Annotated in this window: 49 protein-coding genes, 1 tRNA gene and 5 pseudogenes (1 of these 55 running past the window's edge); 29 read left to right on the forward strand and 26 right to left on the reverse strand. The window is 43.0% G+C overall.

Annotated features, from left to right (window positions below; translation table 11 throughout):
- Positions 1 to 102 precede the first annotated feature (102 nt).
- Both CKY02_RS03380 and CKY02_RS24295 read right to left on the reverse strand, forming a co-directional pair.
- The gene (locus CKY02_RS03380) at positions 103 to 1,527 is read right to left on the reverse strand and encodes a hypothetical protein (protein WP_112894230.1); all 1,425 of its coding nucleotides are present in this window, start codon (positions 1,525 to 1,527) and stop codon (positions 103 to 105) included.
- A gap of 1,182 nt (positions 1,528 to 2,709) precedes the next feature.
- Positions 2,710 to 2,949, reverse strand: a complete 240-nt coding sequence (locus CKY02_RS24295) for a hypothetical protein (protein WP_167405262.1) — start codon at positions 2,947 to 2,949, stop codon at positions 2,710 to 2,712.
- Between the two features lie 137 nt (positions 2,950 to 3,086).
- On the opposite strand from CKY02_RS24295, the pseudogene CKY02_RS03390 reads away from it, so the two are divergent.
- Positions 3,087 to 3,237 (forward strand): annotated as a pseudogene (locus tag CKY02_RS03390) (phage integrase N-terminal domain-containing protein); the annotation flags it as partial.
- Between the two features lie 8 nt (positions 3,238 to 3,245).
- Positions 3,246 to 3,660: pseudogene (locus CKY02_RS03395) on the forward strand (ISAs1 family transposase); the annotation flags it as partial.
- Positions 3,661 to 3,709: 49 nt separating this feature from the next.
- Here CKY02_RS03395 and CKY02_RS03400 read toward each other — a convergent pair.
- The 3 genes and pseudogenes from CKY02_RS03400 to CKY02_RS26180 all read right to left on the reverse strand — a co-directional run.
- Positions 3,710 to 3,865 (reverse strand): annotated as a pseudogene (locus tag CKY02_RS03400) (Arm DNA-binding domain-containing protein); the annotation flags it as partial.
- A 164-nt stretch (positions 3,866 to 4,029) separates the two neighbouring features.
- Positions 4,030 to 4,114, reverse strand: a tRNA-Leu gene (locus tag CKY02_RS03405).
- Positions 4,115 to 4,419: 305 nt separating this feature from the next.
- Positions 4,420 to 4,542: a hypothetical protein gene (locus tag CKY02_RS26180; RefSeq protein WP_274382201.1), complete on the reverse strand. Its 123-nt coding sequence runs from the start codon at positions 4,540 to 4,542 to the stop codon at positions 4,420 to 4,422.
- A gap of 62 nt (positions 4,543 to 4,604) precedes the next feature.
- Here CKY02_RS26180 and ampH point away from each other — a divergent pair, with 62 nt between their 5' ends.
- Positions 4,605 to 5,822 carry a D-alanyl-D-alanine-carboxypeptidase/endopeptidase AmpH gene (ampH, locus tag CKY02_RS03410; protein WP_112894376.1) on the forward strand — a complete coding sequence of 406 codons (1,218 nt, stop codon included), beginning with the start codon at positions 4,605 to 4,607 and terminating at the stop codon, positions 5,820 to 5,822.
- Positions 5,823 to 6,033: 211 nt separating this feature from the next.
- Here the strand turns inward: ampH and lptG are convergent, their stop codons facing one another.
- Entirely contained in the window at positions 6,034 to 7,110 is a 1,077-nt protein-coding gene (gene lptG / locus CKY02_RS03415) for an LPS export ABC transporter permease LptG (RefSeq protein WP_112894231.1), read from the reverse strand.
- Positions 7,110 to 8,210 (reverse strand): LPS export ABC transporter permease LptF, encoded by a 1,101-nt coding sequence (gene lptF, locus CKY02_RS03420; RefSeq protein ID WP_112894232.1) that lies wholly within the window; start codon positions 8,208 to 8,210, stop codon positions 7,110 to 7,112. The genes lptG and lptF overlap by 1 nt, the downstream gene beginning before the upstream one ends.
- Positions 8,211 to 8,496: 286 nt before the next feature.
- Between lptF and pepA the strand changes: the two genes are divergently transcribed.
- From pepA to CKY02_RS03460, 8 genes are all read left to right on the forward strand, one after another.
- Positions 8,497 to 10,017, forward strand: a complete 1,521-nt coding sequence (pepA, locus tag CKY02_RS03425) for a leucyl aminopeptidase (protein WP_112877226.1) — start codon at positions 8,497 to 8,499, stop codon at positions 10,015 to 10,017.
- 66 nt (positions 10,018 to 10,083) lie between these two features.
- Positions 10,084 to 10,533 (forward strand): DNA polymerase III subunit chi, encoded by a 450-nt coding sequence (locus CKY02_RS03430; RefSeq protein WP_011148563.1) that lies wholly within the window; start codon positions 10,084 to 10,086, stop codon positions 10,531 to 10,533.
- 13 nt (positions 10,534 to 10,546) lie between these two features.
- Positions 10,547 to 13,444 (forward strand): valine--tRNA ligase, encoded by a 2,898-nt coding sequence (locus CKY02_RS03435; protein ID WP_112894233.1) that lies wholly within the window; start codon positions 10,547 to 10,549, stop codon positions 13,442 to 13,444.
- Between the two features lie 441 nt (positions 13,445 to 13,885).
- A complete protein-coding gene (locus CKY02_RS03440; protein WP_112894234.1) occupies positions 13,886 to 14,659 on the forward strand; it encodes an amino acid ABC transporter substrate-binding protein in 774 nt (257 codons plus the stop codon).
- Between the two features lie 272 nt (positions 14,660 to 14,931).
- Positions 14,932 to 15,633 (forward strand): amino acid ABC transporter permease, encoded by a 702-nt coding sequence (locus tag CKY02_RS03445; protein WP_112877223.1) that lies wholly within the window; start codon positions 14,932 to 14,934, stop codon positions 15,631 to 15,633.
- Complete coding sequence (locus CKY02_RS03450) at positions 15,611 to 16,375, forward strand: amino acid ABC transporter ATP-binding protein (RefSeq protein WP_112877222.1); 765 nt, start codon at positions 15,611 to 15,613, stop codon at positions 16,373 to 16,375. The genes CKY02_RS03445 and CKY02_RS03450 overlap by 23 nt, the downstream gene beginning before the upstream one ends.
- A gap of 87 nt (positions 16,376 to 16,462) precedes the next feature.
- A complete protein-coding gene (locus CKY02_RS03455; protein WP_112894235.1) occupies positions 16,463 to 17,236 on the forward strand; it encodes an amino acid ABC transporter substrate-binding protein in 774 nt (257 codons plus the stop codon).
- Positions 17,237 to 17,628: 392 nt separating this feature from the next.
- Complete coding sequence (locus tag CKY02_RS03460) at positions 17,629 to 20,439, forward strand: RHS repeat domain-containing protein (RefSeq protein ID WP_112894236.1); 2,811 nt, start codon at positions 17,629 to 17,631, stop codon at positions 20,437 to 20,439.
- Positions 20,440 to 20,555: 116 nt separating this feature from the next.
- On the opposite strand, the gene rraB is transcribed toward CKY02_RS03460, so the two are convergent.
- Positions 20,556 to 20,963 carry a ribonuclease E inhibitor RraB gene (gene rraB / locus CKY02_RS03465; RefSeq protein ID WP_112894237.1) on the reverse strand — a complete coding sequence of 136 codons (408 nt, stop codon included), beginning with the start codon at positions 20,961 to 20,963 and terminating at the stop codon, positions 20,556 to 20,558.
- 164 nt (positions 20,964 to 21,127) lie between these two features.
- Here rraB and argF point away from each other — a divergent pair, with 164 nt between their 5' ends.
- From argF to pyrB, 3 genes are all read left to right on the forward strand, one after another.
- Positions 21,128 to 22,144 carry an ornithine carbamoyltransferase gene (gene argF / locus CKY02_RS03470; protein ID WP_112894238.1) on the forward strand — a complete coding sequence of 339 codons (1,017 nt, stop codon included), beginning with the start codon at positions 21,128 to 21,130 and terminating at the stop codon, positions 22,142 to 22,144.
- A gap of 127 nt (positions 22,145 to 22,271) precedes the next feature.
- A complete protein-coding gene (locus CKY02_RS25490) occupies positions 22,272 to 22,448 on the forward strand; it encodes a hypothetical protein (RefSeq protein ID WP_238399075.1) in 177 nt (58 codons plus the stop codon).
- 3 nt (positions 22,449 to 22,451) lie between these two features.
- Positions 22,452 to 23,375, forward strand: a complete 924-nt coding sequence (pyrB, locus tag CKY02_RS03480; RefSeq protein ID WP_112894239.1) for an aspartate carbamoyltransferase — start codon at positions 22,452 to 22,454, stop codon at positions 23,373 to 23,375.
- Between the two features lie 289 nt (positions 23,376 to 23,664).
- Here pyrB and CKY02_RS03485 read toward each other — a convergent pair.
- Positions 23,665 to 23,868, reverse strand: a pseudogene (locus CKY02_RS03485) (DUF819 family protein); the annotation flags it as partial.
- Between the two features lie 591 nt (positions 23,869 to 24,459).
- Between CKY02_RS03485 and pyrI the strand changes: the two are divergent.
- From pyrI to nrdG, 4 genes are all read left to right on the forward strand, one after another.
- Entirely contained in the window at positions 24,460 to 24,924 is a 465-nt protein-coding gene (gene pyrI, locus CKY02_RS03490; RefSeq protein ID WP_112894240.1) for an aspartate carbamoyltransferase regulatory subunit, read from the forward strand.
- A 93-nt stretch (positions 24,925 to 25,017) separates the two neighbouring features.
- Positions 25,018 to 25,404 carry a 2-iminobutanoate/2-iminopropanoate deaminase gene (gene ridA / locus CKY02_RS03495; RefSeq protein WP_112894241.1) on the forward strand — a complete coding sequence of 129 codons (387 nt, stop codon included), beginning with the start codon at positions 25,018 to 25,020 and terminating at the stop codon, positions 25,402 to 25,404.
- A 250-nt stretch (positions 25,405 to 25,654) separates the two neighbouring features.
- Positions 25,655 to 27,793, forward strand: a complete 2,139-nt coding sequence (gene nrdD / locus CKY02_RS03500) for an anaerobic ribonucleoside-triphosphate reductase (protein WP_112894242.1) — start codon at positions 25,655 to 25,657, stop codon at positions 27,791 to 27,793.
- Between the two features lie 19 nt (positions 27,794 to 27,812).
- The gene (gene nrdG, locus CKY02_RS03505; protein ID WP_112894243.1) at positions 27,813 to 28,277 is read left to right on the forward strand and encodes an anaerobic ribonucleoside-triphosphate reductase-activating protein; all 465 of its coding nucleotides are present in this window, start codon (positions 27,813 to 27,815) and stop codon (positions 28,275 to 28,277) included.
- Positions 28,278 to 28,279: 2 nt separating this feature from the next.
- On the opposite strand, the gene CKY02_RS03510 is transcribed toward nrdG, so the two are convergent.
- Entirely contained in the window at positions 28,280 to 28,711 is a 432-nt protein-coding gene (locus CKY02_RS03510) for a YhbP family protein (RefSeq protein ID WP_112894244.1), read from the reverse strand.
- Between the two features lie 112 nt (positions 28,712 to 28,823).
- Positions 28,824 to 29,075, reverse strand: coding sequence for a multiple stress resistance protein BhsA (gene bhsA, locus CKY02_RS03515; RefSeq protein WP_112894245.1), 252 nt, complete (start codon positions 29,073 to 29,075; stop codon positions 28,824 to 28,826).
- Between the two features lie 274 nt (positions 29,076 to 29,349).
- Between bhsA and CKY02_RS03520 the strand changes: the two genes are divergently transcribed.
- The gene (locus CKY02_RS03520) at positions 29,350 to 29,664 is read left to right on the forward strand and encodes a GIY-YIG nuclease family protein (RefSeq protein ID WP_112894246.1); all 315 of its coding nucleotides are present in this window, start codon (positions 29,350 to 29,352) and stop codon (positions 29,662 to 29,664) included.
- Here CKY02_RS03520 and CKY02_RS03525 read toward each other — a convergent pair.
- The gene (locus CKY02_RS03525; RefSeq protein ID WP_112894247.1) at positions 29,633 to 30,136 is read right to left on the reverse strand and encodes a GNAT family N-acetyltransferase; all 504 of its coding nucleotides are present in this window, start codon (positions 30,134 to 30,136) and stop codon (positions 29,633 to 29,635) included. The genes CKY02_RS03520 and CKY02_RS03525 overlap by 32 nt on opposite strands.
- The gene (locus CKY02_RS03530) at positions 30,130 to 30,426 is read right to left on the reverse strand and encodes a hypothetical protein (protein ID WP_112894248.1); all 297 of its coding nucleotides are present in this window, start codon (positions 30,424 to 30,426) and stop codon (positions 30,130 to 30,132) included. The genes CKY02_RS03525 and CKY02_RS03530 overlap by 7 nt, the downstream gene beginning before the upstream one ends.
- Positions 30,427 to 31,047: 621 nt before the next feature.
- Here CKY02_RS03530 and CKY02_RS03535 point away from each other — a divergent pair.
- The 7 genes from CKY02_RS03535 (at position 31,048) to CKY02_RS03565 (ending at position 41,231) form a co-directional block, all read left to right on the forward strand.
- Complete coding sequence (locus CKY02_RS03535; protein ID WP_112894249.1) at positions 31,048 to 31,992, forward strand: prenyltransferase; 945 nt, start codon at positions 31,048 to 31,050, stop codon at positions 31,990 to 31,992.
- Positions 31,993 to 32,012: 20 nt separating this feature from the next.
- Positions 32,013 to 34,538, forward strand: coding sequence for a phosphotransferase (locus tag CKY02_RS03540; RefSeq protein WP_112894250.1), 2,526 nt, complete (start codon positions 32,013 to 32,015; stop codon positions 34,536 to 34,538).
- 165 nt (positions 34,539 to 34,703) lie between these two features.
- The gene (locus CKY02_RS03545; RefSeq protein WP_238399076.1) at positions 34,704 to 37,448 is read left to right on the forward strand and encodes a phosphoenolpyruvate synthase; all 2,745 of its coding nucleotides are present in this window, start codon (positions 34,704 to 34,706) and stop codon (positions 37,446 to 37,448) included.
- The gene (locus tag CKY02_RS03550; protein WP_112894252.1) at positions 37,441 to 38,496 is read left to right on the forward strand and encodes a hypothetical protein; all 1,056 of its coding nucleotides are present in this window, start codon (positions 37,441 to 37,443) and stop codon (positions 38,494 to 38,496) included. Before CKY02_RS03545 ends, CKY02_RS03550 begins: the two co-directional genes overlap by 8 nt.
- Complete coding sequence (locus tag CKY02_RS03555) at positions 38,493 to 40,079, forward strand: fatty acid CoA ligase family protein (protein WP_112894253.1); 1,587 nt, start codon at positions 38,493 to 38,495, stop codon at positions 40,077 to 40,079. Before CKY02_RS03550 ends, CKY02_RS03555 begins: the two co-directional genes overlap by 4 nt.
- Positions 40,076 to 40,699, forward strand: coding sequence for a CDP-alcohol phosphatidyltransferase family protein (locus CKY02_RS03560; RefSeq protein WP_112894254.1), 624 nt, complete (start codon positions 40,076 to 40,078; stop codon positions 40,697 to 40,699). The genes CKY02_RS03555 and CKY02_RS03560 overlap by 4 nt, the downstream gene beginning before the upstream one ends.
- Positions 40,689 to 41,231 (forward strand): CDP-archaeol synthase, encoded by a 543-nt coding sequence (locus tag CKY02_RS03565; protein WP_112894255.1) that lies wholly within the window; start codon positions 40,689 to 40,691, stop codon positions 41,229 to 41,231. The genes CKY02_RS03560 and CKY02_RS03565 overlap by 11 nt, the downstream gene beginning before the upstream one ends.
- Before the next feature lie 39 nt (positions 41,232 to 41,270).
- On the opposite strand, the pseudogene CKY02_RS03570 reads toward CKY02_RS03565, so the two are convergent.
- The 6 genes and pseudogenes from CKY02_RS03570 to CKY02_RS03595 form a co-directional block, all read right to left on the reverse strand.
- Positions 41,271 to 41,927: pseudogene (locus CKY02_RS03570) on the reverse strand (RNA-guided endonuclease InsQ/TnpB family protein); the annotation flags it as partial.
- Positions 41,928 to 41,961: 34 nt separating this feature from the next.
- The gene (locus CKY02_RS03575; RefSeq protein ID WP_112894256.1) at positions 41,962 to 42,249 is read right to left on the reverse strand and encodes a helix-turn-helix domain-containing protein; all 288 of its coding nucleotides are present in this window, start codon (positions 42,247 to 42,249) and stop codon (positions 41,962 to 41,964) included.
- Positions 42,242 to 42,487 carry a type II toxin-antitoxin system RelE/ParE family toxin gene (locus CKY02_RS03580; RefSeq protein ID WP_112894257.1) on the reverse strand — a complete coding sequence of 82 codons (246 nt, stop codon included), beginning with the start codon at positions 42,485 to 42,487 and terminating at the stop codon, positions 42,242 to 42,244. Before CKY02_RS03580 ends, CKY02_RS03575 begins: the two co-directional genes overlap by 8 nt.
- A 180-nt stretch (positions 42,488 to 42,667) precedes the next feature.
- Positions 42,668 to 43,813, reverse strand: coding sequence for an ABC transporter permease (locus CKY02_RS03585; RefSeq protein ID WP_112894258.1), 1,146 nt, complete (start codon positions 43,811 to 43,813; stop codon positions 42,668 to 42,670).
- Positions 43,813 to 44,958 carry an ABC transporter permease gene (locus CKY02_RS03590; RefSeq protein ID WP_112894259.1) on the reverse strand — a complete coding sequence of 382 codons (1,146 nt, stop codon included), beginning with the start codon at positions 44,956 to 44,958 and terminating at the stop codon, positions 43,813 to 43,815. The genes CKY02_RS03585 and CKY02_RS03590 overlap by 1 nt, the downstream gene beginning before the upstream one ends.
- Before the next feature lie 7 nt (positions 44,959 to 44,965).
- Positions 44,966 to 45,937: an HlyD family secretion protein gene (locus CKY02_RS03595; RefSeq protein ID WP_112894260.1), complete on the reverse strand. Its 972-nt coding sequence runs from the start codon at positions 45,935 to 45,937 to the stop codon at positions 44,966 to 44,968.
- A gap of 237 nt (positions 45,938 to 46,174) precedes the next feature.
- Here CKY02_RS03595 and CKY02_RS03600 point away from each other — a divergent pair, with 237 nt between their 5' ends.
- From CKY02_RS03600 to CKY02_RS03610, 3 genes are all read left to right on the forward strand, one after another.
- Complete coding sequence (locus CKY02_RS03600; protein WP_112894261.1) at positions 46,175 to 47,872, forward strand: sensor histidine kinase; 1,698 nt, start codon at positions 46,175 to 46,177, stop codon at positions 47,870 to 47,872.
- Positions 47,873 to 47,874: 2 nt separating this feature from the next.
- Positions 47,875 to 48,591 (forward strand): two-component system response regulator BtsR, encoded by a 717-nt coding sequence (gene btsR, locus CKY02_RS03605; protein WP_112894262.1) that lies wholly within the window; start codon positions 47,875 to 47,877, stop codon positions 48,589 to 48,591.
- A gap of 170 nt (positions 48,592 to 48,761) precedes the next feature.
- Entirely contained in the window at positions 48,762 to 50,564 is a 1,803-nt protein-coding gene (locus tag CKY02_RS03610) for a carbon starvation CstA family protein (RefSeq protein WP_112894263.1), read from the forward strand.
- A gap of 139 nt (positions 50,565 to 50,703) precedes the next feature.
- On the opposite strand, the gene CKY02_RS03615 is transcribed toward CKY02_RS03610, so the two are convergent.
- The 7 genes from CKY02_RS03615 to rbfA all read right to left on the reverse strand — a co-directional run.
- A complete protein-coding gene (locus tag CKY02_RS03615; RefSeq protein ID WP_112894264.1) occupies positions 50,704 to 52,611 on the reverse strand; it encodes a DEAD/DEAH family ATP-dependent RNA helicase in 1,908 nt (635 codons plus the stop codon).
- Positions 52,601 to 52,681: a protein YrbN gene (yrbN, locus tag CKY02_RS26600; RefSeq protein ID WP_105394837.1), complete on the reverse strand. Its 81-nt coding sequence runs from the start codon at positions 52,679 to 52,681 to the stop codon at positions 52,601 to 52,603. The genes CKY02_RS03615 and yrbN overlap by 11 nt, the downstream gene beginning before the upstream one ends.
- Before the next feature lie 101 nt (positions 52,682 to 52,782).
- On the reverse strand, positions 52,783 to 53,667 hold the full coding sequence (gene nlpI, locus CKY02_RS03625) for a lipoprotein NlpI (protein ID WP_112894265.1): 885 nt from the start codon (positions 53,665 to 53,667) through the stop codon (positions 52,783 to 52,785).
- Between the two features lie 124 nt (positions 53,668 to 53,791).
- Entirely contained in the window at positions 53,792 to 55,921 is a 2,130-nt protein-coding gene (gene pnp / locus CKY02_RS03630) for a polyribonucleotide nucleotidyltransferase (protein WP_112894266.1), read from the reverse strand.
- Between the two features lie 245 nt (positions 55,922 to 56,166).
- The gene (rpsO, locus tag CKY02_RS03635; protein ID WP_015836102.1) at positions 56,167 to 56,436 is read right to left on the reverse strand and encodes a 30S ribosomal protein S15; all 270 of its coding nucleotides are present in this window, start codon (positions 56,434 to 56,436) and stop codon (positions 56,167 to 56,169) included.
- A gap of 122 nt (positions 56,437 to 56,558) precedes the next feature.
- A complete protein-coding gene (gene truB / locus CKY02_RS03640; protein ID WP_112894267.1) occupies positions 56,559 to 57,506 on the reverse strand; it encodes a tRNA pseudouridine(55) synthase TruB in 948 nt (315 codons plus the stop codon).
- Positions 57,506 to 57,671: the 3' end of a 30S ribosome-binding factor RbfA gene (gene rbfA / locus CKY02_RS03645; protein ID WP_049585104.1), read on the reverse strand. The gene runs 245 nt beyond the window's last position; 166 of the gene's 411 nt are visible here — the last part of the coding sequence; its start codon lies beyond the right edge, outside the window; its stop codon occupies positions 57,506 to 57,508. Before rbfA ends, truB begins: the two co-directional genes overlap by 1 nt.

The following is a 57,671-nucleotide window of genomic DNA, read 5'->3' on the forward strand; positions in this document are numbered from 1 at the left end:
GGGGCAATAAGGGGAGCAGTAACTCCCATGCTTCATCAGGAAGGTCGTAACGAGCCATAACATGTTTTTTCCGAAAGTCAGAGCCACATAGATTATTCTATCTCAGCCTATTGCGGGACACAGCCTAGTTATATCTCTAAATATACTTCTGATAGACTCGAATGATTGATCTCCACCTTTTAAATATTCATCAACTAAATTATCAAAACCGTTATCATCTATAATTAGGATGTAATTTTTCTCCAAGACAGACAAATCCTTCAGCCTTTTATTTACTTTACCATCTGCTCCTCTACAGAAAATAATGCCAAGCTGAACTTTATTTATATCTAAATCCTTAATCATAGTATCAATAACATTATCATTAGAAATATCATTATAAAAATAAAATATCACCCTTTCACTTTCAATTCCAAAAACAGACAGCTCGAAGAAAAAACCTTGTCTAGACTCATTTAAATAAGATAGCCTAAAAATTTCGTTGTTACTACCGAGCACAATCGGATATATTAATGAAGGGTAAAAAATAAAAGGAAGTATTTTTTTTAATGAACTAAAATATTTATTGCCATCAACACCTTTAACATAACTTAAAAGTTCTTTTGTCAGTTCAGATAATTTAAATGGCTCAATTTTATTTATCTCTTGAAAATCTCTATGTTTTAACGGTGGAGGTGGATTTAAAGTCATTTCCTCTCTATATTCGTTCAATGATGATGTAAATTTTGCTATCTGAGACTCTATAAATGGCTTTGAAGCTCCATATTCATCCAATAACCTTTTTCGGGTCACACGTCTTTTACCTGATTTTAAGGTTTCCACAAGAGCTGAATTTAGACTCAAATGTTCATTTCTGAGAGATGGCATTATATATCGGTTATAGAAAGTCTTATGTGAATAAGCAATTCCATACCGAGCTAATATTTTAGGAATGAGAATTACTGAACCATCTACGCCACGAGGCAATAGGAATTTCTTACTAATCCATTTATTTTTCTCATCATCCCAAACTTTAATTTTCTCACTTTCCTCTAATTTAACCCCATAGAATTTTGATATATGCTGAGTATACTCGATAAAAAATAATTTCAATATATTACATACAGAATCAGAAATCCTGTCACTAGCGACACCATCTATTGTCAATGCTGTATCTTCTAGATCTTTTAATAGACCACTTTTAGCCGCATTGCTAGATTTCAAAGAAATTAATATTTCATCTGCTGATTTATCTCCTAAAGCTTTTCCACCAGATTTTCCTTTTGAATAACCCAAATGAAAAGAGTTAGATTCTCTTAATGAAGACAGAAGATAAAAGGCTGTTTCATCGTCCCCCTCTTTTATTTTTTCTAATATTTTTGAAAAATAGTCCTGAAGGCATTCAATTAAATCTTGTCCCCATTCTGATTTCAACCCCCTAATTGCTGTAGGATCTATAAACAAGCAAAGATCTGTGTCCAGGGGTATATCAACAAAATCTAAAGAAAGTTGATTATTATCTAAATTAAAATAATCAGAAAAAATCATAATAGCCACCTTATTATTAAACGCCAACTGAAGACTTACTTATAATAATCTCTGGTAAAAAAACAATGAAAGCTATCTTATAGTTATTTTAAATAAATATTTGTGAAATATATTTACTCAAATCTTTACTATCAATACAATACAATACAAAAAAGACAATGAATTATCATACACACATGATACATGGTTATTGCTTTTAATCACAAATTTGAAAATACGATATTAACCTTCATAAAAAACAATTATTTAATATTTAAAATTGATAAATACATTTTTGGCAGTGAAGTATACTTTCCATAATTTTAGCACAAGCACAGTTTTCACCTCCTATAAAGCTACATTGCTCATTGTGTTAAATGCATTATTTTGGTGGTGGGCTACAATACCCTCCGTGATTTATTCAAATTAATTACTGCATCTCCCACTGATTAGAAATCAAATCCTGCATATGAATAGTAAAAAAATAATACCTTCTAATTAATCTTAAAAAAATAGAAATCATCAGCCACAGTGTTATTTATTAAGGAAATGTTTTAGCACAAATATTTTTTATTAATGATTTATATCGAGTAGTTTCCCATATCTCTTGATTGAAATAACTTTATTGCCTTAATAAGACAGTTCATTTTGACAGAATTTTCCCGCATATAATTAAAACGATGAGCACCGTTTCACGCTCATTTTCATGCATTAAAAGTCTTGATGCCTCTATATTTTTGTCATATTTTTAACCACGTAACCTCGCTGTCAACGACAGCAGCCAATGTTTCCAGTATCAGGATGATACGAGTGATCTGCGAGAAACGCCTTCGGGTGGTCACAAACCCAAAGTTATAAGGAATGGAGTGTGGTCTGAGACTGACGCTTTCGAGCGACCACAAAGAAGCTACCAAGACCTGAAATGTAGCGCTTTAAGAGCGGTAACCCCCTGAGCCTTTGAAAGCGGGGATCGCAGTCGATGCGATGAAGGTATGTTTATTCCAGCGAAATGGCTAACAACAAGCATTTCTTAGCCGCCAGTATTGCCAGCCGAGGATACCGTGATTGGCCTTCAACCAAGTGACGACTAGCCATTAATCAGGCAACGGCTTTCTAAGCCGTAGGTCTGCTAAAGCGCCACTGTCATCACATCCTTAATCCGGGTTGCCCCGCTGCGACCTAGGTTACCTATATCCAAAATCTCTAACGTCTAATAAACGCTGCTGGTGCCTGCCCTGTGGCGTCACTTTTACTTGTGAAAGTGACGCCGCAGCGCGGACACACTTCAGCCTTAGAGATACGCAACTTCACACAAAAGTCATTCATCTGACACACATGCTCTACGTCGGGCTGACCACTTTTTACAGGAGAGTTGAACTGATACCGAGGCAGGCCAACGGCCTGAGGGGATACCTGCATCGCAGGAGGCTGCACAGAGTGCATTACCGATACCCCGCCATACCTCAACTGCTGCACACTCGGGCGCACAGGTATCGTTCCTGGCAGATCATATTGATGCTTCTGCCATTTAGCCCATGCGCCAAAGAAATGCAGCTTGTTGATATTGTGAGAAGTTTGCTATGAGCAAATTAAGTCGTGAAATGAAAATGCTGGCGAAGCAAGTCGGCGGCAGCTTTAAAACCGTGCATGATCACCCGCATCATGGATAGATTTTGTCGTCACCTGCTTGCGCTCAATATCCAGGCTCGTGATGTTCAACATGTGACTGCTCCCCGCCGTTGAGAGGGAATCAAAAAATGCTCTCTGGGTTTGTTAAATCGCATTTTGCTGCGCATTATGATGACGACGAACTGGCTGAATTTACGGAGAAAAGCAAGGGGCATGGACGGACAGAATTCCGTCATGTTATGCAAATTCGTGCGGCATTGCCAGCAGCACTTCAGGAAAAATGGCACTCAATACAGTCTGTTATCGAAGTGGTCAGTGAACACCGTGTGAAAGGCCAACCAGCCCACCGAGATTCACGCTGGTATGTGAGTTCGTTGCCTTTAGATGTGGAGCGAGCTGCCACAGCATTGGTCAGTGGAAAATGAGCTACACTGGGTTTTGGACGTCACTTTTCGGGAAGATGCTATCTCGCTTAAAGATCCTGATGGTGCAGCACAAGTGGCTCTTTTTAATCGAATAGCATTAAAAAAGCCGTTCATTGTCCCCACTAAGCTCTTTAAGTTGCTGTAAGATATCTATTTTCTTTTTTATCAGTAGGTCGGCGGTATTTCATACGCCTGTATTTTGAACCTCTCGGAGTAATTTCCAGATACAACCCGCCACCATCAGCGAGTTTATAGGCTTTATCTTTTGGCTTTGCTGCCTCTATTTGCCTGGCATTGAGTTTCATGTTGGGGGCACATTATTAATCGAATCGGAAGATGCCCCCAATTATGTCCCCACAGATATGTGGATTGCAACGGACGATAATAGACCTTGATAGACTATTTTATTTGATTTATAAAGAATTTTCTTGGATAAGTGGACTTTGGTGAACTGCTATGAACATAGTTATGGTGCCGAAGGCCGGACTCGAACCGGCACACCCGAAGGCGGTTGATTTTGAATCAACTGCGTCTACCGATTTCGCCACTTCGGCACTGAAGTAGTATGCGGAAAACGAGGGCTATTATACCTGTCAGCGATCTGTTAGCAACTGTTATCCTTCTAGCTTTGGTTTAAGTGCTGAAAAAAAGATCAAACCCATCTTTCAACACAAATGCATGTTCAATTATTGAACATAAAGGCTCTAAATAAACACACACAGCAATATCTTTTCCACCTGAAATAGTTCCTTCTCTACAATACCAGAGAAAAAACGACTCCTTTTGAGACGTTTTTTGCGACCATAGTTAGCTGAACCATCTGACGCTGATAGACAACCTATAATCACCTTATATAATCTCAACACGATAATTCGCTATGAGGTAAATGGTTATGACGATTATTAGCTGGATTGGTGCCGGGATCTTTTTGGGCATTGTCATTGGCGCGTTGATGATGCTGTTTAAAAAGAATAAATAACATCTTTTGCTATCTTTATCCTGTTTGTGAATTCACTGGAAGTATGCCTGATTGGTCAATTCAAAATGAATAAACAGTTTTTTAAGATCTTCTCTGTTTCTGCGATAGCGTTGGCTCTTACAGCCTGCTCTTCTTCAAACAAAATATATTCGGCAAAGTTTCTGCAGCCCAAGAAACAACCATTGAAATGGGAAGTGTTCGAAGGAAATGCGAGAACTAAAAAGCTAGCTTCACAGTTGGTTGATCAATATGCACAGGATATTTTCAACAGCAGCAATGCGCAAGGCATGGCGATGGTGGTGATTGATAATAATCAGACGGTTTACCGCAGTTTCGGTGAAACCCGTCCGGGAAGCGGCATTCGCCCAAAGCCCGATTCAATCATCCGTATTGCCTCGCTAACTAAGTTGATGACCAGTGAAATTATGATCAAGCTCGAAGAGGATGAGGTTCTGCGTTCCACCGATCCGTTGCAGGATTATAGTTATTATGGCGTGAAAGTGCCCCAATACAGCCCTCTTCAGCCTATCCGGTTGTTCCACCTGGCAAGCCATACCAGTGGCTTACCTCGTGAGCAGCCGGGAGGTAGATGGGGGCGCCCTGTTTTTGTCTGGCCTACACAAGCCAACCGCTGGGCTTGGTTAAAAACAGCTCAATTAGATGTGGTGCCAGGTGCAACAGCATCTTATTCCAATCTGGCTTACGATTTATTGGCAGATGCGCTCTCTAAGGCTACGGGTAAGCCATATACCCGTTTATTACACGATAAGATCACCGGCCCTTATTACATGAAAGACACTACACTGACGCCAAACCGTTCTCAGTGTGCTCGTTTGATGGAAAGTTATAAGCCGAGTCCGTGTCTTAATACTGTTGCGGCAGCAGGCAGTGGTGGAATCTATTCAACGCCAAAAGATATGCAGCACTGGATGCAGCAATTTTTATCATCAGACAGTCAGTTACGTAAACAGACCGCAAGCCGTGAACAAGGTATTTATTTTAAACGTTCCGCTCTGGCTTCAATTAAAGGGATGGATGTTGCCGGTCAGGCAGATGGCGTTGGCCTTGGTTGGGTTTACATGAACGCCCGTCGCGATATACCGGGTATTTATCAGAAAACCGGCGGCGGAGGAGGGTTCAATACGTATATAGCAATGATCCCCGAACAAAATATTGGGGTGTTTGTTGTGATCACTCGTAAACAACACAGCCAGTTCAGTAGCGTAACAATGGGGGTTAATCAACTGGTAACTGCATTGTCGAGGAATCACCATCAAGTTTGATCCTTTTACGCCCTAAAAATCGAGATGCTCAGGATAGGGTTTCTTAGCCAAAAACCCTATCCCTATATACCCGTCATCTTTCAAGTTGCCTCTTTGTTGGCTACACTCGCTCACCCCGGTCACATCGTTATCTATGCTCCCGGGGATTCACTCCCTTGCCGTCGCGATCCATCTTGAAATCCATAGGGTATAGTTCCTCGATTTCTAAAAACTACTGTCTCTTAAGGAGTAAATAAATACTCACAGTAAGGAACAATAGGCTTGGTAACAGTGCCGCCAAAACCGCTGGCACGCTGTACACCAAGCTCAGTGGACCAAAGATCTCATTAAGTACATAAAATAGGAAGCCAAAGCTAATCCCTGTTACCATCCTTACTCCCATCGGCACACTGCGCAGTGGTCCGAAGATAAAAGAGAGTGCCATTAACATCATCACTGCAACTGAAAGCGGCGCAAATATTTTTTTCCACATATTCAGTTGATAACGACCTGATTCCTGTTCACTCTGCTTAAGGTACTTGATGTACTGATATAAGCCACTGATGGAAAGCGCTTCAGGCTCAAGTGCTACCACATTCAACTGTTCTGGCGTCAGGAGAATTTTCCAGTCAGCAGAAATACGTTGTGATCCGGTGATTTTTTTGCTGTCTGTCAGATCAGATTCTTCCACCTGAGAAAGCTTCCACAGGTCGTTATCCTTATCATAAACCGCACTGGCTGCATACTTTACAGAGAGTAGTTTTTTATCATCACTAAAATGATAGATATTGACGCCTTTAATCTCGGTATCACTCACAATCCGCTGGATGTAGATAAAATCGGCCCCATCTATCGTCCACATACCTTTATTTGTTGAAACCAGAGAACCACCAAGCATCTTCTGAGCCCGGTAATTACGCGCCATCTGTTCACCTTGTGGCGCAACCCACTCTCCGATAACCATAGTCAGGATCACCAACGGAATAGCCGTTTTCATCACTGAGCCAGCAATCTGCATACGGGTAAATCCAGAAGCTTGCATAACCACCAACTCACTACGAGTTGCCAGCGTACCAAGCCCCAGTAAGGCGCCAAGCAAAGCTGCCATCGGGAAGAATATCTGAATATCTTTCGGCACACTTAACAAAACATAAAGACCAGCAGAAATAGTAGTATATTCCCCCTGCCCCACTTTTCTTAACTGCTCAACAAACTTAATAATACCGGAGAGTGATACCAGCATAAACAGCGTCATCAGAATAGTCTGTAGAATAGTCCGACCGATATAACGATCCAATACACCAAACATCAGGCTACTCCTCTGCCGTTGAAACGAGCCCGGACCCTACGCACCGGCAATGTATCCCAAATATTGAGAACCAGCGCCAACATCAGATAAGTCCCATTAGTCAGCCACATCCAAATCATCGGGTCCAATTTGCCTTTACTACCGTTAGAACGCAGAGAGCTTTGCAATAAGAAGAAAATCAGATAAAGCAACATTGCGGGCAACATGCTTAACACTCGCCCTTGACGTGGGTTCACCACACTTAACGGTACAACCATCATAGCCATAATCAGTACCGAGAGTACCAAAGTCAAACGCCAATGGAACTCAGCGCGGGAGTCCTTATCATTATCCTGCCATAACTGGATAATAGACTTCTGTTCAACTTTATTATTATCTACGATTGAAGTCTGATGCCCGATAATCGCTTGATAATCACGGAACTCAGTGATCCTAAAATCACGCAGCATTGCAGTGCCTTCGTAACGCGTACCATGATTAAGGACGACCACCTGTTTGCCATCAGGTCGCTCCACCATATGCCCGCCATTAGAGATCACCACGGAAGGACGCTGGTTATCAACGGGGCGAAGTTGGGCAAGGAATACGTTTTCAAATTCATTGCCGTGCACGTTGCCAATATAGAGCACCAGATTACCATCCTCGGAAGGTTTGAACCTCCCTTCCATGATCGCTGCCAAGCTTGGGTTAGCTTTAGCATCAGCCACCACCTGTTCTTGATATTTCGAGGACCACGGCATGACCCAAATGACATTCACTGCCGCTAGAGCGGAAGTTAACAACGCCAGAATAAGCGCCGAAACCACCAGCACACGCTTGCCCAAACCACACGCATGCATAACAGTAATTTCACTTTCAGTATAGAGTTTACTGAAAGTCATCAATACCCCAAGAAACAGACTCAGGGGCAAAATCAACTGCGCCATTTCAGGCACACCTAATCCTAACAAGGATAAAACTAAATTTGCCGGGACGTTTCCTTCCACTGCGGCACCCAAAATTTCAACTAATCTCTGACAGAAAAAGATCAGTAAAAGGATAAAGAGTATCGCAACTTGGCTTTTCAGGGTTTCCCGTACCAGATATCTAATGATGATCACGCTTATTACGCCTGTGAAAACTTGTCTTTTTGCAGGAAAATCGCTAACTTCATTGTATATATACCATTTATTATGTGCATCAGTTTGGCTTCCTCACTGCTAAAATGATATCGAAGCATTCCATATTCAGGTTCCCAGTCAGAACATACTTATATAGTTAGCTAAACAATAACAAATAGTGCGTTTAGCTTAACATAAATAGTTAATTTTCTATGGGGTAGATTAATGCGAAACGCTATATTTTAGCGATAGCATCCGTCTTTGTCTTTAAGATTCAGGAGAACGCATGGAGTTTAGTGTAAAAAGCGGTAGCCCGGAAAAACAACGTAGTGCATGTATCATTGTCGGCGTTTTCGAACCTCGCCGCCTTTCCTCTATCGCTGAACAACTTGATAAAATAAGTGACGGTTACATCAGTGCATTACTGCGCCGCGGTGAACTAGAAGGCAAAGTTGGTCAATCACTGTTGCTGCATCATGTTCCCAATGTGTTATCTGAACGTATTCTGCTTATCGGCTGTGGTAAAGAGCGTGAATTGGATGAACGCCAGTATAAACAGATTATTCAGAAAACTATCAATACCCTCAATGAAACGGGGTCAATGGAAGCTGTTTGCTTCTTAACAGAATTGCATGTTAAAGGCCGCAATAATTATTGGAAAGTGCGCCAAGCGGTAGAAACAGCAAAAGAATCTCTCTATGTTTTCAACCAGCTAAAAAGTAATAAAAATGAGTTGCGCCGCCCACTGCGTAAAATGGTTTTCAATGTTCCGACCCGCCGGGAGCTAACCAGTGGTGAACGTGCCATCCAACACGGCCTTGCTATTGCTGCCGGTATCAAAGCGGCCAAAGATCTTGGTAATATGCCACCCAATATCTGTAATGCGGCTTATCTGGCTTCTCAGGCACGCCAGCTCGCAGATTCGGCCAATAGCCATATTACAACAAAAGTGATTGGTGAAGAGCAGATGAAAGAGCTAGGCATGAATGCCTACCTGGCTGTTGGTCAGGGTTCTCAGAATGAATCTCTGATGTCAGTCATGGAATATAAAGGCAGTCCTGATAAAAATGCCAAACCCATCATCTTGGTTGGCAAGGGGCTGACTTTTGACTCCGGCGGTATTTCAATCAAATCTGCGGGTGGCATGGATGAGATGAAATACGATATGTGTGGGGCTGCAACAGTTTATGGCGTGATGCGTGTGGTTTCTGAGCTACAATTACCGCTCAATGTCATCGGTGTCATAGCAGGCTGTGAGAATATGCCAGGAGGGCGCGCTTACCGGCCTGGAGATATTTTAACTACCCTATCTGGCCAGACTGTCGAAGTGCTCAATACCGATGCCGAAGGCCGTCTGGTTCTGTGCGATGCGTTAACTTACGTTGAACGTTTTGATCCAGAATTGGTCATTGATATCGCTACACTGACCGGTGCTTGCATAACAGCTCTTGGTAATCATTACAGTGGATTGCTATCCAACCATAATCCCCTGGCCCATGAGTTACTCAATGCTTCAGAACAATCCGGTGATCGCGCATGGCGCCTACCAATGACTGACGAGTTTCTCGAACAAATCGATTCTAACTTTGCCGATCTGGCGAATACCGGTGGCAGTGCGGGTGGTGCGATTACCGCCGCCTGTTTCCTGTCCCGCTTCGCAACAAAATATCACTGGGCACATCTGGATATCGCGGGTACGGCCTGGCGTTCAGGTAAAGCAAAAGGTGCAACAGGTCGCCCGGTTGCACTACTGTCGCAATTCCTGTTAAATCGGGCAGGAAGTACCGGTATCAATAACGACGATTGATTTGATTCCCCGCTTAGTTTATCAAAAGGGCATTTGACAATGCCCTTTCTCCGTAACAGAGACATTATGAAAAGTGCCACGTTTTATTTACTGGAACAGCCATCACCTCAAGCAGATTTGCAAGCTCACGAATGGCTGGCATGCCAATTTGCGGCTGACCAATGGCGAGCAGGAAAACGGGTGCTAATTGCCTGTGAAAATCAGCAACAGGCAGAAAAGTTAGATGAAGCCTTATGGCAACGGGAGCCTCATCAGTTCGTTCCACATAATCTTGCGGGTGAAGGGCCAAGATATGGCGCACCAGTTGAGTTATGTTGGCCGCAAAAACGGGGAAACGCTCCCCGTGATATCCTAATAAATCTGTTGCCACAATTTGCAGACTTTGCCACCGCTTTCCATGAAGTGATAGACTTCGTTCCTATAGATGAAAATTTGAAACAGTTGGCGCGTGAACGATATAAATCATATCGCAGCGTCGGCTTTAATTTGACCATGGCAACGCCGCCAACATACTAAGTATCAAGATAAAATGGAAAAAACACCCGCAATTCAAACGCAAGCCGAGCCATCTCTCGATAAAACGTACAATCCTAAAGAAATTGAGCAGCCTCTTTATAACCATTGGGAGAAAAGTGGTTACTTCAAGCCTAATGGCGATACCCGCCGTGAGAGTTTCTGTATTGTTATCCCGCCACCAAACGTGACCGGCAGCCTGCATATGGGCCATGCGTTTCAGCAAACCATTATGGATACCATGATCCGTTATCAACGAATGCAGGGTAAAAATACTTTATGGCAGTCCGGTACTGACCACGCAGGTATTGCTACTCAAATGGTGGTTGAGCGCAAGATCGCAACAGAAGAAGGCAAAACCCGTCACGATTATGGCCGTGATGCATTTATCGATAAGATTTGGCAGTGGAAAGCAGAATCCGGCGGCACGATTACCAATCAGATGCGTCGTCTGGGCAACTCCGTTGACTGGGAGCGCGAGCGTTTCACTATGGATGAAGGTCTATCCAACGCCGTAAAAGAAGCCTTTGTCCGTTTGTATCAAGAAAATCTCATTTATCGCGGTAAACGTTTGGTTAACTGGGACCCGAAATTGCACACTGCAATTTCCGATCTGGAAGTTGAGAACCGTGAAGTTAAGGGTTCTATGTGGCATCTACGTTATCCATTGGCCGATGGTGTCACAACCGCAGAAGGGAAAGATTACCTGATCGTTGCAACTACCCGGCCTGAAACTATGTTAGGCGATACCGGCGTGGCAGTTAACCCAGAAGATCCGCGCTATAAGGATTTAATCGGCAAAGAAATTATTCTGCCATTGATTAACCGCCGCATTCCTATTATCGGTGATGAACATGCGGATATGGAAAAAGGTACCGGTTGCGTAAAAATTACACCTGCCCATGACTTCAATGACTATGAAGTCGGTAAGCGCCATGCCCTGCCGATGATCAATATCATGACTCTTGATGGCAACATCCGCCATAAAGCAGAAGTTTTTGATACTCATGGCGAGATTTCTGACACTTACAGCTCTGATATTCCGGCTGAATATCAAGGCATGGAGCGTTTTGCTGCCCGTAAAGCTATCGTGGCAGAGTTCGAAAGACTGGGCCTGCTGGTTGAAATTAAAGCTCATGATCTAACCGTTCCTTATGGCGATCGCGGCGGTGTGGTTATTGAACCCATGCTGACTGATCAATGGTATGTCCGTACTGCGCCTTTGGCGAAAGTGGCTATCGAAGCCGTTGAAAATGGTGATATCCAGTTTGTACCTAAACAGTATGAAAATATGTATTACTCCTGGATGCGCGATATTCAAGATTGGTGTATCTCTCGCCAATTATGGTGGGGCCACCGCATCCCGGCATGGTATGACGCCAACGGTAATGTCTATGTTGGCCGCAGTGAAGAAGAAGTGCGTCGTGAAAATAATCTGGGCACAGATATCTCTTTAAACCAAGATGAAGATGTACTGGATACCTGGTTCTCTTCCGGTTTATGGACTTTCTCTACCCTTGGTTGGCCAGAACAAACTGACGCGCTGAAAACTTTCCACCCAACCGATGTGTTGGTGAGTGGCTTTGATATCATCTTTTTCTGGATTGCCCGTATGATCATGATGACCATGCATTTCATCAAAGATGAAAATGGCAAACCTCAGGTTCCCTTTAAGACTGTTTACATGACCGGTCTTATCCGGGATGACGAAGGTCAGAAGATGTCCAAATCCAAAGGAAATGTTATTGACCCACTGGACATGGTTGACGGTATTTCTCTGGAAGAACTGCTGGAAAAACGCACCGGCAATATGATGCAGCCCCAGTTGGCTGAAAAAATCCGCAAACGTACCGAAAAACAGTTCCCGGCTGGTATTGAAGCGCATGGTACCGATGCCCTGCGCTTTACGTTAGCAGCGCTGGCCTCAACAGGTCGTGATATCAACTGGGATATGAAACGCCTGCAAGGTTACCGTAATTTCTGCAACAAATTATGGAACGCCAGCCGCTTTGTTCTGATGAATACAGAAGGCCAGGATTGCGGCCAACATGGCGGCGAAATGGCGCTATCGTTGGCTGATCGTTGGATTCTGGCTGAATTTAACCAGACAGTAAAAGTCTACCGTGAAGCACTGGATACCTATCGTTTCGATATGGCGGCCAATATTCTTTATGAATTCACTTGGAACCAGTTCTGTGACTGGTATCTGGAGCTTTCTAAACCGGCAATTAACAAAGGTTCAGAGGCAGAAGTTCGTGGCGCCCGTCATACTCTGATCGAGGTTCTGGAAGGATTATTGCGCCTGGCTCACCCGATTATTCCATTTATCACCGAAACCATCTGGCAGCGAGTGAAAATGGTGAAGGGAATTGAGGCAGATACCATTATGCTGCAACCGTTCCCAGAATTTGATCTAACGAAAACTGATGAGTTGGCGTTGAACGATCTGGAATGGATTAAGGAAGCGATTATTGCAGTACGTAATATCCGTGCTGAAATGAATATCGCACCGGGTAAGCCACTGGAAGTTCTGCTGCGTAATGCCGATGCTGATGCACAACGTCGTGTAGCGGAAAACCTGAATTTCATTCAAGCAATGGGCCGATTATCTTCTGTCACGCTTCTGTCTGCGGGTGAAGAAGCACCGATTTCTGTCACTAAATTGATTAATGGTGCAGAAGTATTAATCCCAATGGCTGGCTTAGTCGATAAAGAAGCTGAACTAAACCGCTTAAATAAAGAGATTGAGAAGCTGGATAAAGAGATTGGCGCCATTGAAAGTAAGCTGTCAAATGAAGGCTTCGTTAGCCGTGCGCCCGAAGCCGTTGTAGCCAAAGAGCGTGAACGTCTGGCAAGCTACAATACATCCAAAGAGAAGCTGCTGGCTCAGAAAGAAACAATTGCCGCGTTGTAATATTTTCAAAAAGTAAATTCTCACCAAAGCCACTGACAATGAATTGCAGTGGCTTTTTAATTTAAATAGTAAACGATAAAATTAATAATGAAATATAAATTCAACTCATTCTATATAAACATCATCAAAAATATTGAAAATAACAACACCTATCTCCTTAACATAAGTTAATATTTATTTTATTCATTTTTAAATTTACATATCTTAAATGACAATATGATATAATTTTATTTTATATATAAATCATTATATTTAGCATATTATACAGAGAGCAAAATCATATAAATACATTATTACAAGCAAAAAGGAAACCAATAATGCAATTCTAGCCAAATTAAATACTCAATTATTTATTGTTATGAACAATTTATTTCAGCGGGAATTATTAAGGTAGTAATAAATTAATTAATTCACTAATTTATAACAACCCGGAGAAACAAAATGAAAACAATTCTTACCCTATTATTGGCAAGCACTATCCAATTCAGTCTCGTATATTCAGCTAATGCAGAAACAACCCTTGATAAGATTAAATCCACCGGCACACTCAGAATAGCAACGGAAGGCGCTTATCCACCATTCACTTATCGCGATGCCTCGGGTACTTTAACTGGCTTCGATGTCGACATTGGCCGTGAAATTGCACACCGATTGAATGTCAAACCAACATTTATTGAAGGAAAATGGGACGGACTTATTGCCGGGCTGGATGCCGGACGTTCTGATGCAGTAATTAATCAAATTGCAATTACACCTGAGCGCAAGAAAAAATATGACTTCTCCATCCCCTATATCACATCGCAAGCGGTACTTATCATTAATAAAGATAATAATAACATAAAAAAATTCAGCGATTTAAAAGGCAAAACCTCAGCACATACTCTAACCAACAACTTCGCCCAAATAGCCAGAGATAATGGCGCAGAAATTATCGGCACTAATGGATTTAGTCAAGAAATCGAACTGGTTAGTACCGGCAGAGCCGATGCCACTATTAATGATAGCCTATCTTATCTGGACTATAAGAAGCATAAGCCAAACGCACCAGTAAAAATTGTTGCAACAACCCCCAATGCAGGTCAAACAGCGGTTTTGCTCCGCAAGGGCGAGTCAGAACTAAAAGTTGCTATTGATAAAGCAATAACTGACATCAAAACCGATGGCACTTACCAGCGTATCTGGGCTCAATATTTTGGCGATAATCTTCCCAAATAAGTGAAAGATTATCTTATTCAGATAGACAGTTCCCTAAAAGTTGAATACAAACTCTAACCAGGGAACTTTATCATCAACCGTGTTGAATTGAGTAATCAGAAAATATTTTAGCCAAATATTATATATATTAATTTATATAATTTTTTTTATATATCCAAAATAACCATATGATATAACTTTATTTTATATATATAAATTGACAGCTTGCAATATGATATTTAAAAAAATCACATATAAATATATTGTTATATTACACACAATAGGGAAAATATATGGAGCCCTCCTGGTTTAATCTAGTACTCGATTCTTTTTGGCCTATGCTTTATGCGGGCTTTACTTTCACTATTCCACTAACTCTTATTACCTTTACTCTCGGTATCATACTGGGTTTTATTGTTGCGCTCATCCGGCTTTATGGGCCGAAACCACTTATTGCTGTCGCCAAATTCTATGTATGGCTGATCCGCGGCACACCGTTGCTGGTACAACTGTTTCTTATTTTTTATGCCTTACCTAGCATTGGCATTACGTTAGGCGCATTTACCTCGGCAGTGATTGGTTTCACGTTAAATATTGGTGCCTATACCTCTGAGATAATTCGCGCCACTTTATTGTCTGTACCAAAAGGGCAGTGGGAAGCAGCTTATTCTATCGGCATGAGCTGGACACAATCATTGCGTCGGATCATTCTACCTCAAGCCGCAAGAATCGCTATCCCACCACTCTCAAACACATTTATTTCACTGGTGAAAGATACTTCACTGGCCTCAGTCATTACCGTACCGGAGCTTTTCCTTGCCGCACAACGTATTGCAGCGGTGACTTATCAACCTCTCATTCTTTATACTGAGGCGGCAATACTTTATCTGATAATCAGTTCAGTATTGTCATCACTACAAGCCCGTCTGGAAAAGAAGTTTTCGCAAAAGAGTGACACACAGGAATTAAAAGATGATTCAACTCTCCGGCATTGAAAAAAGTTTTGACGGGCAAAAAGTCCTGAAAAAAATCGATCTTACCATTGAGGAAGGCAGCCTGACCGCACTGATTGGCCCGTCCGGAAGTGGCAAAAGCACGCTATTACGCTGCATCAACTTATTAGAAACTCCCCAGGCCGGAAAGCTCCAGATCGGCAATGAAAGCATGACCTTCACCGGCAAAGGGCGGATTACTCACAAGGATATACAACGGATCCGCCAACAAACCGGCATGGTGTTTCAAAACTTTCAGCTTTTCCCTCACCTCACCGTCATTGAAAACATCATGGAAGGGTTAATCTGGGTTCAGAAATGGTCACGTGAACAGGCTAAACAGCGAGCGCTTGAACTACTGGAAAAGGTTGACATGTCACACAAGGCCGACGTCTTTCCAACCACACTATCCGGTGGTCAGCAACAGCGCGTGGCGATTGCCAGAGCACTGGCACCTTCACCCAAAGTGTTATTATGCGACGAGCCAACTTCCGCACTTGATCCTGAATTATCACAGGAAGTTGTTGCCGTATTAAAGCAATTAGCCAAAGAGGGAACTACAATGTTAATGGCTACCCATGATCTGCGTTTGGCAGCAAATCTTGCCCACGACGTCATATTTTTAGAATCCGGGGAAATCGTCGAATCGGGAACGTCGAAAACGATTTTCACTCGCGCCCTTAAACAACGTACTGTGGAATTTGTTTCAACCTTAACCAATACTTTACCGGATTGGGAGATATAACCCACCGTTAAAATAACCTTGCCGTAATTGATCTGAGAATCAGTTCATTACCATCAAATAGATTGCTTAACAGTTTGGAGAAAGAAAATGAAAATGTTGCTTACCGCATTATTAGCGGGTGTCATTCAACTCGGTATTGCATATTCTGCTAATGCAGAATCTGGCCTTGATAACATTAAATCAGCAGGCGTATTCAAAATCGCTACCGAAGGAACCTATCCACCATTTACTTATCACGATGCTTCCGGAGCCTTAACTGGATTTGATATTGATATTGGCCGCGAAATCGCACGACGTCTGAATGTCAAAGCCCAATTTACCGAAGGCAAGTGGGATGGGCTTATTGCCGGGCTTGGTGCCAAACGCTATGACGCGGTACTCAATCAGGTCGCTATCACACCAGAACGCAAAAAGAAATATGACTTTTCCAACCCGTATATCATATCTAAAGCCGTACTTATCACCCGGCAAAATAATGACAGTATAAAAACGTTCAGCGATCTGAAAGGTAAAACCTCAAGCCATAGCTTAACCAGTAATTACGCCCAGTTAGCAAAACATTTCGGTGCGGAAATCGTCCCTACCGAAGGATTTAATCAGGCAATCGATTTAGTTGCTACAGGCAGAGCCGATGCCACTATCAACGATAATCTGTCCTATCTCGATTTTAGGAAACACAAACCCAATGCACCGGTAAAAGTTGTCGCGTCCGAACCCAATGGCGATCCAGTCGGTGTGCTAATTCGTAAAGGCGAGCCAGAATTACAAGCCGCTATCGATAAGGCACTAGCCGATATCAAAGCCGATGGCACCTATTTACATATTTCCACTCAGTATTTCGGTACCGATGTTTCCAAATAAGAAAATAACCGCCTCTTCTTACAAGAGGTGGTTATCTATTTATCAATTAATTATCTCTCTTTTTACATTCAAAAAATTTCAATCATTATGAAATTAATATCTTCTCGTTAACGATTATTTTAAATATATATTCAATGCAGTTATTAATTAACTTTCCTTAATCACAATCAAATAATTAAAATATTTATTTCGGTGTAAAAACATCATTTAATAAAAATAATTTATTTCCCCGTTAGTATTCTATCCCTATCTATTGGAATACTAATTCTCATACTGTCAACCTCAAAAATTATCACGCTATTCTGTTAAAGATTTTATTCATTCCGTAGTAAAGTCTCAAGTCGCCACTATTAAACCGGCTAACAGATTAAAACAACATAAGGAACTGCAATATGAGTCGTTACAATTCTGCAATTAACCAAAATACTCCATCTGTCAGCGTACGAGATAATCGAGGATTGAATATACGTACGCTGGAATATCTGCGTACTCAAATTGATGAAACCAATAGCAACGAATTGATCACGCGTTATCAATTTAATACTCAAGGATTTCAAGTAAAAAGCACGGATCCACGCAGGTATAAGAACCAGAGTGGTTCGAACTTTACTCGTATCTTTAATCTTGCTGGTAATACGTTGCGTGAAGAAAATATCGATGCTGGCCGAACGATTACCTTGAACGATATCGAAGGTCGCCCAGTACTGACTATCAATGCAATCGGCGCTCGCCAGACCCATCATTATGAAGATAATACCTTGCCGGGCCGCTTGCTGGCTGTCACCGAGTTAATACAAAAGAACGAGAAAACCACGGAGCGCCTTATTTGGGCAAACAATACAGATACAGAGAAAAACCAGAATCTCGCCGGGCAATGTATACGCCATTATGACACGGCGGGGCTGGTACAATTGGAAAGTTTGTCCTTAACCGGCGCGGTCTTATCACAATCCCGTCAATTAATAGCCGACGATCAGGAAGCTGATTGGCGCGGTGATGACGAAAATAGTTGGCGTACAAAGCTGAATGACAACATATTCACGACTCAAAATAAAACCGATGCCATTGGTACTCTGCTAACCCAAATCGATGCCAAGGGAAATATACAGCGGCTGGCCTATGATGTAGCAGGTCAATTGAAAGGTAGCTGGTTAACATTAAAAGGCCAATCCGAAAAAGTTATTGTGCAGTCTATTACCTGGTCAGCAGCCGGACAAAAATTACGAGAAGAACACGCTAATGGCGTTATTACGGAATATACCTATGAACCAGGGACCCAACGATTAATTAACATTACAACCCGCCGGATTAAAGATGGTACAAAACCACTACAGGATTTACGTTATGAATATGATCCCGTTGGCAATGTGATCAATATTCGTAATGATGCAGAAGCAACCCGATTCTGGCGTAATCAGAAAATAGTACCGGAAAATGCATATTCCTATGATTCTCTGTACCAACTCACCAAAGCAACCGGCCGCGAAATGGCTAACATTGGTCAGCAAGGAAGCCAGCTTCCTCCTTTAATTACCCCTCTTCCTACCGATGACAACATCTATACTAACTATACTCGCACTTATACTTACGACGATAGCGGCAACCTGACACAAATCCGGCATAGTGCTCCAGCAAGTAACAATAACTACACCACAAATATCACTATCTCAAACCGTAATAACCGTGGTGTCCTCAGCACGCTCACCAACGATCCCAATCTCGTTGATACATTCTTTGATGCTGGTGGTCATCAAACCAGTCTGTTATCAGGGCAATCCTTAGACTGGACTCCACGAGGAGAGCTACAACAAGTGAACCAAAGTGGTAACACCGCACACGAGTGGTACCGCTATGACAGTGACGGAATGCGGCTACTGAAAATAAATGCACAACAAACATCCAATACCACGCAACAACAACAAGTGACTTACCTGCCAGGATTGGAATTACACACCACACAAAGCGATGCCAATATCACCGAAGACTTGCACGTTATTACTGTCGGGCAAGCAGGAAGAGCACAAGTACGCGTACTACACTGGGAAAAAGGCCAACCTACCGGTATAAATAACGATCAAATCAGATATAACTACGATAATCTTACGCACAGCAGCGAATTAGAACTGGATATGCATGGAGAAATTATCAGTTGGGAAGAGTATTACCCCTATGGCGGCACCGCAGTATGGGCGGCGAGAAACCAGGTTGAAGCCGGTTACAAAACCATTCGTTATTCAGGCAAAGAGCGTGATGCAACGGGACTGTACTATTACGGCTACCGTTATTATCAACCGTGGGCCGGTAGATGGTTAAACACTGACCCGGCTGGAACAGTAGATGGCCTGAATTTGTACCGTATGGTAAGAAATAATCCAATGACTGGCATAGATGAAGATGGACGTATATTTAAAACCGTAGCAACAGGTGCATTAGGCGTTGGCGGTATAGCATACGAACTTTATAAACATAAAAATCAACAAGCTGAAAGACCTCAGATGCCATCTCCTGCTTCTGAATCCTATGGTGATCAACAAGTCAGCAAAATCACCCAAAAAGCGAGTGCTTTAAAAGCAAACTATGACCCGATTAAGCAGATGGCCCATAACATAACGGGACGCAAAGAAGCCGCGGAACATCTCGCACAGGGACAAGTCCCTGGCGCTCAAGCAATAAAAGAAGGGGCAAGTTTAGTCGCCGCTGCCGGAGAATTTGCCGCGACTGGCAATGTAGGTGAACTAAATAAAACTGAGCTAACAAAAGCCGCCGGCACCGACGCAATTAATAATTTTAGCCTCACCTTGGACGGTATAAAAAAGGTATTTAAGGCAGGCGCTGCTACCGCTACCGTCACCCCAGAAAAATTGGAAGAGCTGCAAAAAGCAACTGATGATTTAAAAGAGGTCGCAACAGATACGCTAATTACCGGGGCATCGCTAGGTGCAACGGTCGGTGCCACACTGGATACCGCCGCCGCAGTTGTGCCACATCCGGTAGCAAAAGTGGCATTAAAAGGCCTGTCTCTGGCATGGAAAGTTACCGGAATTGTTCACACCGCAGAAGAATTAAGCGAACTTGCAGAAAAACATAAAGATCTGGTTTCTAATGAGCTAGGACAAGAATTAAAAAGGGAAGTCACCGAGGCAAACCAAATTAGGAGAGGAACTATTCTTTCAAAAGTCAGGGAACATGGTTTGATAAGATAGTCTATTTTAAATGCAATAGTCCTTATCTGCTTTGGCGAATAAGGACTATTTTATTTTGAATCACATGTATCAATCACGACCAGAACTAACACAGGATTCTTAATATACTGATTATACTAATGAAGTCTACTGTCACCCTGCTCCGGCAAATCATCTTCATCTTGCTCATCAGGATCTTCGAAGTAAGTGCCCCAACCGTCATAATTAATGCCAATTTTTTCAGCCAGATTCACTAACTGTTCAACCTGGGCATCAATCAGTTCTGCATTCAATCCACACTCACTGATAACATCACAACACATCAGAATAGTACCATCTTCGACTTCCAATTCTTCCGCATCAGTCACTTCATAACCCAGTTTAAAGGCTTCAACCGCAGCCTTTTCCAACAGACTAAAATCCTCAGCAGAAAAGTGATGCTCAATGGCATAAAGTGCATCTGGATCACTACCATCTTCCAGTAATTCTTCAATAATAAGCCGCGTTTCTTCGCGTTGTTCTTCTAAGTCTCTTTGATTTGCCATACCTAATATCCTCAAGCAGTTGGCCGTCCCAATACTCATTCTCCCACACCGCAGGCGGGCTAACCACTGTTTACATCAAAGAAATCTAATACGGAGTTGAAATTGCATTTTTATAGATATAGATTGAATTTAAATGCAAACAATAAATACGGAGACACCAAACAATGAATCCGTTCCATCAGCGTCATTTTCTAAGGCTACTTGATTTTTCCTCAGCAGAAATTCATGCCTTGCTAAAGCTAGCTGCTGAATTAAAATCGACTAAAAAATCTGGTACAGAAAAAGCCCTGTTAACAGGCAAAAATATTGTGCTGATTTTTGAAAAAGATTCCACCCGTACCCGCTGTTCATTTGAAGTGGCAGCTTACGATCAAGGAGCAAATATCACCTACCTCGGTTCCAGTGGCAACCAGATTGGCCATAAAGAATCGATCAAAGATACCGCCCGTATACTTGGCCGTATGTATGATGGTATTCAATATCGCGGCTATGCCCAGACAATCGTTGAATCACTGGCAAAATATGCAGGTGTTCCGGTATGGAATGGGCTAACAGATGAATTTCACCCTACTCAACTACTAGCAGATCTGCTAACTATTCAGGAACATCAACCAGAAAAACCGTTGTCAGAAATCAAATTCGCCTACTTAGGGGATGCTCGTAACAATATGGGTAACACCATGCTAGAAGCCGCGGCACTAATGGGCATGGATGTTCGGTTGATTGCCCCTGAAAAGTACTGGCCCAATGCCGCACTGGTGACTGAATGTCAGAAACTGGCTGAAAAAACAGGAGGTAAAATTACTCTGACGGAAAATATCGCCGAGGGGGTTAAAAATGCCGATTTTCTTTATACCGATGTCTGGGTTTCTATGGGCGAACCAAAAGAAGTTTGGCAACAACGCATTAACCTACTGAAACCTTATCAAGTGAATATGGATATGGTGAACATGACAGGCAATCCACAGGTAAAATTCCTGCACTGTCTGCCAGCATTTCATAATGAAGAAACGACATTAGGCAAACAACTCGCTGCTGAGTTTAATATGTATGGAGGGCTGGAAGTGACTAATGAAGTTTTTGAATCAGAGCACAGCATTGTGTTTGATCAAGCAGAAAATCGCCTACATACCATTAAAGCGGTAATGGTAGCAACTCTAGCAAATGATCTTAAAATCTAATTAGTTGGGATATCCGCAGGATTATGTCTTTAAAGATATGATCCTGCCAATATTATTTTTCTTTGGTCAAATGCTTGCTGTAATATTTTTCACGAGTATAATGCGCCCCAATTTGCCGGGAGAAATCATGAAAGACAGCGCTGATTTTTGTCATAAAGCACAACTGCCTGAAAAAAGGCAACTAGCCGTCATTGTTTTCCCGTTGCTAAACCAATCATTTAACCGCCCCTCATTGAGGGGCTTTTTTTTGCCCGGTAATCAATTCATGATCACCACCCCGGATGTCAGCATTAGAGGAGAGTGAAAAATGGCTAATCCGTTATATCGCAAACATATCATCTCAATAAATGATCTGAGCCGCGAAGATCTGGAATTGGTGTTGCAGACTGCTGCTGCACTGAAAGCCAGACCACAACCTAAATTGCTGAAACCCAAGGTTATCGCCAGTTGTTTCTTCGAAGCCTCCACCCGTACTCGCCTCTCTTTTGAAACAGCAATCCACCGCCTTGGCGCTTCAGTTGTCGGTTTCTCAGATAGCAGTAACACCTCTCTGGGTAAGAAAGGTGAAACGCTAGCCGATACTATTTCCGTTATCAGCCAATATGTTGACGCTATCGTGATACGCCATCCACAGGAAGGTGCCCCACGTCTGGCTTCTGAATTTTCCGGTGACACTCCGATTATCAATGCCGGTGACGGTGCCAACCAACATCCGACTCAAACCTTGCTGGATCTATTCACTATTCAGGAAACTCAGCAACGGCTGGATAGTCTGAATATCGCTATGGTTGGTGATCTGAAATATGGCCGCACGGTCCATTCGCTATCACAAGCGCTGGCGAAATTTAATGGCAATCACTTTTATTTTATCGCCCCGGAAGCGTTGGCAATGCCAAACCATATTCTTCATATGCTGAATGAAAGAGGTGCGACCTACAGCCAACACGCTAATATTGAAGAAGTATTACCGGAGCTAGATATTCTTTATATGACTCGTGTACAGAAAGAGCGTCTTGATCCATCCGAATATGCCAACGTAAAAGCACAATTTGTTCTACGCGCTTCCGATCTGATCGGAGCGAAAGATAACCTTAAAGTTCTGCATCCATTGCCACGTATTGATGAAATTACTGTCGATGTAGATAAAACGCCCTATGCTTATTATTTCCAACAGGCAGAGAATGGTATTTATGCTCGTCAGGCTCTATTATCTTTAGTTTTAAATGAATGATTAAAGCAGAGAAAGTACTTCTTTATCCATGAATATAATGGGTTATTATTTTCTTCTGGAATAGCGATTAATCAGTCTGTTTACCACCTTCGATATCGAAGACAAATTCGATGTGGTGCCAAAATACGTCTTGCCCATCCAGTGAGCAAGACAGTATCTCCGGGCAGTAAAGTGCACACAAAAACCGTCACTTTTGTCTACACGCTGCCCGGCTCCCTCCTTTGACAACAAAGGAGGGAAAACAAAATTATAATTTTTTAATATTAACCTAAGAATATTATGATTAATTTCACAAAATCTCTGTAACAACAAAATAAACAATCGTCCCAATATAGTTGCCAATCACATATCCTACCGTTCCAATAACCATAATAGGCCCAACTAATCCTATCCAACCTCTACTAATCGCTAACGCTGCGGCAGTTGTTGGGCCACCAATATTTGCATTACATGCAAGTATAATTTCCTCAAGGTTAAATTTAAATAACTTACCAAAACCAAATGTCTAAAGGTTCATCGAAATTATTTATTAAAGTTCTATTAATAATTCTCCAACCAAGATATTTTTCAATAGAAATTGTAAAAAATATATTTACTCTCTCACTATTTAAATAAATACTTTAAAGTTTTATTCTTCATTTTATCTAATCGAACAAATCACATTATTAATAGTAATTTAATGGAAAAAATATTAATTTAAAACTAAATTTCTGACATAAATAATCTGTTAACCTTTATATTATCAAAAAAACATTAATTAAATTAAACTTTTTAAAATCAATCTATTGTTAACCATTAACTTTAAGATATTAAATTACCTGTTAATTTAAAAATAATAGTTTTTAATAAGAAAATAATTCAAACAAAACAGCCAAAATAAATAAACTCAATATAGTATTATTATAACAATGACGGCTAAAGCTAAGTATATGGAATAACAACAGTAAGATAATATTGATTTGCCTACGTCTCATCTGGATAAACAGGATGACACCGCCTAGAATGGAAGAGGTGTCGATTCTTAACAATATTCTGGAGGATGAATACAGAAAGTTGTCACTAAAATGTATTCATACAAAACACTATGACCCACGATCATAAACTACAAGTCGAAGCTATTAGATGCGGTACGGTGATTGACCATATCCCGGCTCAGGTCGGCTTCAAACTACTCTCTCTGTTTAAGCTAACTGAAACCGATCAACGCATTACCATCGGCCTGAATTTACCTTCCAATCGACTAGGTAAAAAAGATCTCATCAAAATCGAAAATACATTCCTGACAGAACAGCAAGCTAACCAACTTGCTATGTATGCGCCGAATGCCACAGTGAACTGTATTGAAGACTATGAAGTTGTGAAGAAACTCCCCATTAACTTGCCTGAGCGTATCGATAGCGTATTAGTCTGCCCTAACAGCAACTGCATCAGCCACAATGAACCCGTAGAAAGCAGTTTTCGAGTCAAAGTGACAACGGAAGATGTGGTGCTAACCTGCAAATACTGCGAGAAAGAATTTGACCGCAACGTGGTGATACTCAACGAGTAAATGATCTAATGTCAGTTGCTGAGGCAGAAGCGAACACTATAATAGTACCCTTGATGAAATATTCATTCAGTTATCACATTAATAGGAGAACCTATGTCATACGAGATTAATACCAATAAAGCCCCTGCTGCAATTGGTCCATATGTTCAGGGTGTTGATCTAGGCAATATGATCATCACTTCCGGCCAGATCCCAATCAACCCAGAAACAGGTGATGTCGCAGAAGATATCGCCGCTCAAGCGCGTCAATCACTGGAAAATGTTAAAGCTATCGTTGAGAAAGCCGGTCTCACTGTAGGTGACATTGTTAAAACAACTGTCTTCGTTAAAGACCTGAATGACTTCGGTACCGTTAACGCAACTTATGAAGCATTCTTCAAAGAACACAATGCATCTTTTCCGGCGCGTTCTTGTGTTGAAGTAGCCCGTCTGCCAAAAGACGTTAAAATCGAAATCGAAGCTATCGCGATTCGTAAATAATCCCTGCCCTGTTTTCTACAACCCCTTGGTTAGTTACTGACCAAGGGGTTGTACTTCTCACTGGACCTTAAATATTAAGTCTCCATTCTTTGTTTTAGATCAAATGAGATCGTGATTATCCCACCCAAAATTACTATATATTGTGTTTAAATATAAAAATAAAACTATATATAGCAACATCTATCTTTAAGCTAGATATCAAAACGAGAATAGTTTGCCCTTTTGGATAACATTCTCAAGGAGTCATATTGTGAAAACTGTTGTGATAAAACGGGATGGTCGCCAAGTACCATTTGATGAAACACGTATCAGAGATGCCGTAAAACGGGCCACTTCTGCCGTTGACATGACGGATGATGAGTATTGTATCCAAGTTGCATCCACAGTAACGCAATCAACGGCTAACTACAGGCAAGTTGATGTACAAGATATTCAGAACGCAATAGAAAAGCAATTGATAGCAGACAACCGTAAGCACCTTGCCCATCGCTATATTCAATATCGTCACGACAGAGATACTGTCCGAGAATTACATAGCCGACTTAATCAAGAAATCCGTGGCTTAGTTGAACAGAGTAACGTTTCCCTGCTCAATGAGAACGCCAATAAAGACAGCAAAGTGATTCCAACTCAACGGGATCTGCTGGCCGGGATTGTTGCTAAAAATTATGCCAAACAATATATTCTGCCGCGTAATGTGGTATTGGCTCACGAAAGAGGCGAAATCCATTATCATGATCTCGATTATTCTCCCTTTTTCCCAATGTTTAACTGTATGCTAATCGACCTAAAAGGCATGCTAACCAGTGGGTTCAAAATGGGTAATGCCGAAATAGAACCACCAAAATCCATTTCAACCGCAACAGCGGTAACGGCTCAAATTATCGCTCAGGTTGCCAGCCATATTTATGGCGGTACCACCATCAATCGTATAGATGAAGTATTGGCCCCCTTCGTTAAAGCCAGCTATGAAAAACACTTGGCGATTGCCGAAGAGTGGGATATCGCCAATAAAAAATCTTATGCCGAAGTACGAACAGAAAAAGAGTGTTATGACGCTTTTCAATCACTGGAATATGAAGTTAATACACTGCATACCGCCAACGGGCAAACTCCTTTTGTCACTTTTGGCTTTGGTCTGGGTACATCAAAAGAATCCCGTCTAATCCAACAATCTATTCTGTGTAACCGCATTGCTGGTTTGGGTAAGAACCACAAAACAGCGGTGTTCCCCAAACTGGTATTTGCTATCCGTGATGGCCTAAATCACAAACTCGGTGATCCTAACTACGATATCAAGCAACTGGCTCTCAAATGTGCCAGTAAGCGAATGTACCCAGATATTCTTAACTATGATCAAGTGGTTAAGGTCACCGGCTCTTTTAAAACCCCGATGGGTTGCCGCAGTTTCCTCGGTGTTTATGAGGAAAAGGGGGAACAAATTCATGAAGGACGCAATAACTTAGGGGTTATCAGTTTGAACCTGCCTCGGATAGCTATCGAAGCCAAAGGAGATGAAAAACATTTCTGGCAATTACTAGACAAACGTCTGGCACTGGCAAAGCAAGCACTAATGACCCGTATTACCCGCTTGGAAAGTGTCAAAGCACGAGTTGCACCAATCCTTTATATAGAAGGTGCCTGCGGGGTTCGCTTGAAAGCCGATGATAATATCGCTGAAATCTTCAAGCATGGCCGGGCTTCTATCTCCCTAGGCTATATTGGTATTCATGAGACCATTAACGCATTGTACGGCAATCAAGTTCATCTATTTGATGATCAACAATTACGTGTAAAAGCACTCTCAATTGTTGATCATCTGCGAAAAGCCACTGATCAATGGAAAAAAGAGACAGGTTACGGTTTCAGTTTGTACAGCACACCAAGTGAAAATCTATGTGACCGTTTCTGCCGCCTTGACACCGCTGAGTTTGGAGTGATTGAAGGAGTGACAAACAAAGGTTATTACACCAACAGCTTCCATCTTGACGTTGAAAAGAAGGTCAATCCTTATGACAAATTGGATTTTGAAGCCCCTTATCCACCACTAACAAATGGCGGTTTTATCTGTTACGGCGAATATCCTAATTTGCAACATAATCTAAAAGCACTGGAAGATGTCTGGGATTACAGCTACTCACGTGTCCCTTATTACGGTACCAATACCCCCATCGACGAATGCTATGACTGTGGATTCACCGGTGAATTCTCCTGTACCAGTAAAGGGTTTACCTGTCCACGTTGTGGCAATCATGAACCTTCCAGAGTATCAGTCATCCGCCGAGTCTGTGGTTATCTGGGAAGCCCCGATGCCCGCCCATTCAATGCAGGCAAACAGGAAGAAGTGAAACGCAGAGTAAAACATCTGACAAATGGGCAATTAGGCTAATTTAAGGCAGGCTGACAACGTGAATTACCACCAATACTACTCTGTTGATGTGGTCAACGGCCCCGGAACCCGCTGCACACTATTTGTCGCGGGGTGCGAACATCAATGCCCCGGTTGTTATAACAAAAGTACCTGGCGGGTGAACTCCGGCCAACCATTTACGCAGAAAATGGAAGACCGTGTAATTTTTGATTTACAGGACAAACGCATTAAACGACAAGGACTATCTTTATCTGGTGGCGATCCCCTACATCCACACAACACATCCGCAATCCTGAAATTGGTAAAACGGGTTAAAGCAGAGTGCCCAGACAAGGACATTTGGCTTTGGACGGGTTATCGGCTAAAAGAACTTAGCGAAATTCAACGGGAAATTACCAGCTATATTAATGTGCTAGTGGATGGCAAGTTTATACAAGATCTTTATGAACCCGGTTTACTATGGCGTGGTAGCTATAACCAGATTATTCATAGATTAAGATAATTTTATCGCTGCCAGCAGATTTTTTTACCAAATCCAAGCGTATTATCAGTCATCTTTATTTCATTGAGATTCAGTTGCCAAATAGGTGTTTTAACAGCAATTGCCACAGGAAAACGACGGCAATAACGTGCTCTGGCCGCTTTATCTTTTTCACCCTCAAGACGAATGACTTCTCCTTTGAACTGAATACCTTTTATCTGTGCAATATTACGAATCTGCCCGGCAATAGTACCTGCAACCTGCGGGTTTACCTGCATCATTTCACCGTGGCGAGTATGACGTTCAGTCATAAACCAGAAAGCAATCTCAGCGGCATTGAAAACATAGAAGCAATTTGCACACCAAATATCATCACCGGTTGCTGTACAAAGCGTTAGGACATGCTGTCTTGCGAGGTATCTGTGGATAATCTGAAAGTTTTCAGTGGCGCTCACATTCTCTCCAATATCTGCCTAGAAGCCCAGAACCACGCCGGGATAAACATCATCCTACGGCGTGTTCTGATATCTCCTGACAGGGACAGGGTTCAGTATGCTCTACTATAAATTAGTTATAGATCTCAGCAACACCTGATAATTGATTCTTACCGCTGGCAGAGATAATGCGGAAAGAAGATGCGCCTGCTTTGTCAGCTTTTTTGGACAATTCGGTACTTAGGGTTTCCAAAGTATCAGCCCCCGTTACAGAAACTACACCAATTTTAGGGGAAGAAGAAGTTTGAACTTCTGTTGCCGCCATACTACCAAAAGAGATAGCACTTAAAGCTAAAGCAACAGCGATATATTTTACGTTTTTCATATTATGATCCTTGATCAATTTTTAGTGGAATGAGTTACTCTCTGTGATGTGGATCATAGTATGCTCTAAAGGCCGGAATAAAAATTAGCAATTATTGCTATTTTATTTCAATTTTTTTGAACAAGCAATGCGACGTATAGCAAATTGATATGTAACAGGTTTTATAAAACTGTTATATTGTAATAACTTAAACTAAATTATTCAGAAAAATGATATAGAAAAACGTTCGAGTAAAATATAAATATCAAAAATAGAAAATTTAGAAAAAAATTATATGACTGAAAATCAATGGGTTCTTTACTTACTGAAAACAAAATCAGGAATGCTTTATACCGGGATAACAACAAATATTCACCGACGTTTTGCACAACATAAAAACGGGAAAGGAGCCAAATCACTGAGGGGGAAAGGACCGTTACAGCTAGTTTTCAGTAGTCATGCCGGAGACCGCTCCAATGCCTCACAGCTGGAATATCAAGTAAAACAATTAAGTAAACAGCAAAAAGAGAGGCTGGTTATTTGCCAGCCCGTCTGTATAGCAGAATATTTAGCATCAATTAAAAACGGTCAAAGTGTGGGGAGTAAGTAACCAACCCCTTATGGTCAGCCAAAGAACTATCAGCTAATTCATATACCTGAAAATAAGATTCACACGTTGGCCACTGGCAATGCAACTGATGCTCACTGGCAAGCGTAAAACCAAACCGGCGATAGTAGTGTGGATCACCTAAAACCACGACGACACCATAACCAAATTCATTCAGGCTATCCAAACCTTCATACACCAGCTTTTCACCAATCCCCTGCCGACGATATTCTTCAGCAACCGCTAACGGCGCCAGACCAACCCATTGGTGATCTTCACCATTAATATCCACCGGACTAAAAGCCACGTAACTGATTACCTGGCCTTCGTCATCAGTAGCAACCACCCCTAACGTCAATAATCCATCTTCCCGCAATTGTTGGACCAATTCCGCTTCTGCCGGGGTATCAAAAGATTTCCGTAATAACTGATCTATTCCCGCTGCATCTACAGGAATTTCTACTCTGATCAACATGATAATCGCGCAAGATCGTGCTGATCCACGCCCTCCGGCAAACTCGCTTCTATACACTCAGCCAATTGGAACAAACCCGCACAAAGAACAGCAAGCATGAACTTCAACGCTATCGTATCTACCAAATTTTTAACACACAACCCTAATTCTGTACGAATAACTATTAGAACCAGATAATTGGCTTCGTCGCTGAAACTAACCTCTTCCTGCTTATACTGGTTGACAACTAAATGACTATCACGGACAGTAATAAACCAGTGCAGAGTAAGATTGTGGATTTTTCCTAACACAGCTCAGACTCCTTACTTGATAAAGTAACGTAGCTATCTAGCCAAAATATATCGGCATTCGCCCGATCCTACATCAAGAATCCAATACAGACCTAACTGTAAATTTTACCTTTTAACTATTAGGGTAATATCTGACTATAAACTGCGCTAAATCAAAACATCCCATCACTAATTCAATTACAATTACTAATCATTTATTACTTTATTCCGGTATTTTATATGTAGTAACTTTGCCCCCACAAAAAATTTATTTACGGAACAAAGTTGTCGTCGATAACGGAGAAGAACTTATCTATATCTGTCTGAAATATGATATTAAAGCCCATGACTCCTTAATCCAAATGGAAACAAAAGCATCTCATAAACATACAGTTATAGAAAAAAATGTAAACATAAGTTGCATGCTGAAATTAAAATTTACACATACTGATTATAGCCGATTGCAAACTTTTGGCTTAATGTATGGCATCAGTCCATACGTATTTCTTAAATTATTGAGAGAGATAATGCTAAAAAGCACGCATCGGATTTATTAAGATTTGCTTCTGGATTGATTATCCTTGGGCTGAATTGTCACAAACGTATATAGTTTAATCCTTATACAATAAATAGGAACGGTGTATGGAAAGCCAAGATGTTTATTCAAAATTCATTGGTAAGAGGATAAAGCTATGGATGGATGAGCGTTTCCCGCTACAAAATGCGCCGCTTTTCTTTATCTTTTATATCATCAGCTATTCCGTAGCTTTTTATTCAATAGGGGAAAAGCCAGTTTTGTCATGGGAGATCCTTCTCGGTTGCCTGATGTCCTTCTCCTATTTTTTACTATTACGGATATTCGATGAGCATAAAGATTACCAACTGGATTGTGAACATCATCCACAACGGATTTTACAACGCGGTATTATTACGCTGAAAAATCTACGGGTACTTGGTATCTGTTGTATCGCATTACAATTAGGTGGAAGTCTATTTCTAGATCGGGGAATTGGCTCAGTTACTTTTGCCTGGCTGTTAGTCTTTATCTGGACCTGTCTTATGGGGAAAGAATTCTTTATCGGTGAATGGCTAAACCAACACCTTACTTGGTACGCCATTTCCCATATGCTGGTAATGCCTCTCATTATCTGGTGGTTAGGCAATATCGCCAGTCCTAACCTCACATTCACTTTTCCAATATGGGTTTTAATGGGGTTGTGCTTCTTTTCTGGATTCAGTTTTGAAATTACACGCAAGTGCAAAGGCCCAGATGAAGAACGTCTGGAAATACCGACCTATTCATCTATTTTCGGCAGAAAAGGAGCCGTTGCTATTATCGCGGCATTGCTCACTGTAATGTTGGCGTTACAGATTTGGCTAATCAATATCACCACTGATGGTATAGCGTTATGGGCGTTAATTATCTTGGTCGTTTGTTATGTGTTGTGTCTATGGCAATTAGGCAAATTCCTCTATGGCCCCACCATCAAGAATCGCAAACGCGATGAAGCTGTCGTGGGAATATTCATGGTGCTAGGTTATTCAGTTTGCACTGCTAGCATCTTAATAAAGCTTGGGTTTGCTTAGGCATTAAAGGAAATATAGTTATGTTGCAAAAGAATATCCAATCATATGTAAGTGATGCATCAGATAATACCACTGATCACATAGAAAACTGTGCGCGAGGTTCTATTCTAGAATTGTCACGTGACATATTCAGCATCAAAAAACACCAAGAAGCATCTGCCGTCCGTACAGATACAACCCAAGTAAAACTATTGCCCCGCCGCCACCTCTACACCTACACCGAGGAAGCGCGACAAAAGCGTCTGGATTATTTGGCAAAACATACCGGGCATGCATTGGAACACGTGGCAGATACTCATCTGGATGCGACCAAACTGACAAAAACCATTGAGGGATTTATTGGTTCAATAGAAATCCCTGTGGGGATCGCCGGCCCTCTCTTGATAAAGGGGCAATACGCTCAAGGGGTATATTACGCTCCACTTGCTACCACAGAGGGCGCTTTGATTGCTTCGGTATCCCGTGGTTCTTCCGTTATTACGCAATCAGGGGGGACGACCGCGCGTGTACTCGGTCAACGCATGATACGAGCCCCTCGTTTTGAATTTCATAGCGTCTCGCATAGCATTATGTTCAGTGATTGGATCAAAGAACATATCAGCGAATTACGGTATGAAATAGGACGCCATTCCAAACATGCGCAATTGTTGGAAATAAATCCACATATCATCGGTCGCAGCGTCCATTTGCAATTTATCTACAATACAGCCGCTGCGGCAGGTCAAAACATGACCACCATTTGCACTTGGTATGCATGTCAATGGATCCAACAACAATTAGCCAAAATGGCGTTTATACCTCTACGTCACTTTATGATCGATGGTAATACATCTAGTGATAAAAAGGTGTCTTATCAACCTTTCATCGAAGGTCGTGGAACTCGTGTAGTGGCTGAGGTTTATTTAGATGCTGAATCCTGTCAGCAAATCTTGCGAGTCACACCACAACAACTTGTCACGGCTTATCATCATGTCTGCGAAGGAGCTATTGCCTCAGGGATGATCGGCATGAATATTAATGCCGCAAATGTGATTGCCGGGATGTTTACCGCTCTAGGGCAGGATATTGCCTGTGTACATGAATCGTCAGTCGCCCACCTGCACATGACATTAACTGCCGATAACCGCGTCTATTGCAGTATTACACTGCCTTCTCTGATCATCGGTACTATCGGTGGCGGAACTTATTTACCACACCAACGTGAATGTCTGAACATGTTGGGCTGCACCGATGAAAATGGCACCGCCCGCCTGGCGGAGATCATCGCCAGCTATTGTCTGGCCCTTGATATTTCAACACTGTCAGCTATTGCTGCGGATGAATTCGCTCAATCACATGAAAGACTTGGCCGCTATCGCCCTGTCACCACTAACAATATCACTGCACACACCCCACAGGAACTTGATCTCTCCTTCTTCCAGCAAGCAGATTTTAACCCTGTGTTACAAGGGGCCCATTTAACCACGATCAATCCTAAATTTTCTGGCGGTGATGAACACAGCATGCTGACGCATCTGAGCTCGAATTATGCGGAACGTTTAATTGGCTTATTTCCTTTTTCCATGACGACATCCGCACAGCATAATTTACCCGTAATGCTGAAACTGAAACCTTTGGGGACAGAGGTCGTCGAGATGGTACTGGATATTGCCAAACACTGCTCTTCCGAGTTGTTTGCCGTTTTCCAAGATTTTGCACATCAGCTTGAATTTAACCAAAGCCATAGCCGTGAGCTGGCTATTATGAATCAGCAAGATCCACGGTTGATGCGCTATATTCCAGTTGTCTATGGTGTAATTGAAAACGAAGCAACCGGAACTTATGCCCTGATTGAAGAATTGCTCCACGATATGGTGTTAATGAACAATATTAACCTGGAAACACCTTGGGAGCAGCGCCACCTTGAAACCGCCATCCGAGGAGTAGCCGATATTCACTCTATCTGGTTGGGACGGGAAGAAGAGCTCACGTGGAAATTCTCGCAACTACAAATTCCGAATGCCGATACGGTTTCACAGATGAAGCCCCTGTGGCAAAAACTGGGCAATTTTATCCACCAAACGTTCCCTGAGTTGTTCACTACCGAAGAACATAAAGATTTCCAGCACTGGGTAGACAATGCCTCCACCTGGTGGAAAGAGATCGAACAGATGCCCAGGACATTGATCCACGGTGATTTCAACCCACGCAATATTGCCTTCCGACAACAGGAAACCGGCTTACATTTATGCGCTTGGGATTGGGAATTGTCTACTTTGCATCTCCCCCAGCGCGACCTGGCAGAACTTCTGGCTTTTAGCTTAGACCCACAAAGTGATGCAGATAAGGTGGCTTATTATATTGAACTACACCGGGTTGAACTTGAGCAAAAATCGGGGATCTCCCTCGATCCAATAATTTGGCATCGTGGCTATGAATTAGCGCTGCATGATTTATGGATGAGAAGGATTCCGTTTTATATGATGGCACACAATGTTGTTGGCTACCCATTTATGGAGCGCACAATGAAAACGCTCCGCTGGCTTATTTCATTAACACGGAATTAATAATCAACCGAATAAACTATTTAATTTACTCTTCCTCTAAAATAAGGGTGCAGCAATAGCTTGTAATACATTCATATCTTATTGATCTATTAACGCCAACAATATCACGTACAAATAAGAGCATGATGTAAGCAAGGTATACTATTGCTGTATTGGTGGAACAATATGAAATATCTCTACACGCAAGATAACGCTATTGAATTGGCGGAACATTCCTTAGGTGGAAAAGCGGCTAATTTATTATGGCTTACACAAAACGGTTTTCCTGTACCTAATTATTGGGTCATCAGCAGCGAGGTACTTAATAGCCTACTCATCAACGATACGTTTGCAAGCAACATCATAGAGCAGTTAGCTACCGTACCACATGATATCAGCCAGGAAAAACTCGACGCTATTGCTGCGCCATTACGTCAGTGGCTACAGTCGATTCCATTACCTACTAAATTAGAAGAAGAATTAGCTCTCTTGTCAGAGAATCACCCAGATGAATTTTTCGCTGTTCGCTCATCAGCCATTGGTGAGGATGCCACCAATGCTTCTTTCGCCGGGCAGATGGACAGTTACCTATTTCAGCGGGGTAAATCAGCGCTTGCCAACAGCTTACGTGCCGTGATGGCCTCAGCTTTTAACACGCGTGCATTACAATATCGCCTACACAAACGGCTACCGATGGGCAATATCAGTAGTGCTGTCATCATTCAGAACATGGTTGCCGGTGAGGTTTCTGGTGTCATGTTTACTGCACACCCTGTTACGGGTAGCAGGCAACATTGCCTAATCTCATCCGCCTGGGGCACCGGAGAAGGCGTAGTTTCCGGCGAATGCGATACCGATGAATTTTCAGTTCATCTCACCACACCTGAGATCGAACGTCATATCACACAAAAAGAGACAGCAACTGTTTTCAATACCACCAACGGCAGCGGTACAGTAACAATACCCGTCGCGAAAGAAAAACAGTGGGAACCGACCTTACTCGATAATAAAATCTATGCATTACGAGATATTGGCAAAGAAATTGCGGCAGCTCGAGGGTGTCCACAAGATATCGAATGGACGATTCAAAACCATCAAATCTTTATTCTACAGACCCGGCCAATAACCCGATTGCCACGTCTGGATGATAAAAGCGAACGTCATATTATTTTCGATAATTCCAATATTCAGGAATCTTATTGTGGAATAACAACACCACTGACTTTCTCTTTTGCCCGGGCAGGTTATGCCACCGTTTATGAACAGACAATACGTGCTTTAGGTTGCTCAGATAAACAGGTTAATCAACATCGTTCCATGTTGGAAAATATGCTCGGCTTAGTTAAAGGTAGGATCTATTACAACATCAATAATTGGTACAAAGGACTACTATTACTTCCCTCTTTCCAAACCAATAAAAAAGATATGGAAAGAATGATGGGGCTGGAAGACCCGGTTGATTTTATTGAGGATAAGACACTTTCACTGGGCGATAAAATAAAGAAACTGCCAAAAATGGGGTGGGCACTCCTGCGCTTGCTATATGCCTTTAGGACTATGGATCAACGGGTAGAACTATTCTTAGAGCAGTTTAAATGGCATGCCGCCGCCATAAAACAATCAGAATTGCATACTTGCAACAGCGGCCAGCTGATCGAAAAATTAAAATATCTGGATGAACATCTGCTACAACGCTGGACGACGCCGATCTTAAACGATTTCTACGTGATGATGTTTAATGGCCGGGTACATCGAGGGCTAATTGCTGCCGGTATTGAAAACTCATCTGCATTATTAGGTGATCTTCTTTCTGGGGATGAAGATATCGAAAGTACCCAGCCGACCAAAGTGCTATTAAAAATGTGCCAATATGCACGCCAGCACCCTGAGTTATGCAACCTGTTGACCCTCGGTGATGCGCGTACCCTGCTGACCCAAATACGCCCACTCGATGAATCATTCCACCAGCAGTGCATTGATTATATTAAAAAATATGGCGATCGCACGATGGGTGAATTGAAGCTGGAAACCATCACACTAAAACAAGATCCCAGTTTTTTATTTCTGATACTAAAAAACTACCTTGCTATCGATACCCTCACACCAGAGACGTTATCCAGCCGGGAAAGAAAGTTGCGTACTCAAGCCGAAAATACCGCATTTCAGCAAATACAGGAGCGACTTGGCTCCAAGCGTATGAACGCCTTTAAAAAGAATTTGCAGAAATTACGTCAAGCGATACGTCACCGGGAAAATATGCGTTTCACCCGAACTCGTATGTTTGGGCTGTATCGAGATATCTTCCTACAACTTGGTCAGGCATATGCATTAGAAGGGATACTCGCTGAACCCCGCGATATTTTTTATCTCACATTAGAGGAGATCTACAGCGGCTACGAAGGAACAGCAATACAGACCCAACTTGAGCCTTTAGTTGCTATACGCAAGCAAGAATATGCCAACTACGAAACAGAGGATGAACCAGCTCATCACTTTTTCATTAGAGGCTCACTGTATCAACAGCAAGATTACAGCTATCCCTATCAGGAACAACAAGCCCCAACCGATAGCAGCATGCTACAGGGCATAGGTTGCTACCCAGGGCAAGTTGAAACAACTATCCGATTAATTAAAAACCCACAAGATGAAATGTCGCTGGCAGGGCAGATCCTGTGTACTGTACGCACCGATCCCGGTTGGGCACCGTTATTCCCTACAGCAGGCGGATTACTAATCGAGCGCGGTTCCACACTTTCACATTCCGCCGTTGTTGCTCGTGAACTGGGGATCCCCGCCATCGTCGGCATTCCCGCCGTCACACAAATTTTGAAAGATGGCGATCGGGTACACATGGATGGAGCAACTGGGACTGTTGTCCGCTTGCACGACACCACTGTAGAAGAGCTGACATCAAGGAGTGAACATGTCTAATATCTTCATGGGAGAGTGGTCTCCAGCCAATCCACTACCTGAAGGTTTTCTTGACCTTCCTCCCAGTATTTATCGCGATTGGCCGCTATGGCCTGGTGAAGACCGGGAAAAAGTACAACAGCAGTTCAGCCCGAAGAATTCTTGGTTTAATCACAGTAAAGCCTGGATTGGCTGCATTCCAGGGAAAGCCCGTCTTGTCGGCTTTTTAGTACCTCATAGAGTTGATGGCCGATCTGCCGCATTTTTCGGCTTTTGGGAAACTGATAATGACATAGCAAGCAACACCATGTTGTTTAGCGCTCTAGAACAATGGGCCAAGGAAAATGGTGTGTGCAATCTCTACGGGCCGATTAACTTTTCAACTTTCGGACACTACCGCGTTCGACTTGATCATTTTGATGTGCCTCCCTTTGAGCATGAGCCTTATAACCCTCCTTACTATCACCTTTTGTTAAAAGAGTTAGGGTTTGATATCCGTTATCGCTATACCTCGATATTCGACGATACCCAAGCAACAGAAGGCAACTTTCGGCAGGCTCATCAACGCGCGCAAAGACTTCCTGATGTTCAAGCGACATTATTGCCGCTAACGCCAGAATTATGGATGCAAGAGCAAGTTAAACTCTATTCTTTTATCGACTCGGTGTTTGGTGAGAATTTCGCTTATACCACCCCGTCTTGGGCCACATTTCAGCAGCATTGCGGTAAGGAGTTTATCAAACCTTTTTGCCATTACCCTGCGTCATTTCTGGCTAAAACTCCTAGTGGCGAAATTGCCGGGATAATTTTAAGTCTGTCAGTCCTGCAAAAAGGCCGGCCCGCTATCGGGTTGCTGAAAACCGTGGCAGTCGCACCGCAATACCGGCGCAGTCGGCTGTACAACACGCTATACCACTCATTTGAACAGAGTGCCAGACGTATTCACCCTCGTCTAGGAGGGGCCATGATGCGTAAAGATAATACATCGCTCAAAACCGCAGAACGGCTTTTCAATACACCTGCTGCCACCAAGCATCAATATGCGCTTTATTACAGGAGGATCGCATGACAAATATTTGTCAGCCAATTGTCGATGCAGCCCAAAAACATCCTGAGCATTTAGCCCTGCAAGCGCCACATTCACGGGATCATAGTAATGGTTTAAGCTTTCAGGAGTTTTTTTCTCACGCCTCCCATTTCCAGTATCAGTTAACTCAAGCTGGGTTCGTCGCTGGCGATCGCTTGTTAGTGATTATCCAACCAAGCTTAGTACTTTATCCATTGCTTATCGCCATTCTGGGGCTAGGGCTAGTTCCCGTTATGCTTGAGCGCGGGCTTGCCAAAAAGCAACTGAGAGAGATACTGCGCCACAGTAAATTATCGGCGGTGATCACTCAACCTACGTTAGGAAAATTCTGGTTTCTGATCCCTGAACTATGGCGACTGCGACGTTTTGTCATCGGACAGCGTATCTTGGGCATGAAAGTGCTGGAAACACCCAATCAACATTTACCACTGAGTAGCTTTATCTGCCGAGATTTACCGTCGTATACAACTGGGTTAATTACCTTTACCTCGGGTTCTACCGGCACACCCAAAGGCGCAAACCGCACTCATGACAGCTTGCTAGCACAACTTTATGCCATAACAGCACTTTTTGCCGAAGGAAAGAATGAGATAGATCTACACAGTTTCCCCGTTATGGTGCTGCACTCATTATGCTGCGGCAACAGCAGTATTCTGCCTGATTTTGACTTTGCCCATCCCGCAACTGTCGATCCGCAGAAGATCGTCAAGCAAGTGCAAGACAAAGGTGTTACATGCCTCAGCGGTGCTCCCGCCTATATGAACAAAGTCACCAGTTATGCTAAGAGCAAAGGGTTGTCATTCCCCAACGTGCGAACAGTCATCGTAGGTGGTGCGCCTGCCAATAAGGCTCTGCTTGAAAACTGCCTGACCGTCTTTCCATATGCTCGGCATTTAGTGGTCTATGGTTCCACCGAAGTTGAACCGATCAGTACCGTCGAAATGACGACTCAATTAAACCACTGGGCAACTCATGATGGTTATTTGGTTGGAAAACCGGTTACACAAGCAGAAATATGTATCCGGGAAATAACGGCTAACCCCCAACAAATTACCCCACTAGCTGCCGGTAATGTCGGTGAAATCTTGGTTGCCGGGCCTCATGTGCTCAAAGACTATATTGATAATCCTCAAGCAACGAAAGAAAACAAACTCCCACGTAAACAGGGAGGCATTTGGCACTGTACCGGTGACGTCGGCTATCTGGATACGACAGGACAGCTCTGGCTACTTGGACGGGTAAAAGATAAAGTGGTGTTAGATGATGGTCATATCATCCATCCCTACGTACTGGAAAAAAGGATCAATGAACTGCCTGGGATCACTCAAAGCGCATTCGTGTTACATCCTTTAGGTGGAGCCGCCCTGATACTGGAAAGCGCCACACTACCGACAGATTTACCCGCTATTTTAGACGAGCTGGATCTCACGCAGGTTACTCGTATTTATTGTGCTAGTCCTATCCCTGTTGACATTCGTCATAACAGCAAAATAAACCGCATCGCGCTGATCAATATGCTCGGTAAAGGCCAATTATCTTCCGTTCCACACAAGGAAAAATTATGAATAATAATCATTTCATCATTCATCTAAACAGAGCAGACTATATTACTATCGTTGGGGCGGTCTTTAGCGCGCTTGCCGTAGCAGCCGCATTACAACATTGGTATTACTTAGCCATTGCGTTTTTGTATCTTGCCATGCTTGGCGACGCGCTTGATGGCATGCTAGCCAGACACTTAAATATTGCGCGCCCATTCGGTCGTTATCTTGATGGATTTATGGATCAACTTATTTACTTGATCTCTCCAGCCATTATCCTCTACCTTTCCGGTTATCAATCTTGGTATTCCCTGTTTATTATCTTAATGATCATTAGCGGTTGCCTGAGATTATCTGTATTTAATGAAGTCGGTAATATTCAGAACGAAAACCAGCTCTCCTATCTCGGTATGCCGGTATTCTGGAGCTTATTTATTATCAGTGGTTATGCTTTGGTAAGCTTGGTAGTCGAGCAATGGTTAAGCCATATCTTACTGACATTAGCGCTCCTTACATTCAGTATCGCCATGCTATGGGATCGCCCGTTTTATAAGTTCAAGAGTCTCAATACTATCATCAGTACAACACTTGCAGGGTTTGCTTTATTTACCGGTCTTCATTTCTGGAGTCTTTATGCTCAATAGTTTTTATCACGGATGGATTTTACTGATCCCCGTCATCTTTGGTGGTTGTTTACATATGGTGATTGTGACGAAAAACTACTTTTCCCGCTGGGCTATTCCAATACATCAACGTTATTTCGGTAGCAACAAGACCTGGCGCGGTTTTATTGTTGTACCCATTATTACCGCGCTATTTTCGCTATTGTGGTTAGCTCTCAGCACCGGAACACAGGACACTGTTATTCCCCAGACTATTTCCTCCTGCTTATTTGCCGGTTTTCTGGCGGGTTTCGGCTATGTTTTTTTCGAACTGCCAAACTCTTGGCTAAAAAGGAGACTCGGCGCACCACCGGGGCAACACCCGGAACAAAATAAGCGATTGTTTATTTTATTCGATCAATTTGATTCAGCTATTGGCGTCACAATAGCCTATTTTATTTATCTTCATATTACTTATGTCGATGCATTTTTTGTTTTCCTCTGTTTTTTAATCAGCGCTTTTGTCGTTAAAAATATACTGTTTTTGCTTTCGCTGAAAAAAACGAGATTGTGACTGCTCCCCGCCGTAAAAAACGGCGAGGCTTCCCACCTCTCAGGCCGCAACCGTCTTTATGACGGATTGACGCTGGCCTCCGTGGGCAGAAACGACGAGTCCCGCCGCCTGTCATGCTGTTGTGCCCTTGCGCTGGATGTTGATCGCCGCATTGATATCGCGGTCATGTTCGACTCGACAGAAAGGGCATTGCCAGATCCGCTTATTTAGCGGCATTTCCGACACTTTGTAACCGCAGCCATGGCAGGTTTTCGAGCTGGCGAACCACTGATCCAGTTTGCCCCCCGCCGCTGCGGCTTTGTATTCCAGTTTCATGAGGAAGCCATGCCAGCCCGCATCCCCGATAGCGCGGGCAAGGTGGTGATCCTTCATCATGTTGGCCGATTTCAGTGTCCCAACAATGACCGCCTGGTTTTCGTCAATCATTGTCCGAGAGAGTTTGTGTTGAAAATCGGCGCGGGCATTGGCTACCCGCTTATGGACTGCCGCCAGACGTAATCGGGCCTTGCCGCGGTTAGCGCTGCCCTTTTGTTTGCGGGACAGCGATTTCTGTTTACGACGCAGGTTCCGGGTGGCGTTGATAAGGTAACGCGGGTTATTGACCTTCTCCCCGTTCGACTCGATAAGATAGTGGGATAACTCCATATCACATCCTGTCACGCGGGTGATAACACCCGGCTTTTCCGGTGCACTTAAATATCACCACCAATGGAACACACATTCTGTAGTATTACTTCGCAGTTAAAGATAACTCAACACCACATGCAGCAGCATAACGTTTAAGTGTGTGCCAACTAGCTTTCGTTACATTCTTCTCAATACGGGTAACCGCAGACGGGTTAATTCCCATCCGTTTAGCTACATCTATTTTCTTTAGACCCGCCTTTTCCCGCCACTCAGTGAGTTGTTCCAGCAGCTCATATTCTTCTGTAGCCTCAACATAGGCTTGTATGGCTTCCGGTGTATTAAGAAGACGCTTTCTCACTTCTGAATGTGAGATAGGAGTTACTTTAGCCATATGTCATATCCTCCAATCGTTTCAGTACTAACTCTATTTCAGATGGTGGTGTTTTATCTGTTTTCTTCATAAAGCATCGTAAAATGTAAATCTGCTTCCCTTTCTGAAAAACAAATAATGTTCTTGCAATGTCTGAACCTGAAGCCCGTAACTCAAATAAACTATCCCGAACGAGCCTTGTCAATGGGTAACGTAGTCCATTACCACGTTGCTCTAACTGATCCAGTAAACAACGCATAGAGAGATATTTAATGGTAAGTACTAACTATTAATGTGATTACCATAACTTTATCTATTCAACTGAATTGCATAGATAAAAAATTATAAATAAGTATAAAAATAGAACATATATACACCATTCTATCTGGTCATTTTTTTATCGCACTAGAATAAATCACGAATTAGGAAACATAAATCATCACTTAAACACCCTACGCAAATAATAGGTTATTTTCCTGAATTCACCATTACGCACCATACCTATCAAAATTCCTAGCAAAGTATAAACCACACCAAGAACCAGCATCATCGCGATATCTCCCAATACATTCTGTACTGACAACCCCATCTGGTTAACACCAGCAATCGCTTTTGTTGCCCAAGTAGACGGTAAAGCAGAAGAGATTAATCTCACCCAATCAGGCATTGCCTGCACCGGCCAGATTGTGCCGGAAATATAGAACACAGGGGTGGTAAGCAAGGCGATCGTCAAATAGATCATTTCTACGCTGCGCATACATTCTGTCACCAATTTCCCCAATCCGAGTACCGCTAACATAAACAGGAACGTCAGCATTAATAGCAAAGGAATAGACGCCTCCTGCCGATATCCCAATACCCACGGCCAAAGCACAAAAAAGATGATGGAAAGAAAAAGCCAAATCGGTAATAGCGCCGACAGCGCTCCCAAATAGACAGGCAATGGTGGTTTACCTTTCGGTGTACCACGTATCGTAATACTGACCCGCACACAAGATATCAATAGCGAGTGTTGTAATAACATCACTAATAAACCGGGAAAAACAATTGCGGCAAAACTGACACCAGGGTTAAATAATCCAATAGTTTCACTACGAATCGGTATTAATAATAATTTTGTCTGTTCAGGACTAAAACCATATTTCAATAATAATTTGCTGTTATATTCGTTTAGCAATTGCCGGTGAGCAGAAGTCAATTCTTGTTGAATTTGTCCATTAGCAAGACGACTGGTTGCATCACCATAAATCGGAAAGGTGATATTTTTTCCATTAAGGATATTTTTCTCCAAGTCCGCCGGGATGATAATAATCGCAAAAATTTCACGTAGCAGTAGATCGTGACGAGCACCAGCCAAATTGTCATAGCTATGGACAGCAATTTTAGCCGTAGAATTAAGCTGGCGTATCAAAGCACGACTAGCAGAGCTGTGATCTTGGTCAATCACGGCAACCGGTAGATCCCATACTGTTGGCCGGACATATACCAAACTCATCATACACAAGGAAACTAGCATCAACATCCACATGGGCTTTTCCAACATTCCCATTAATACCCGGCGAAAAGTTTGCCAATACATCTGCATTATTCATCACCCTGTGGCAAGCCAAGCCGTTTAAATAACCGGTTTCGCACTAGCAGAAAGCAAACGACCGGATAAATAAGCAATAAAGCACAAACAGATAAAATACCCAGTAAAGAAACCTCACGCAGAAAAATATCAAACATCGCATTTAGCGCGTGCGTCAAAGGCTCAATATTGGCAATTATCCGCGCCGGCAATATCATTGATAATTCTGGCACTGACATACCTGAAAAAGTTGTCGCAATACTGACTAACACTCCGATTAAACTGTAAGCCGTCAGTGTGCTATTAGTGAAAGTAAACAACAACAAGCCAATACTTTGAGCGGCAATGACATAGAAGAAACCCACTATCACCATATATATTGGGTTACCATTCACTTTTGCATCAAATATACCAATCAGAGCCGCCAATTCTACGATTAACAACAAAGTAAAAAACAGGGTATAAGGTGCAAATTTTCCCAACAACGCGAAAGTAAATGGTTTCATCGTCATCAATGTCTTGCTGCGTGCCATGCTATAAATCGTGCAGGTTACAACAAAAAGCTGTAACAAATGAATTGTGGCCGCAAACTGCTGATAATAGATGTAACTACCGCTGGCATTAAAAAGGCTATCATAAACGAGCGTGACATTAGCTAATGGAGGTAACTGATGGCCCATTTCCGTCGCTAATATAGAACGGTACTTCGCATTAATCTCTGCCATTAATCCACTGAGATCCTGAATAGAGTAACTTCCAGCACCATAAAACAACGCGTTGTAATACATACGCACGGTTGGCTGGTCTCCTCTGAGCGCATCAGCTTCAAAATCGTGCGGGATATAAAGTAAAGAGTAATCCTTAGCACTACCAAGCCGTTCAAGAGATTCATGCAATCCGTCATCATAAGATTTAATCTGCGCATGGGAAGCCGCATCCAGGTTACGTATTAGATGACGTGACAGCGGACTCTGATCATTATCAACCACCGATACTGGCAGATTGAGCAATGTCCCTTCTGAGAAATTAGCACTGATAAGTACAAATAGCATCAACGGGAATAACCAGCTTAACCAGTGAAAAACTGGACTACGAATCACAGCCCGGATTTCTTGGCTAAAAGCACGCTCGAAACCACGCCATGCAACCTTGCTCCGCATCAGTCACCTACTTATCCCAACGCCACAATGCACTCATTCCAGGACGTAAACCTTCAATAGGCTGTAAGGAATACAAACGCACTTCAAAAGTTCTTAAATCGAAATCACCGGTGGCACGAGTGGCACGTTTAGTCGCGTAATCACCCATTGGAGAGATATAACGAACTTCAGCTTCAATCTCTTTATCACCTAGCGCAGGTATACGGAGTTTGACTTTATCCCCTTTGTGCACCTTTGCCAGAATGTCTTCCCGCAGGTTATAAATAAAATAAGCTTCTGGTACACGGATTAATGTCACTAAGGGGCTATTAGCACTAAATAATTCACCAACTTCTGCCGGAATCGGCCCAACTTCCCCCGCGACAGGTGCTTTGACCTGCAAATCATTACTCTGGGTTTGTAACTCAATCAGTTGCTGTTCAGTCTGACGTAAAGCCGCTGCATATTTCTGACGCAGTTCAATCCTGTCACCATGCATACCTTCATCCAATACCGCTTTTGCACTCTGCATTTTCTGATAGGCAACATCTCTACTTCTGTGAGCATTATCTAGATCGTTCCGTGAAACATAGCCTTTAGATGCTATATTCTGAATACGATCATATTCACGTACCGCGTTATCATATTCGGCCTGAGCTTGTGCCAAACCCGCTTCCAAATTTCGAATACTTTCTTCACGTGTTCCATGAAGAGATTGTTCCAACTGCGCTTTGGCTTGATCACGAGCAGCTTCTAATGAAGCAACCTGGGCCAGTAATTCAGGGCTTTCAAGTGTAATCAGTAACTGCCCTGCCTTAACATCATCTCCTCGCTCAACGTGACGTTTAATCACTCGTCCCTTAGCTTTAGATGCCACAATTACTTCCGGTGCATCAACTTCACCTTGCAACAATAAATATTGGTTATGGGAACGAAATAACACAGCCATTGCTGTGAGCAAAATAACCAGTAAAATCGTAAAAAGTGTTCTTTTTTTCATGATGTCTTACACATCCAAAATTACCCGACTCGAAACTAACGCTATAGCTTCGCATTGTTCTACGGAAAATTTCTTATATGTTTGTGCGTATAATCACTGATAGAAAGGAAAACGCTTTATAATAGTGTCGTGGTTTATGATTCTTGTCAAATATTAACCCACTTAAACTAAACTTTTAATAATATTATTAGCTGTTTCTGTAAACTAATAACATCCATAAATCCTCCCGGAAAGTTTATGTACGAATTTAATCTTGTGTTGTTATTACTACAACAGATGTGTGTTTATTTGGTTATCGCCTGGCTACTAAGTAAAACACCGCTATTTATTCCACTATTACAAGTGACTGTACGTTTACCTCATAAGTTGCTGTGTTATGTTACTTTTTCCATTTTTTGCATTATGGGGACTTATTTTGGTTTGCATATAGGTGATTCCATTGCCAATACCCGTGCTATTGGCGCTGTCCTTGGCGGACTTCTGGGTGGACCCGGTGTCGGCGCGCTGGTGGGATTAACCGGTGGACTGCACCGCTATTCTCTTGGTGGGATGACCGCTTTCAGTTGCATGATATCGACCATTATTGAAGGTTTAATCGGTGGCATTATTCACAGCTATCTGATGAAACGTGGTCAGATAAACCGACTGATTAATCCCTGGACAGCCGCTATCGTCACGTTTTGTGCTGAAATAATACAAATGGGCATTTTACTACTGCTCTCTCGTCCATACAGTGAAGCATTAGCGTTGGTCAAAAATATCGCCGCCCCCATGATCGTCACCAATAGTATCGGCTCAGCAATGTTTATACGTATCCTGCTTGACCGACGCGCGATATTTGAAAAATACACCAGTGCATTTTCTGCTCAGGCACTAAAAATCGCTGTCTATACCGAAGGTATTCTGCGAAAAGGATTTAATGAAAATAACAGTATGAAGGTAGCGAAAGTTATTTATCAACAACTGGAAATAGGCGCAGTGGCTATTACAGATAGAGAAAAACTCCTGGCGTTTATTGGTATCGGTTCAGATCATCACCTCCCTGGAACACCTATTTCTTCAGAACAATCCCGTCGAGCAATTGAAAATAATGAAGTGGTTTATGCCGATGGCAATGAAATACCTTACCGTTGTTCAATCAATCCAACCTGCAAACTCGGTTCCACCTTGGTCATTCCGCTACAGGGAGAAAATCAGCAAGTTATCGGCGCAATCAAACTTTATGAAGCCAAAAATCGTCTGTTCAGCTCAATCAACCGCCCCCTAGGAGAAGGTATTGCCAGTTTATTATCCGCCCAAATCCTCGCAGGGCAGTATGAACGTAACAAACAATCACTACTTCAATCAGAAATTAAGCTGCTTCATGCGCAAGTGAATCCTCACTTTTTATTTAATGCCTTAAATACCCTGCAAGCAGTGATCCGACGGGACAGTTATCAAGCAGGTCAATTAGTACAATATCTCTCAACCTTTTTCCGTAAAAACTTGAAACGGTCAGAAGAGATTGTCACGCTGTCTGATGAAATAGAGCATGTGAATGCTTACTTACAAATTGAGAAGGCGCGTTTCCGTGAGCATCTGCAAATAAATATTGAACTGCCGGAATCTCTGATTCACGCCAAATTACCCGCTTTTTCTCTCCAGCCAATAGTAGAAAATGCGATCAAACACGGCACATCACAGTTATTAGAAACCGGCAGAGTTACTATTCGTGCTCATCAGCAGAATCAATTGTTGATACTGGAAGTGGAAGATAATGCTGGTCTTTATAAATCGGTCTCTATGGGGGATGGACTAGGAATGAGTCTGGTAGATAAACGGCTACGACTTCGCTATGGTGAAAATTATGGCGTGCAAATAGATTGCCTGCCAGAAAAATTTACCCGCGTAATTTTACACTTGCCACTCATTAAAGAGGCTAATAAAACTGTGTGAATATGAATATATTAATTGTTGATGACGAACCGCTTGCGCGAGAAAACCTACGTTGTTTGCTAGAAGAAGAACATGATATTCAAATTATTGGCGAATGCGCCAATGCCGTTGAAGCCATTGGCGCCATACATCATCTAAAACCCGATGTTGTATTTTTGGATATCCAGATGCCACGCATCACCGGATTGGAAATGGTTGGTATGCTCGATCCAGAGCATCGTCCCTATATTGTTTTCCTGACCGCATTTGATGAATATGCAATACAAGCGTTTGAAGAGCACGCATTTGACTATTTATTAAAACCACTGGAAAAAAACCGTCTAACCAAAACCTTACAACGATTACGGCAAGGGTATCAGAAACAGGATATTTCCACCCTGAAAGCAGAAGAGCCGCTGAAATATATCCCATGCACCGGCCACAGCCGAATCTGGCTTGTGCGGCTGGATGAAATCCTTTATGTCACCTCCCGCCCAAGTGGAGTTTATGTTATGTGTACCAATGGGCAGGAAGGATTTACTGAACTAACACTTCGCACATTAGAAACCCGCACACCAATGATGAGAAATCATCGTCAATATCTGGTCAATATGACCCATCTGCGCGAAATCCTATTTGGTGATCACGGACAGGCCGAACTGATTCTACGCAATGGCAAAACTATCCCCGTCAGCCGCCGTTATTTGAAACCATTGAAAGAGGCACTAGGATTGAAGTAACCATGACACTCATCATCTTTTCAGCGGGTTAATCTGTTCTTACTCGCCGCTCACCTGCTGAATCTGACCACTTAACCCGCCATACAACCACTCACTTAGACACGCCCTTATAGCTTCCTTTACCTATGACAAGATACGAGTAAAAATTTATAACTCTCAGGAGAAGAGAAATGCAACACGCTCTCACATTTGTCATTGCCACGTTGTGTATTCTGGTTATCTGCTACCGCTTGTACGGCGTATTCTTCGTTAAAAAGGTACTGAAAGCAGATGACAGCGAGGTTACACCTTCCCATTTACTGGAAGACGGTAAGGATTATGTACCCACGAAAAAATGGGTCAATTTTGGTAGCCACTTCGCAGCAATCGCAGCAGCAGGACCGCTGGTTGGCCCTGTGTTAGCTGCTCAATACGGTTATTTGCCAAGTATGTTATGGCTATTAATCGGCTGTGTTATCGGCGGGGCCGTGCATGATACGGTTGTTTTATTCGCCTCAATGAAACATAGTGGTAAATCCCTGTCAGAAGTTGCCAAAACAGAACTTGGTCCAATTGCTGGTTGGTGCACCGGCCTTGCGATGCTGTTCATCATCACTATTACTATGGCAGGTCTCTCTATGGTGGTCGTTCACGCACTAGAACGTAACCCCTGGGGAACATTTGCAGTATTTATGACCATTCCGGTCGCGATCGGTGTCGGCTTGTGGGAACGCTTCACAGGTAATATGCGCGGAGCAACATGGGTAGGTATTATCACCATTATGGCTTGTGTGATTGTCGGCCCTTACATTCAACCATCCACTTTCGGTGAATGGTTGAGTCTGCGTACATCAACCGTTAGCTTAGCACTACCAATCTATGCGTTTTTTGCAACCGCCCTGCCAGTATGGATGCTACTGACTCCCCGTGGTTATCTTTCCAGTTTTATGAAAATCGGTGTATTCGGCGCACTAGTTGTGGGAGTCATCTTTATTAACCCGGAGATCCAATTCCCGGCAGTCACTGAATTTATTCATGGCAATGGCCCTGTACTGGCTGGTCCGGTGTGGCCGTTTATCTCCATCACCATTGCGTGTGGTGCTATTTCTGGTTTTCATGCATTTATCGGCTCTGGCACAACACCAAAACAAATCGATAAGTGGAGTGATATTCTGCCCGTGGGTTTCGGTGCAATGCTGGCAGAATGTGTCGTTGGTGTCATGGCGTTGATCGCTGCCACTTCCCTATATCCTGCTGACTATTTCGCTATTAACTCCTCCCCAGAGGTCTTTGCTACATTGGGTATGGATGTTATCCATCTACCAAAACTGAGTCAGGAAATTGGTCTGGATCTGTATGGCCGTACCGGTGGTGCAGTCACATTGGCGGTTGGTATGGCAGATATCTTCACCCGCATTCCTTGGTTCAGCCAGCTAGCATCCTACTTTTTCCAGTTCGTCGTCATGTTTGAAGCCGTATTTATCCTGACAGCGGTTGATTCCGGTACGCGTGTTGCCCGCTACCTGCTGCAAGATTTCCTGGGCGATATATGGGCACCTCTGAAACGTATCGACTGGTTACCGGGTTCCATTGGTTGCAGTATCGTTGCCTGTTTACTGTGGGGCTACTTACTAAATTCCGGCGATATCAATTCAGTCTGGGCACTATTCGGGGTATCCAATCAACTGATGGCCTCCATCGGCCTGATGATTGGTGCAACAATTATCCTACGTCTGTCTGAAAAACGCTGGTATACGCTGACCTGCCTGATACCACTCGCTTACCTGTACGTTACTGTGAACTATGCTGCTTACTGGATGGTGAAGAATGTTTACTTCAACTCCGCAACAAAAGGTTTCAACATCTTCAACGGAACAATCTCCATTGTGATGGTTATCCTCGGCATTGTGATTATGATCTCTTCCATTATGCAATGGCTGAAACTATGGCGCACCCGCAGTGCAGGTAATCCCGTTGAAGCATTAAGTAACTAGTCTCTTTCTGCATATTAAAAGCTGCCTTTTGTATAAAAAGCAGCTTTTTTTATTATAAAAATATTGAAGCAATTAACTGGCAACAAAAACGGCTCCTGTAAAAAAAGCCGCTTTACTATTTAAATATCAGTCCAGATGATTACTGTGCGTTACTATTGTTATAACGACGGCGTGGAGCAGATGAACCATGATCATCACCACGACCACGGAAACTGCTACGGCTTTGGCTTTCACCACGACCTTCACCACTGCGGCGTTCACCATTGAAGCGACGGCCACCACCATTGAAACTCTCACGATCACGACGGGGGCCATTACCGTTACCGTTGCCGTTACGCCCACCACCACGACGTTCGCGGCGTTCAAATGGCTGTGCATCACCCATTAACTGCATATTCATTGGCTTATTCAGAATGCGGGTACGGGTAAAGTGGGATAACAAATCACCTGGCATGCCTTTTGGCAATTCAATCGTGGAATGCGTTGCAAACAATTTGATGTTGCCAATATAACGGCTGCTGATATCACCTTCGTTAGCAATCGCACCAACGATATGACGAACTTCAACACCATCATCGCGACCCACTTCAATACGGTATAACTCCATTTCACCGACATCACGGCGTTCACGACGAGGACGATCACTACGTTCGCCACGATCATCAAAGCCACTACGACGACGATCATCACGTTCGTTGAATTCGCGGCGAGGACGACGAACCGGATCCGGAGGCAGAATCAACGGGCGCTCACCCTGTGCCATTTTCAATAATGCGGCTGCCAGCGTTTCTATATCCAAATCTTCCGCAGGTTGCAGTTTAGACAACAGAGTACGGTACTGATCCAGATCGCTACTTTCCAATTGCTGCTGTACATTAGTAGCAAATTTTTCCAGACGACGCTGACTCAGCAATTCAGCATTTGGCAGTTCAACTTCCGGGATAGTCAGCTTCATTGTACGTTCAACGTTACGTAACAAGCGACGTTCACGGTTTTCTACAAACAACAGCGCACGACCTGCACGACCTGCACGGCCAGTACGGCCAATACGGTGAACATAAGATTCCGCATCCATTGGAATGTCATAGTTAACAACCAGACTGATGCGCTCAACATCCAAGCCACGTGCTGCAACATCAGTTGCAATCAAAATATCCAAACGGCCATCTTTCAGACGTTCCAATGTCTGCTCACGCAGTGCCTGGTTCATATCACCGTTTAGCGCCGCACTGTTGTAGCCATTACGCTCCAGTGCTTCTGCTACTTCCAACGTTGCATTTTTGGTACGCACAAAAATAATCGCGGCATCAAAATCCTCAGCTTCAAGGAAACGCACCAAAGCTTCATTTTTACGCATACCGTAAACAGACCAATAGCTCTGACTGATGTCAGGACGAGTCGTTACACTCGCTTGGATACGCACTTCTTGCGGATCGTTCATAAAACGACGAGTAATGCGACGAATAGCTTCTGGCATAGTTGCAGAAAACAGCGCAGTCTGATGTTCAGCAGGGATCTGGCTCATGATGTTTTCAACATCTTCGATAAAGCCCATACGCAGCATTTCGTCTGCTTCATCCAAAACTAAACCGCTCAGGTTAGACAGATCCAACGTACCACGCTTCAGATGGTCCAGAAGACGTCCTGGTGTACCCACAACAATTTGTGGCCCTTGACGTAAAGCACGTAACTGAACGTCATAACGTTGCCCACCATACAGTGCAACAACATTCACGTTACGCATATGTTTAGAAAAATCTGCGCACGCTTCGGCTACCTGTACCGCCAGTTCACGGGTCGGTGCCAACACAAGGATCTGCGGAGCTTTCAACTCAGCATTGATGTTATGCAGTAAAGGCAAACTGAATGCCGCTGTTTTACCACTCCCCGTCTGCGCCATACCTAGTACGTCACGGCCATTTAATAAATGGGGAATACATTGTTGCTGAATTGGAGATGGCTTTTCATAGCCAAGATCTTCCAGTGCAGAAAGGATAGGTGCTGATAAACCCAGATCAGCAAAAGAGATTTCAGTCTCAGTGGTCATGTAATGGTGCCTCATTAGTTATGGCGGCCAGTCTACATAACGCATCGAAAAAAATTTCGGTCATTTTCATTTAAAATGTGAACTGGCTCAAAGTATTTAATTAAACGAACAAATAAGCCCTCATCGGTCAAGATGATGGACTTTGCAAATCAATCTCGAAATGTTCGTCAGCTATTGCTGGTCCGATTCTGATAGGTCATCTTGTTCCTGGCCTAACAGCGCCAATTCCAACAATGCATAGCGGTGCTCAACAAAGTTATGTGCATTGTTAGCTACCGTCAGCTTGAATAACGCAGATGCGCTATCCTTGTCCCCCAGACTTAGGTAATGTTTACCTAAATAGAAGTCAGTTTCACTGAGATGCTCAGCGAGCGAAGTGTTATCCGTTGCATTCTCTTTCAAGCGGTTCATCAATGTATATTCACTAATTTTGCCTAAATAGAATTCAACTATATTCCAGCCCCATTGCCCCCGGTTCGCTTTTTCGTAGTGTTGCGACAAGTTCACCATCGCCCCTTTAGGATAAAATTCCTTTTCCACCAGGTACAACCACAACGAACGGAAAGGATCATTTGGATCGTCTTGATAAAACGCCTGCAGATCATCCTGCGCTAACTTATACCGACCACCGTAATACAACGCGATGCCACGGTTAAGACGCGCGTAATTGTAAGTTGGATCAAGCTCTAATACAGAATCAAACGCTTCATAGGCGGCATCAAAATTGCCAGCCTGTGTGAAGTAAATTCCCAGATAATTAAAAATCTCTGGAATATTAGGCCGAATAGATAAGGCAACAGAAAAATCATTCCGTGCCAAAGCCCTTAGCCCGAGACTATCATACAGCACACCTCTCTCATATAAAAGCTGTGCGTACTCATCTTCTGTCAATGACCGACTCGCAAGAATCTGTTCCATACGAGCCAGAATGACTTCTTGTTGCAATGAAGGTTGTAACGGAATAGCAAAAACTTCGTTTTTACGCCAATCCTTGCTGCTGCATCCTGCCAAAAGAAGTATTGCTACAGCATAACACCAGCGCAGAAAAAGATTCATTTCCTACTCCCGAAAGTCAGACATTGATTAAGAATGCCCTATCACCCATATTGCATTTATTGGGCCTCCTGCCCTGAGTCTATAAACGGCGCTTTTTTACAAGACGCCGTTTATAACATCAAATTTATTCTGCTGATTGTGGAGCCAGTGGTGTATCCTCAGCAATTACGCCGACTGTCGCTTCTTTAATACTCAGGCGAACACGACCCTGGCGATCAATTTCCAGAACTTTAACTGAGACTTCCTGACCAACCTGCAAATAGTCAGCCACTTTCTCAACACGCTTATCAGCAATCTGAGAAATATGTACCAGACCTTCTTTACCACCACCGATAGCAACAAACGCGCCAAAATCAACGATGCGGGTTACTTTACCAATGTAAACACGAGCAACTTCGATTTCAGCAGTGATTTCTTCAATGCGACTGATGGCATGTTTTGCTTTTTCACCATCAGTTGCAGCAATTTTCACTGTGCCATCATCTTCAATCTCAATGGTAGTGCCAGTTTCTTCTGTCAGTGCACGGATAACTGAACCACCTTTACCGATAACATCTTTGATCTTATCAGGATTGATCTTAATAGTATGAATACGTGGTGCAAATTCAGAAATATCATTACGTGGGCTGTTAATTGCCTGTTCCATTACACTCAGGATATGCAAACGCGCACCTTTTGCCTGATTCAGAGCAATTTGCATAATTTCACGGGTAATGCCTTCAATTTTGATGTCCATTTGCAGCGCACTGATACCTTCACTGCTACCCGCTACTTTAAAGTCCATGTCTCCCAAATGATCTTCATCACCCAAGATGTCAGACAGAACAACAAAATTATCGCCTTCTTTCACTAGCCCCATTGCAATACCAGCAACAGCAGCTTTAATCGGCACACCCGCGTCCATTAACGCAAGAGATGCCCCACAAACAGATGCCATTGAAGACGAGCCGTTTGATTCCGTGATTTCAGAAACAACCCGAACGGTATATGGGAATTCATTAGCTTTTGGCATAACTGCCGCCACACCACGTTTGGCCAGACGACCATGACCAATTTCACGACGTTTTGGTGAACCCATCATACCTGTTTCACCAACAGAATATGGCGGGAAGTTGTAGTGCAATAGGAAACGATCTGTGCGCTCTCCCATCAACTCGTCAATGATCTGTGCATCACGTTCTGTACCCAAAGTCGCAGTAACCAAAGCCTGAGTTTCACCACGGGTAAACAGCGCAGAGCCATGAGTTCGGGGCAGAACACCAGTACGTACATCCAATGCACGCACCATATCTTTTTCACGACCATCAATACGTGGTTCACCACACAAGACACGGCTACGAACAACTTTTTTCTCTAAGCTACCCAAAACTTCATGGATTTCAGCTTCCTCTAAAGCCTCATCCTGTTCCAACAGCGCTGCCGTAACTTCCTCTTTGATAGCATCAACCTGAGCATAACGCTCCTGTTTTTCAGTGATACGATAAGCATCACCCAGACGGCCTTCTGCCAATTCAGCTACACGGTCATGCAACGCTTGATTAACAGGTTCTGGCACCCAATTCCATTTTTCTTTGCCTGCTTCCGCAGCCAACGCATTAATGTTATCAATAACCACCTGTTGTTGATCATGGCCGAATACTACCGCACCTAACATTTGCTCTTCAGTTAGAATGTCTGCTTCAGACTCAACCATCAGAACAGCACCAGCAGTACCTGAAACCACCAGATCCAAACGGCTATTTTTCAGCTCATCACTGGTTGGGTTCAACACATACTGATCATTAATATAACCAACACGAGCAGCGCCAATTGGGCCATTGAACGGGATACCAGATAGTGCCAACGCAGCAGAAGCACCGATCATTGCAACAATATCTGGGTTAACTTGCGGATTAACAGAAACAACTGTTGCTACAATCTGCACCTCGTTCAGGAAACCTTCCGGGAACAGAGGACGCAGAGGACGATCAATCAAACGAGCGACTAACGTTTCTCCTTCACCAGGACGACCTTCACGACGAAAGAAGCTGCCTGGAACACGACCAGCAGCATAAGTACGCTCCTGATAGTTAACAGTCAGTGGAAAGAAATCCTGACCTTCTTTTACTTTCTTTTGACCAACAACAGTGACAAATACAGCCGTGTCATCCATATTGACCATGACAGCAGCTGTGGCCTGGCGGGCCATCATACCTGTTTCGATAGCAACGGTATGTTGACCATATTGAAATTTACGAACAATCGGATTCAGCAAAATAATATCCTTTCGTTAATATTGCCTTTTATATTCAGCAGACAACAATGAATGATCTCTCCATGCCACATCCTCGCGACTAACGACAGGTCTTACTCCCTTAAGCACTCTCATTAGCCGCGCGAACCTCTGTAACTGAAGAGCCTTAACAAAAACCACCACCAGCATTTTTGTGCTGTTATCTATGATGGCTTCTCAGAAGAAAAGGGGCCATATATGGCCCCTTTCCACTGAAACTTGCTTGATTAGCGACGCAGGCCAAGACGCCCAATCAGCGCAGTGTAACTTGTTACATTTTTACGCTTCAGATAGTCCAAAAGTTTACGACGCTGAGAAACCATGCGCAGCAGACCACGACGGCTGTGGTGATCCTTTTTGTGCTCTGAAAAATGGCCTTGCAAGTGGTTAATTTGTGCAGTTAACAAAGCAATCTGTACTTCACTAGAGCCACTGTCATTCGCATCACGACCAAATTCAGCAATAATTTGCGCTTTTGCTTCAGTACTTAGAGACATATTACAACTCCAAAAATATATAAACTAAAATTACAGGTGCCGATCTCTAATTCAGCCACCCAACATATAACTGCGCCATTCTACGCTGCAAATAAGTTAAGCGCAAGATAACCCAAAATACCCTAATCCCGGCTTTCAACAACTAAACGGCGGGGAGCAACAAGCCCATCATCATTGATAACAGCAATGCCAATGAATTTCCGTTCATCACCTTCAGTTACACGTACCATACTTTCAACTAAAGCTGGGGATTTGGCACTGCGCACCGCCTGACCTTGTTTAAAATAAGCCGCAACTACTTGAATCAAATTAACCTCTGGGAAATGAGCAATTGCACTATCCATTGGTAATAGTAATGAATCAATTAATTCGCCCACAGGTATTTCCTGATCTTTGGCTTGCTGTTGTAATTCATATAATTGCTCAAGTGTCACCATGCGATCATTTGGATAATTCGCTACCTGTAAACGTCTTAAATAAATAACGTGAGCACCACAGCCTAATAATTCACCTAAGTCATCAATAATAGTGCGAATATAAGTGCCTTTCGAACAGTGTATTTCCAATTCCAGTTCATCATCTTCCCAACGGATAAACTGTAATTCATAGACTGTAATTGGCCGTGCTTCGCGTTCTACCTCAATACCCTGACGAGCATACTCATACAATGGTTTTCCCTGATATTTCAGTGCAGAATACATGGAAGGAATTTGCATGGTATCACCACGGAATTTATCCAAAGCTGCATCAAGTTGAACCTGACTTAGCTGGATTGCCCTTTCACTGATGATTTGCCCGTGTGAATCAGATGTGTCAGTTCGCTGACCAAGACGAGCTATCACTCGATAACGCTTGTCAGAATCAAGTAAGAACTGGGAAAACTTCGTCGCTTCACCAAGGCAAACCGGTAGCATACCGGTTGCCAATGGATCCAACGCACCAGTGTGACCAGCTTTGCTAGCGTTGAAAATACGTTTTACTTTTTGTAACGCATCATTAGAAGAAATATCCTGCGGCTTATCCAGTAACAACACACCATGTATATCACGACCGCGACGACGATGCCCCATTACTTCTCCTCTTTGTGATCCGCAGAAGCCCGGCGCTGTTCATCATTCTTTACAACATTAGTAACCAGATTGGACATCCTCATCCCCTCTACCAGGGAATTATCGTAGGAGAAAGTCAGTTCTGGTACGACACGCAAACGCATTGCTTTACCCAGCAGAGAGCGA

The sequence above is a fragment of the Photorhabdus bodei genome, assembly GCF_003287735.1.
Taxonomy (GTDB): domain Bacteria; phylum Pseudomonadota; class Gammaproteobacteria; order Enterobacterales; family Enterobacteriaceae; genus Photorhabdus; species Photorhabdus kayaii.

Bases quoted from the DNA above. Each gene is read 5' to 3' on its own strand.
- CKY02_RS03440 (WP_112894234.1), top strand. From the start codon at position 13,886: ATGAAAACAATTCTTACCCTATTATTGGCAAGCACTATCCAATTCAGT.
- CKY02_RS25490 (WP_238399075.1), top strand. From the start codon at position 22,272: ATGAAAGACAGCGCTGATTTTTGTCATAAAGCACAACTGCCTGAAAAA.
- rpsO (WP_015836102.1), bottom strand. From the start codon at position 56,436: ATGTCTCTAAGTACTGAAGCAAAAGCGCAAATTATTGCTGAATTTGGT.
- CKY02_RS03600 (WP_112894261.1), top strand. From the start codon at position 46,175: ATGTACGAATTTAATCTTGTGTTGTTATTACTACAACAGATGTGTGTT.
- argF (WP_112894238.1), top strand. From the start codon at position 21,128: ATGAATCCGTTCCATCAGCGTCATTTTCTAAGGCTACTTGATTTTTCC.
- CKY02_RS03545 (WP_238399076.1), top strand. From the start codon at position 34,704: ATGAAATATCTCTACACGCAAGATAACGCTATTGAATTGGCGGAACAT.
- CKY02_RS24295 (WP_167405262.1), bottom strand. From the start codon at position 2,949: ATGCACTCTGTGCAGCCTCCTGCGATGCAGGTATCCCCTCAGGCCGTT.
- btsR (WP_112894262.1), top strand. From the start codon at position 47,875: ATGAATATATTAATTGTTGATGACGAACCGCTTGCGCGAGAAAACCTA.
- ampH (WP_112894376.1), top strand. From the start codon at position 4,605: ATGAATAAACAGTTTTTTAAGATCTTCTCTGTTTCTGCGATAGCGTTG.
- CKY02_RS03535 (WP_112894249.1), top strand. From the start codon at position 31,048: ATGGAAAGCCAAGATGTTTATTCAAAATTCATTGGTAAGAGGATAAAG.
- CKY02_RS03445 (WP_112877223.1), top strand. From the start codon at position 14,932: ATGGAGCCCTCCTGGTTTAATCTAGTACTCGATTCTTTTTGGCCTATG.
- ridA (WP_112894241.1), top strand. From the start codon at position 25,018: ATGTCATACGAGATTAATACCAATAAAGCCCCTGCTGCAATTGGTCCA.
- CKY02_RS03580 (WP_112894257.1), bottom strand. From the start codon at position 42,487: ATGCGTTGTTTACTGGATCAGTTAGAGCAACGTGGTAATGGACTACGT.
- lptG (WP_112894231.1), bottom strand. From the start codon at position 7,110: ATGTTTGGTGTATTGGATCGTTATATCGGTCGGACTATTCTACAGACT.
- CKY02_RS03430 (WP_011148563.1), top strand. From the start codon at position 10,084: ATGAAAAGTGCCACGTTTTATTTACTGGAACAGCCATCACCTCAAGCA.
- CKY02_RS03560 (WP_112894254.1), top strand. From the start codon at position 40,076: ATGAATAATAATCATTTCATCATTCATCTAAACAGAGCAGACTATATT.
- truB (WP_112894267.1), bottom strand. From the start codon at position 57,506: ATGGGGCATCGTCGTCGCGGTCGTGATATACATGGTGTGTTGTTACTG.
- rraB (WP_112894237.1), bottom strand. From the start codon at position 20,963: ATGGCAAATCAAAGAGACTTAGAAGAACAACGCGAAGAAACGCGGCTT.
- CKY02_RS03525 (WP_112894247.1), bottom strand. From the start codon at position 30,136: ATGTTGATCAGAGTAGAAATTCCTGTAGATGCAGCGGGAATAGATCAG.
- CKY02_RS03435 (WP_112894233.1), top strand. From the start codon at position 10,547: ATGGAAAAAACACCCGCAATTCAAACGCAAGCCGAGCCATCTCTCGAT.
- CKY02_RS03575 (WP_112894256.1), bottom strand. From the start codon at position 42,249: ATGGCTAAAGTAACTCCTATCTCACATTCAGAAGTGAGAAAGCGTCTT.
- CKY02_RS03565 (WP_112894255.1), top strand. From the start codon at position 40,689: ATGCTCAATAGTTTTTATCACGGATGGATTTTACTGATCCCCGTCATC.
- pepA (WP_112877226.1), top strand. From the start codon at position 8,497: ATGGAGTTTAGTGTAAAAAGCGGTAGCCCGGAAAAACAACGTAGTGCA.
- pyrB (WP_112894239.1), top strand. From the start codon at position 22,452: ATGGCTAATCCGTTATATCGCAAACATATCATCTCAATAAATGATCTG.
- CKY02_RS03520 (WP_112894246.1), top strand. From the start codon at position 29,350: ATGACTGAAAATCAATGGGTTCTTTACTTACTGAAAACAAAATCAGGA.
- CKY02_RS03455 (WP_112894235.1), top strand. From the start codon at position 16,463: ATGAAAATGTTGCTTACCGCATTATTAGCGGGTGTCATTCAACTCGGT.
- CKY02_RS03610 (WP_112894263.1), top strand. From the start codon at position 48,762: ATGCAACACGCTCTCACATTTGTCATTGCCACGTTGTGTATTCTGGTT.
- bhsA (WP_112894245.1), bottom strand. From the start codon at position 29,075: ATGAAAAACGTAAAATATATCGCTGTTGCTTTAGCTTTAAGTGCTATC.
- CKY02_RS03555 (WP_112894253.1), top strand. From the start codon at position 38,493: ATGACAAATATTTGTCAGCCAATTGTCGATGCAGCCCAAAAACATCCT.
- CKY02_RS03615 (WP_112894264.1), bottom strand. From the start codon at position 52,611: ATGACCACTGAGACTGAAATCTCTTTTGCTGATCTGGGTTTATCAGCA.
- nlpI (WP_112894265.1), bottom strand. From the start codon at position 53,667: ATGAATCTTTTTCTGCGCTGGTGTTATGCTGTAGCAATACTTCTTTTG.
- CKY02_RS03595 (WP_112894260.1), bottom strand. From the start codon at position 45,937: ATGAAAAAAAGAACACTTTTTACGATTTTACTGGTTATTTTGCTCACA.
- CKY02_RS03460 (WP_112894236.1), top strand. From the start codon at position 17,629: ATGAGTCGTTACAATTCTGCAATTAACCAAAATACTCCATCTGTCAGC.
- CKY02_RS03585 (WP_112894258.1), bottom strand. From the start codon at position 43,813: ATGCAGATGTATTGGCAAACTTTTCGCCGGGTATTAATGGGAATGTTG.
- yrbN (WP_105394837.1), bottom strand. From the start codon at position 52,681: ATGAAAATGACCGAAATTTTTTTCGATGCGTTATGTAGACTGGCCGCC.
- CKY02_RS03450 (WP_112877222.1), top strand. From the start codon at position 15,611: ATGATTCAACTCTCCGGCATTGAAAAAAGTTTTGACGGGCAAAAAGTC.
- CKY02_RS03540 (WP_112894250.1), top strand. From the start codon at position 32,013: ATGTTGCAAAAGAATATCCAATCATATGTAAGTGATGCATCAGATAAT.
- CKY02_RS03550 (WP_112894252.1), top strand. From the start codon at position 37,441: ATGTCTAATATCTTCATGGGAGAGTGGTCTCCAGCCAATCCACTACCT.
- pyrI (WP_112894240.1), top strand. From the start codon at position 24,460: ATGACCCACGATCATAAACTACAAGTCGAAGCTATTAGATGCGGTACG.
- CKY02_RS03380 (WP_112894230.1), bottom strand. From the start codon at position 1,527: ATGATTTTTTCTGATTATTTTAATTTAGATAATAATCAACTTTCTTTA.
- CKY02_RS03590 (WP_112894259.1), bottom strand. From the start codon at position 44,958: ATGCGGAGCAAGGTTGCATGGCGTGGTTTCGAGCGTGCTTTTAGCCAA.
- CKY02_RS26180 (WP_274382201.1), bottom strand. From the start codon at position 4,542: ATGTTATTTATTCTTTTTAAACAGCATCATCAACGCGCCAATGACAAT.